Consider the following 57671-nt stretch of genomic DNA (forward strand, 5'->3'; position numbering starts at 1 on the left):
CTGGGTAACTGCGGAGAAAGCGTTAGCTAAATAATGGAAGGGCTGTTATTCAGCCAAGGACAGAAATGAGTAGTAGTTACAAAGATAATATAGATTACCGAACAATTAATTCACCGCCAGGAACACTACCCTTTCTTAAATGGGCAGGTGGAAAAAGATGGATAGCTAATCGTATAGTTGAGTTAGCCAAACCATTTACTGGCCGATATATCGAACCATTTCTTGGAAGTGGCGCAGTATTTTTCTCATTAAATCCAGAAAAAGCTCTCCTATCAGACATTAATTCTGAATTAATTAATTCTTATAATATAGTAAAGAACAATCCTGAGTACGTTTTTAATCTATTAAAAGAGCATCAGAAAAATCATTCAAAAGACTATTATTACAAGATCCGCAGCCTTAAACCAAAATGTAACATTGAATTGGCGGCTCAGTTTATTTACTTGAACCGCACGTGCTGGAACGGACTATATAGAGTAAATCGTAGGGGTGAATTCAATGTTCCAATTGGAACAAAGTCAAGCGTACTGATAAAAACTGACAACTGGGTTAATTTATCCAATGCTCTAAAATCAGCAAAAATAGTTTGCGCTGATTTTGAAAACTCAATAAACACCGCAGTAAAAGGTGATTTAATTTTTGCAGATCCGCCTTACACAGTCAAACACAACTTAAATGGATTCATAAAATATAATGATGCTCTTTTTTCTTGGAACGACCAAATTCGCCTACATGGCGCCTTAAAAAGGGCTAAAAATAGAGGTGTTAAAACTATTATAACAAATGCAAACCACGCTTCAATTCGAGAGCTTTATCAAGAAGATTTTGTTTTGGAATCAGTTACACGATCAAGCGTATTAGCAGGTTCGGCGGCACATCGTGGACGGTATGAAGAATTATTGATTAGATGAGGCAAATATGATAATGGAAAAAATAACGCTTTACATGGATAAATTCATTTCTTTAATTTCTAATACATGGCTAATTGGCGCGCTTTTTAAAGCCGGAAGAAAGACATACGCTGAAGCACTATATGAATTTTCATATTTAATTTGCTGGTCAATACTTCCATTTGCTTTGGGGACTCTTACTTTATATGTAACTACTGATTCAGGTTCAGAACAAAAAGATTTATATGAATATGGTATAAGCACCTTCAAAAATGGTGAACTTTTAGTATTCACCATATCAATGCTTGCACCAATATTGTATTTAATAAATTACGACCCAAATGAAAATAGACCCTTTCCGCATAAATTACCGATTTCAACAGTCGTAACACTGATTGTAGTAACAAGCGCTGCCCTTTTTGCACTAATGAAAGCTCATGCGGTAAAGGAAAATGAATTAGTTTTTACAATATCGGTAATATTAACATTAATTGCCTTAATCTTCCGTTATTTGGCACTTGTTTATCACAGATTAAGGACGCCTCCAGTTAATGAGATGGACTTAAGGTCTAGTGAAGTTTCGTTTGTCAACCAATATCGGACACATATTGAAAATCAAAAAAGCAATAGTGAGCAGACAAATTTTACGACGGAATTTGAAAAACATTTAGGGAATCAACAATGAGCTTATTAAAACACGAAGAAGATATTGTTGAATTTACTGTTAATGCAATAACAGTAAAACAACCAATTGGCGATTTCTTAATAGCCTCAATTCCCTCGAATTTATTATGTGATATCGCCCATTTCGATGTCCGACGCATGCTAAAAGAACGAGACATTGAAACATATCTTGGAATACAACGCCCACTTAGCCCATCAAGAGTGACCGAACTTCAAACGTATGTTAGAACCCTAGATGCATGCTTTCCTACAGCAGTAATTCTGGCCATAGAAAGTCGTTGCGCGAGCTTCGACGCAGACAAGAATAAACTTACGCTGAAAAATGACCCAAATCCAGAATGCGAATTAGAGCCAATTTACTATCGCAGCATTGCAAAAGTCTTAGATGGGCAACATAGAATTGCAGGCTTAATAGGCTATCCCAACGACAACTTTGAGGTAAACGTAAGCATTTTTATTGACATCGACATTGAAGATCAAGCCTATATTTTTTCCACCGTAAACCTAGCTCAAACCAAAGTAAATAGAAGCCTTGCATATGACTTATCAGAACTGAGTAAAACTCGAAGCCCACAAAAGACTTGCCATAATATCGCCGTTGCTTTAGACCAACTTAAATCTAGCCCAATGTTTCAAAGGATTAAGCGGCTTGGAACCGCTACGCCAGGTCGTAATTTTGAAACACTAAATCAGGCAACATTTGTTGAAGCTTTATTAAAACTTATCTCGTCAGATCCTAGTTTAGATCGCGATATTCTAAAACGTGGGAATCGACTACCAACCCCAACTCAAATTGAAATTGAAAAACACCCGCTAAGACCATTTTTTGTAAATAACGAGGATATGAAAATAGCGGATATTTTATTTCGCTATTTCGAATCAGCTAGAGATAGATGGCCTAATGCATGGGAATCAAAAGAAAAAGGTAAAATCCTTAATAAATCCAATGGATTTAGAGCACTTATGCGAGCTTTGAAAGTAATTTTAACCGATGAATTAGTTGCGTATAAAAAAATACCCACCAAAGAAGAGTTCGACAATTTGTTTGCAAAAGTTCAATTAGATGATGAAGACTTTACTATCGATAATTTCAAACCAGGCACTAGCGGAGAAAGCGAGCTATTCCACAAACTAATAGATGACATGAGAATTTCAAAACAAACAAATTTATTTTCCAATTAACTTATGAGCGTTAAAAAACTCGAATCCGGCGAATGGTTTGCCGATATTCGCCCAAACGGGGTTGGCGGGAAGCGGTACCGGAATAGCTTTCCGACCAAGGCGGAAGCCTTGCGTTGGGAGGCTTGGGTTAAGGCGAACAAGACGCAACGGCCGCACTGGGAACCACCTCCTAAGGGTAGCCGACGGCTTCCGGGGTTAGTGGATAAATGGTACGAGGCGCGGTTGGCGTCAAATGGAAGGATTTATATTAGTCATAATTGCGTAACACTCGCTTGATTAAAATGGACGTATTAGAAACGGCTGAGCGATAACTGCCAGCTTCTTTAGTGATTGCTGTCGAACAAGCCTTCATGATAGAGACCGGAAATCTTATTTGATTCAAAAATCAATAAGGCAAGCCTCGCAAAATAAATTTATTCTAATTTCCAACAACACTAATAAGGGGAGTGGGTCATGGCTAAAAGAGTAATTTTGCAAGTTGACGGTGGCGGCATTTTGGGGATTACGCCCGCCATAGTTTTACATCGACTGGAAACCGATTTAAGAGCGAAACACGGCAATAATCATTTTCTGCTGCGGGACATGCTGACTTTGTGCTGCGGCACGAGCACCGGCGCGATTATGGCGGGTTTTGTGGCTGCTGGGGTCGATGCGGCGAATATTGATAAGTTTTATTCGATTGACGGTGTCGATCTTTTCAATAATAGCAAAAATCCGATTTACACCCGATTTTTAAAGCCAAAGTTTCAACGGCAGCCTTTCATCAATAAGTTGAATGCTATTTTGCAAAGCTTTTCGGCATCTCAGAATGCCAATGTTACGCTAGGCCAGTTGCCCAACACTTTGAGGCTGATGACGACGGCTTATAACCTCTCCAGCCATCGAACACACTTCATTAAGTCTTACGATCCACACGACCAAAGCATTCAACTCGCCGATGCGATTGCATGGTCGGCATTGTCGGCGGCGTACTATTTCGGCAAGATCAATGTACCAAATTACACCTGGACACGTTTAGACAACAGCACTCCGCCCAACAGTTATCCGGAAGCAGGCGCATCGTTTCAAGACGGCGGACAAGGCACACAGAATTGCACGCTGGACTTTGTGTTAGCGGAAATTCTAGCGCAAGGCTGGGAGCACGACGACGTTGTTATTATTTCGCTCGGTACTGGAAGCAAAACCAAATTCACGCCTTATAGCCAATCGAAAGACATTTCTGACATTGGCCAAGCGATTAAATTTATCGCCAATCAGGCGCGCGACGAATCGACCACGGTTCAGGAGATGGCTGCGAGGTATATCTGCAAAAAGCTGCCGAATATTCAATTGTTCCGCCTGGATTATGAGAGCCCCGAAGATTACGACCTGGACGATACCGATCATGTCGACGTGTATAAAAAAGGCGCGCAACAAATCATTGCCAGTTCGGAGTATGGCAACTTAGTCGGCTTGCTTTAAGTTGGATTGGGAAACCTTCTTACACGACGAGTATTAGGAAACAGGATTCGAGCGAATGGTTTGCCGATATTCGTCCGAACGGGATTAGCGGTAAGCAGTATCGGAAGAGCTTTCCGACGAAGGCGGAGGCATTGCGTTGGAAGGCTTGGGTTAAGGCGAGCAAGATCCATCGACCGGATGGGGAGCAGCAACCGAAGGATAGCCGGCGTTTGTCGGAGTAGATTGACACGTGGTATCAGTCTTAAGGCCGGCATTTGAAGGACGGCGAAAACCGGCTGTTGATGATCCAGAACATGTGCGGCCGGTTGTAGAATCCAAGAGCCATCGAGATCGACGCGGATTTGTTTTTAGTATATCGCAAAGAGCGATTAGCGGCCGGCGTGTCGGCCAATACGATCAATCACGAGCAGACTTATCTAAACGCGATTTTTAACGGCTGGGCCGCTTGGGCGACTGGTTGGAGCCTAATCCTATCGGCAAGGTCAAGAGGCTTAAAATTGACGAATTCGAGCTGAAGTATTTGAGCCTGGACGAGATTAAATAGCTGTTGACGATGTTACAGGCATCTAAGAGCAACGCTTATGCTCAATGACTGCGGCTTTTTATCTCTGAGTGCCCCGCCGGTGTCCCACGGGACAACGCCCAAAACTAGGCTAAGCAGTCCGAACTTCGTCCAACAAATCCGGGTGTCGGTCTAGGACTTTTAGAAGTTTGACCAGCGCCAGCGGTGGCTTGGTTTTGCCGTTCTCGTAGCGGGAAAAGGCATTGATACCGCCACCGAAAATCTCCGATGCTTCCTTTTGGTCGAGTGCCAATTTTTTGCGGACGCTGGCAATAAAGCTGGGGTCAACAATCGACGCATTGACCTGCTTGTTGAATTCAATCATCAAAGCCATCGTGCGCCGGGATTCGTCGGCATCGGTAATCACTTCATCGCAGGCCGGGCAAAATTCGCCGGTTACGTCGGGAATCATCGTAGACTCGCCTTTGTAGATGTAAGGCATGTCTCGGGTATCCCCCACCAGCTCGGCAGCGCCGCAAGACGGACATTTCATAATCACAACTCCTTAAACGAAACGACCAACACATCATCAACGACAGTTAATTTCAAATAAACATCGCCGGCCACAGTTTTAGGCCGGTAAACATCCTGCCAAACCTTATGGTCGGCATGGGTGCTCATGCTTTGGTAAAAATCCGCTCCAGTTAACTCCAGGATTACCGCCAGCATGTCATCAAAATCAAATCCCAAAGCCGCCGCGCCTTCTCGTGCGCTTTTAGTCGTTCTAATCTTACCGTCGGCAATTAGTGCCTTGATAACCGACAGTTTACAATGGGGTGTTTGTTTCTCCATGCCTGAGATATTAACCTAATTGGTTAGTTCCAACAAATCCGAAACCACGCCTTAATGCTGTGCTATCCAAGCCTCGAAGCTGTCGGCATCTATCAACACCTTGCGACCAATACGGTTTTGTTGGTGCGGATTAGGCGCATTTTTTGGAAAAAATCCGGCCCATTGTTTTGTGGAGTGTTGCGATTTTTATTTCGAATTGTCCGATCAGTGTCCCAAGCAATAAAAAAGGCCTAGGTGAGGAACACCTAAGCCTTTGATATATGGAGCTGGCGATGGGACTCGAACCCGCGACCGGCTGATTACAAATTTGAAGGCCCGCTATTTTCTGCTGATTAACCAACCTTAACTAAGCTTTACAAATCAACAAAATCAACCTATTATCAGCCTTACGGGGTTACACGAAATTTAATCAAATTTAACCTACTGTGTAACCCCGGCGTAACCCCGGAATAATTTGTAACCCCAGAGGGTGGGAACATGGCAGATAACAAAATCAACTTTACCAAGGCCGCATTGGATGCCCTGCCCCTACCGGAAGCCGGCAACCGGGCGACCTACCACGACACGAAAACCAACGGTCTACAGTTGCGCGTCACCAGCAACGGCGCAAAAACCTTTTCCTTGTTTCGTCGGGTTAAAAACGGAAGCCCCGAACGTGTAACGTTAGGCCGTTATCCGGATATGACAATCGAGCAAGCCCGAACCGAAACCACCCGGCTTAATGGCTTACTTGTTCAAGGCATTAACCCCAACACCGACGCCAGAGCCTTAAAGACCGAAACCACCTTACAAGACCTGTTCGACGACTTTTTACAGCATCGGCGCAACAAGCGCGGCGCTTTCCTTTCCGAGAAAACCAAACGAAGCTACCGCTACGACTTCGGCCTGTATCTGGGCAAGTGGGGCAAGCGCAAACTGTCGCAATTCAAAGACACCGACTTCGGCAAGTTACATGCTGAAATCGGCAAGGAACACCCCACCACGGCAAACCGCGTAATCGCGATGGCTTCCAGCCTATTCGGCTATGCTGCCGAGCGTAAGCTATTCAAAGGCGCGAATCCTGCCCACGGTATCAAGAAATACCCGGAAACCAAGCGCGACCGCTTTTTGCAGTCCGACGAACTGCCGGCATTTTTTACCGCCCTGGCCGAAGAAGCCAACGACACCCTACGCGATTACTTTTTAATTTCCCTGCTGACCGGGGCGCGGCGCTCGAACGTGCAAGAAATGCAATGGAGCCAGATAAACTTTGACCGAGCCGAGTGGCGCATACCCACCACCAAAAACGGCGAGCCGCAAACCGTCACCCTATCCGCCGAGGCGCTGGAAATCCTACGCAACCGGCAAGCCGATAAAGCTGGCGTGTGGGTGTTTCCTGGCACTGGCGCGACTGGTCATTTAGTCGAGCCTAAGAAAGCATGGCGGCGCGTATTGGATCGGGCCGGAATCGACAACTTACGGATTCACGACCTACGCCGCACCCTGGGAAGCTGGCAAGCCAAAACCGGCGCGTCATTGGTGATAGTCGGGAAAAGCCTTAATCACAAGTCAGCATCAACAACGGCGATTTATGCGCGGCTTGACCTTGACCCCGTGCGCGAGTCAGTAGACCGGGCAACCGGCGCAATGCTGGCCGCTGCCGGCTTGAAACCAGCGGGCGAAGTGGTGGAAATCACAACCCAAACAAAGAAGAAAACCGGGCGATAGTTGCCCAAAATCGGGCCGGCAAGTGTTACGAGCACCTACCGACCCTAACCACAACCGCACCTTACAGGAGGCGCAATCATGGCTAAAAAGCATTCTACAGAAACCAAGGCGCTAAAGCTGCCGTACTTTGTCACCGATACCGCCGGCAAATATCGGGCGCGGCGAGCCTTGACCGAAGAGCAAATCATCAAGGCGGCTTCGGTACTGCTAAACAAGGCTGTTTTTAGGGAATCAGCCATAACTAGCCCGGACATTACCCGCGCCTATCTCAAAGCCCGATTGCGTGGCCTGGAGCATGAAGTATTCGTTTGCCTATACCTGGACAACCAAAACCGGGCGATTGAGTGCGAAGAGCTTTTTAGAGGCACGATAGACAGCGCGGCGGTCTATCCGCGCGAAGTGGCGAAGCGATGCCTACAGCTTAACGCGGCGGCGGTCATTTTCGCCCACAACCACCCGAGCGGTATTAGAGAGCCAAGCCTGGCGGATAAAGCGATAACCAACCAACTGAAAGCATCGTTGTCCCTGTTTGATATTCGCACCCTTGACCATTTCATTATTGGCGACGGCGAGCCGCTATCGTTTGCCGAGCGCGGCTTAATTTGAAGGGGCGACCAAAGTGTCAAATAAAGGCGAAGAATTCCCAGAAGACCGCCTAAAAATCCTGGAGTTTGAATTTAAAAATTACCGCACACCTCGCAGCAGGCCTGGCGAAGCTGTTAAAGAAGCGATAATGATTTGTATCGAATACGAAATACCAAGCCCCGATTGGATTCATGACGGCATGTATTATTTAAAACGTGACTTTTTCCAGGACCAAGCTGACCAACTGGAAGAGGCCTATAAAACCGGCAATCTTGGAGCGTTAAAAGAGATGGTTTACTGGTGCGACCACGAAAACCAACCATTGCCGAAATGGGCAGCAAATGGCCTTTACGATGCCGTTAACGCGCTGACGACCGATAACAAACTCAAATTAAAATCCTGGCGTGATTGGTTTAAGAAATACCGACAAAACATGAAGGACTTTGAGATTTATGACACCATCAAAGAAGCGCGGGGCGAATATCTCGAATTAGGCGACGACAGAAAACCGGTTGCGTGGAGCGATGTTTACGAGGTGGCCGGGGCGATTATCGAAAACCAACCCCCGGAAAACTTAGAAATCAGCGAAAACACAATAAAAAAAGCCTACCAACGAGTAATAAACGGGCTAGAAGAAAACCCGCTTCAATACAAAATCTTGCACACCTTTCAATTTAGAAAACCGCGCGAAAAACTACTATTCAATCCCAAGCTTTGGCAATGGATCAACGAAACCTTAAAGGCTGGCAATCCGAAGAAGAGCAGAAAACGCAAATAATCGATCTAGGGTAACGAACCACCCCCGCCCGTTACCTTATTACAATTTCTTAGCTGAATAAAAATACACCATCTTCAACCAACCTATAGAGGTTTTAAGATGGTTAAACCGACCACCCCCAAACCAAACACAGCCAAAGACGCGATGCTAGACAACGCTTCGGCGGCTGAATATCTCGGTATATCAGCCGGCACCCTTGATGTTTGGCGCTCAACAAAGCGCTATGCAATCCCGTTTATCAAAGTCGGGCGGCTAGTGAAGTACCGGCAATCAGCACTTGATGCTTTTCTTGAATCTCGCACCCACGGCGCGGAGGTTTAAGTATGTCGCCAAAATCTGATTTATCGCGCTTTTTTCATCAACCCCGCATCATGGACAACTGCAAATCATGCGGAACACATGCCGACCGCGAAGAACTTACAGACCGCGGCCTTTGCCCCGAATGCGAATACTACGACGCCGCCGGAAAAATAGCCGAGGCTTACCAAATACGAGAGGCCGACCCATGCCTATAAAATCCGAAACCGTTAAACGGGCAATCAATCCGCCCGACTATTACCGCGCGGCCCTGCCCGATGTACCGCTAAAGCGGATCGGCTGGAACGATGGCGGCCTTTGCCCGTTTCACGGCGACACCGAGCGCGGATCGTTTCGCGTGAATACTCAAACCGGCGGCTTCAAGTGTTTTAGTTGCGGCGCGGCGGGTGGCGACGTGATCGCGTTCGAGCAAAAACGCCACGGCCTGACCTTTCCGCAAGCCCTGGAAAAGCTGGCCCGCGAATGGGGGCTAGAATGACGATACAGCTACCCAAAAACTACCGCAACAAGCCTTTGGTGTTTGGCTGGACATATCGCGACACCAACGGCCAAGCCTTGGGCGCGGTGGGCCGCTATCAAGCCGAGGGAGCGAAAAAAGACGTGGTGCCGTTTTTCAAGCGGCGCGGCGCGGATTGGATGCCCGGTATCGATGCCGACCCCCGCCCCTTGTTTGGCCTGGATCGGCTGGCGGCGCATGACAAAACCAAGGCGGTTTTTATCGTTGAGGGCGAGCCATGCGCGGCGGCGCTGCAATCCATCGGCCTTTGTGCCGTCACCAGCTTAGGCGGATCGCAAGCGGCCAGAAAAGCCGACTGGACACCGCTAAACGGCTTCGGCGCGGTGTATATCCTGCCGGATATTGACGAACCCGGCGAGAAATACGCGGCGGAGGTGGCCGAATGCCTGGCGGCCTTGCCGCAACCGCCGAAGGTTAAGATCGTTTGCTTGCCGAACCTTGAAAAAGGTGGCGATGTAGTGGACTGGCTGGAAGGCTGGGTTACTGGCTGGGATCGTTTCGGGCCGATTGATGGCGCGTTACACGAATCCTTACAGGCCAAACTTCGGGAAGTGATCGCCAGCCAAGCCACCCGAACACCTGCCGGCAACCCGGACACGGCCACCCTTGGCACGTGGGCCAACCCCGGCGAAATCCGCCCGAAAATCCCGGCGGTTTTACCGATGGCTCCGGAGTTAATCCCCTCGGCTTTCCGCGATTGGCTGGCCGATGTCTCGCACCGGATGCAAACCCCGGCGGATTTTCCGGTAATCAGTACCATCGTGATTTTTTCCAGCGTTATCGGGGCCGGTTGCGGCATTCGCCCAAAGCAGCGCGACGGCTGGGAAGTTATCCCAAATTTATGGGGCGCCTGTATCGGGCGGCCTTCGGTCTGTCTGAAAAGCCCAAGCATGAAAGAGGCGTTAGGCATTCTTGACCGGCTGCAATTTGTCTATGGTGAAATGTTCGAGCGCGAAAAACGGAGCGCTGATTTTGAAGGCATGGTGGCCGGCGCGGTACAAAAAGACCTGAAAAGCCGGCTAGATAAGGAGGCCAAGAAAAGCACGATGGACGGCCGCGAACTTGACCTGTTGCGGGCTGAATACCTGGAAGCCTTGGAAGCCAGCGAACAGCAACCGACACGGCGACTATTCAAAACCAATGAAACCACCATCCAGAGCATGACCAGCTTACAAGCGCAAAACCCGCGCGGCTTGCTGGTGTTTCGTGATGAGCTGACCGGCTTACTGGTCAAGTGGGATCGTGAGGATGGAGCAGACGAACGCGCCTACTTTCTGGAAGGCTGGAACGGCAACGGCGCTTATACAGATGTGAAGATTGCCAGAGGCGTGACCGAGGCAAAACAAATCTGTATCAGCCTGTTAGGCGGTATCCAGCCCGACAAGCTGAAAGCCTACCTACACCAAGCCCAACAAGGCGGCAACGACGGCATGATTCAGCGACTACAGCTTGCCGTTTGGCCGGATGAGCCGAAAAACTGGCAATTGATCGACACCGCCCCCAACAAGGAGCACAAGCACCGCGCCTTTGTGATTCTGCAAAAGCTGGCGGAAATGGACTTTGCCGAACACGGGGCCAACTTCGACCGCGAACACGACGACCGCCCTTATTACCGTTTCGACGAAGCCGGGCAAGCAGTGTTTTTCGAGTGGCTGACCGAGCTGCAAACCGGCAAGATACCGACCGAGGAAAACCCCTTGATGGTGGAGCACTTCGGCAAGTTTCGGTCATTGATGCCGAGCTTGGCGCTGATTTTCCACCTGATCGACATTGCCAACGGCGCACCGGGCGGGCCGGTCACAGAAGCAGCGGCGCGGCTGGCGGTGGCGTGGTGCGATTACCTGGAAAGCCACGCGCGGCGAATTTATGCGATGGCCGAAAGCCCGGAACAGGAAGCGGCGGTAAAACTAGCCAGCAAGATCAAAGCCGGCGGCCTGCCGAACCCGTTTACCACCCGCGACATTGACCGCAAAGGCTGGCACGGCTTAGGCAAGGGCGCACCAGTGAAAGAGGCGTTGGAAATCCTGGCTTATGAGGGCTGGATAGTGGAGCAGCCGCCAGAGCCGCAAGCAGTGGGCCGGCGGCCTTTGCCGAGCTTTCACATTAACCCGCTGGTTTTGCGATGATCGACCGTAAGAACCCACCCCAAAACCAACCGGCTTAGGCCGGTTTTTTTTTGCCTGCCGACCGCCACGGCGCACCATGATTGAGGCCGGACCGTTGGCCGGTACTGCCCATGCACCAACACCGGGGCGGCCAAGCCTGGGACCATGACCGAAGCCGGCGAGCCATTGCCGAGCTTGCCGCCAACCCGGCCACCGGATCGGCGCGGGTGCCGTGGTCGGCAATCGGGGTTTTGTCGGTAGGGGGTGGCCCGCGTTTTCGCGCGGCTGCCAGAGCCTGCCGACCGCCACGGCGGGCCGGAATAAAGACCGGGCCGTTGGCCGGTACTGCCCACGCACCAACACCGGGCGGCCAAGCCTGGGACCATGACCGAAGCCGGCGGGCCATTGCCGAGCTTGCCGCCTGCTCAGCCACCGGATCGGCGCGGGTACCGTGGTCGGCAACAGGGGTTTTGTCGGTTTAGTCAGTTTTGTCGGTAGGGGGTGGCCCGCGTTTTCGCGCGGCTGCCAGAGCCTGCCGACCGCCACGGCGCGCCGGGATCGAGGCCGGGCCGTTGGCCGGTACTGCCTATGCACCAACACCGGGGCGGCCAAGCCTGGGGCCAGGATCGAAGCCGGCGAGCCATTGCCGAGCTTGCCGCCAGCTCGGCCACCGGATCGGCGCGGGTGCCGTGGTCGGCAATCGGGGTTTTGTCGGTTTAGTCAGTTTTGTCGGTAGGGGGTGGCCCGCGCTTTCGCGCGACTGCCAGAGCCTGCCGACCGCCACGGCGCGCCGTGATCGAGGCCGAGCCGTTGGCCGGTACTGCCCACGCACCAACACCGGGGCGGCCAAGTCTGGGACCATGACCGAAGCCGGCGAGCCATTGCCGAGCCTGCCGCCAGCTCGGCCACCGGATCGGCGCGGGTACCGTGGTCGGCAACAGGGGTTTAGTCGGTTTAGTCGGTTTAGTCGGTTTTGTCGGTAGGGGGTGGCCCGCGTTTTCGCGCGGCTGCCCGAGCATGCCGACCGCCACGGCGGGCCGGGATCAAGGCCGGGCCGTTGGCCGGTACTGCCCACGCACCAACACCGGGGCGGCCAAGCCTGGGACCATGACCGAAGCCGGCGAGCCATTGCCGAGCCTGCCGCCAGCTCGGCCACCGGATCGGCGCGGGTGCCGTGGTCGGCAATCGGGGTTTTGTCGGTTTAGTCGGTTTTGTCGGTAGGGGGTGGCCCGCGTTTTCGCGCGGCTGCCAGAGCCTGCCGACCGCCACGGCGCGCCGGGATCGAGGCCGGACCGTTGGCCGGCACTGTCCACGCACCAACACCGGGGCGGCCAAGCCTGGGGCCAGGATCGAAGCCGGCGAGACATTGCCGGCCCTGCCACCGGATCGGCGCGGGTACCGTGGTCGGCAACAGGGGTTTAGTCGGTTTAGTCGGTTTAGTCGGTTTAGTCGGTTTAGTCGGTTTTGTCGGTTTTGTCGGTAGGGGGTGGCCCGCGTTTTCGCGCGGCTGCCAGAGCCTGCCGACCGCCACGGCGCGCCGGGATCGAGGCCGGACCGTTGGCCGGCACTGTCCACGCACCAACACCGGGGCGGCCAAGCCTGGGGCCAGGATCGAAGCCGGCGAGACATTGCCGGCCCTGCCACCGGATCGGCGCGGGTACCGTGGTCGGCAACAGGGGTTTTGTCGGTTTAGTCAGTTTTGTCGGTAGGGGGTGGCCCGCGTTTTCGTGCGGCTGCCCGACCCTGCCGACCGCCACGGCGCGCCGGGATCGAGGTCGGGCCGTTGGCCGGTACTGCCCACGCACCAACACCGGGGCATTGGGGCTTTTTGAATTTGCAAAAACTAAGCTGGCGAAAATTTAGCTAGGGCGACGCAAAGGGATCGGCAACCCCTAGACTTTTGACCCGCCCCCGCCCCCGCCCCCGCCCCCGCCCCCGCCCCGTCGGGTTCGGCGTCGGTTTTGTCAGCGCTTATATAAAAACACTATATTAGAATTCTATTATTATTTATATAAAACAGAATGTTATGTATTTATTGACAGGGTTTTTTCTATTTAATTCGCTGAGCGCATGAACAAGAAAGGGGCGACGCAAAGGGGCCGGCAACCCCTAGACTTTTGACCCGCCCCACCCCTTGAGCTTGCCCGCCACCAGACAACCAATACAGAGCAACCGCAAGCGCCGCAATGATTGCCGATTGTCTGGACTGGTGGCCGGATGGCCGGGCTATCCGGTAGGCTTCAGCTTCGGGATCGATACCCGTTAAAAACGCGAGCCACCCCCTACCGACAAAACTGACTAAACCGACAAAATACCCATTGCTTGGACTGGCGGCCGGATGGCCTGGGTTATCCGGTAGGCGTCGGCTTCGGGATCGGTACCGCATAAAACGCGAGCCACCCCCTACCGACAAAACTGACTAAACCGACAAAATACCCATTGCCTGGATTGATGGCCGGATGGCCGGGCTAGCCGGTAGGCTTCGGCTTCGGGATCGGTACCGCATAAAACGCGAGCCACCCCCTACCGACAAAACTGACTAAACCGACAGAATACCGATTGCTTGGCCTGGTGGCCGGATGGTCTGGGTAATCCGGTAGGCAGTGGCTTGGTGATCGACACCCGTTATAAATGCGGGCCACCCCCTACCGACAAAACTGACTAAACCGACAGAATACCGATTGCTTGGGCTGGTGGCCGGAGGTTTGGGTAATCCGGTAGGCCGTGGCTTCGGGATCGACACCCGTTATAAACGCGGGCCACCCCCTACCGACAAAACTGACTAAACCGACAAATTACCCATTGCCTGGATTGATGGCCGGGGTTATCCGGTAGGCGTCGGGAGCGGTGCCAGATTTTTTAATCCGGACGAGCTTGGAAAACGGCAAACATTGTGAGCAACCGCGCCGCAAAGTAACCCCGGCGTAACCCCAGAAAATAAAAAAGGCCTTCGATTTCTCGTAAGGCCTTGATATATATGGAGCTGGCGATGGGACTCGAACCCGCGACCGGCTGATTACAAATCAGCTGCTCTACCAACTGAGCTACGCCAGCAAATTGGCTCGCCATTATACAAAAAACGGCGAGGTAATCCAGCATTTTTTGCGGCGCGCTACTTGTTGCGTATGCTGTCTATCATGCTCGACAAGTAGTCCATCATGTTCTTTAGAAACGCTATCGCCAGATCGAGCTGGGTTTGTAGATAGAACAGGAAATGACTGTGGTCGAAGTCCTGGTCCATGTAAAAGCTGACGCCGTTGTTGATCGTGTTCAAGCCCATCACCAGCATAATCACCGCGGCGGCCTTGAACATGAAACCGCGCAGTTTCGCGCTCATTTTGCCGAATGCCACGCTGATGAATAGCATCATCGGCAAGGTGCCGGCGCCAAACGCCAACATTAACGCCCCCCCTTCCAGCACGCTCGTCGCGGTTGTGGCTTTGACGGCCATCGCGAAGGTTAGCATGCATGGCATCAAGCCGTTTAACAGTCCGGCGATGATCGAGCCGACAATAGGTCCTCGTTGATTCGCCGTGGCGTAACCCTTACGCAACATTCCCAACGGGATTAATCGAAGCGAACCTTGCCAGGGTATCCAACCCAAAACCCCCATCGCCAACGCAATGACAACTAAGCCCATCGTGATTTGCAGCACACTTTGAATCTTGCCGAACAAGCCGCTGGATATCAACACGACACCCAGGGTCGCAGCGGCCATGCCTATCGTCGCATACACCGTAATACGGGCCACTTGGTAAGCCAGATAAGGCCAATAGCTTCGACTTTTGCCGGCCTTCATGAAAAAGCCGGATACCAAGGCCCCGCACATGCCCAGACAATGTCCGCTACCTAAAAAGCCTGCCGCGAATGCCAGGGTATAGTCGAAACCGCTAGCGGCGGCCATCTCCGTCATGCCATGCATCGCATGATCCATGCCGTGCATTTGGTGGTCCATTTATTTGCTGAGTCTGAGTGAATTGACGATGACCGACACCGAACTCAACGCCATGGCTGCCGCGGCGATCATCGGGTTAAGTTTGCCCATTGCCGCTACCGGGATGGCGATGGTGTTGTAGCCGAATGCCCAAAACAGGTTTTGTTTAATCACGCTGATCGTGAAGGCACTGAGTTCTATCGTGTCGGTAACTTTGCCGATGTCGCCTTGCACCAACGTCAGATCGGCGGATTCTATCGCCACGTCGGTACCGCCACCGACCGCGAAACCGACATCGGCGGCAGCCAATGCCGGCGCGTCGTTGATGCCGTCACCTATCATGCCGACATTCAGACCATCCGCCTGCAATTGCCGAATGATCCGGAGTTTGTCGTCCGGCTTGGCCTGTGCCACCACGTCGGCTATTCCCACCCGAAACGCGATGGCGTAGGCGGTTTTTTCGGTGTCGCCGGTGACCATCATGGTTTTGATACCCATCCGATGCAAACGCTCGATCGCGGCGGCAGCTTCGAGTCGCGGCGTATCGGCGATCGCGAATACCGCGGCTTCCTTGCCGTCAACCGCCATGAAAACCGGCGTTTGTCCCAGCGCGGCGGCGGTATCGGCCGGCTGCGCCAATCCGTGAACCTCAACCTGATGACTTTGCAACCAGGCCTGGTTACCGATCAGCAACTTGTAGCCGTCTACTTCGGCGCGGATGCCGTGCCCGGTCTCACTGTAAAAATAAGCGCAGTCGTGCAAGGCCACTCCCAATTCTTCGGCATGTTTGACGATGGCCTTACCCAGGAAATGTTCGGAATTGTTTTCGGCGGAAGCCGCCAGCATCAGCAGCTTGTTTTCGGCGATGCGCGAGACCTTGTGGATTTTGACGACCTTGGGCTTGCCTTCGGTAATCGTCCCGGTCTTATCGAATACGATGGCGTTGAGCTTGCTGGCGATTTCCAGACTCTCGCCGTTACGGATATAGACCCCCTGCTTGGCGGCCTGTCCGGTGCCAACCATGATGGCTGCGGGCGTCGCCAATCCCAATGCGCAGGGGCAGGCGATCAACAGCACGGTAATCGCATTGCCGAACGCCATCCCAAACGGCGCTCCGGCAATCAACCAGCCCGACAGCGTCAGCGCGGACAAGCCAATGACGGCCGGCACGAACACCGCCGAGATCTTGTCCACTTGCTTTTGAATCGGCAGCTTGGCGGCTTGCGCCTGATCGACCATATGCACGATGCCGGCCAGCACGGTATTCATGCCGATGGCGCTGGTCCGCACCTGCAATACGCCGTTTCCGTTGACGCAGCCGCCAATCACCGTATTGCCGATCACTTTGACGACCGGCATGCTTTCGCCGGTAATCATCGATTCATCGACGGTGGAAATGCCGTGGATGACGACGCCGTCGGTCGGAATTTTTTCGCCGGGACGCACTAACAACACATCGCCAACTTGAATCTCGTCGACATCCACCCGCCGCTCTTCGCCGCTTTCGGTCAATAAGGTTGCGGTTTGGGGTTGCAGATCCACCAGTTTGCGGATCGCCTCGCCGGCTTTGCCGCGCGCGCGTTCTTCCAGATAGCGCCCGAGCAACACGAAGGTGACGATAGCCGCCGCCGCCTCGAAATAGACGTGGCTACGCCGGCCGAACAAAGCCGGCAAACTGTAGCCATAGGCCGAGCCGACGCCGAGTGCGATCAAACTATCCATATTGGCGGCGCGCTGCTTGGCTAGCCGATAGGCCTTGACGAAAAACTGGCTGCCGGTACCGAACACCACTTGCGTGGTCAGGGCAAATTGCAACCAGTGCAGCCAAACACCGGTGCGCATCGTCATCGCTACCGCCACTACCGGCGCGGTCAGCAGCCCTGCCCATACAAATCGACGCCGGGCCACGTCAATTCTCTGTAACTCCTTTTCGATCAATTTTTTCCGCTGCGAGAGGGTATCGACCTGCAAGGCGCTGTAGCCAAGTTTTTCGATGGTTGCGATGACATCGGCCTTGGTCAAGCAACCTTGGACGTTGACGGTTTCGGTGGCGAAATTGACGCTGGCCTTTTTGATCCGCTCGTCGCGATTCAGGACCATTTCGATCAACAGCGCGCAAGACGCGCAACTCATGCCTTCCACCGCCAAATCGATGTCGGCCAATGGTCCCTCGGGCAATTTTTTCTTATCGGCTACGCCGAGCCGCCGCTTACTGGCGATATTGCCGAGAACCGCATCCAACAAAATCAACAGATTTTTAGCCGGAAGCCGACTCGAGTCGAATTCGATTGCAACCGAACCGATCGCAATTACCGAGCGTACTAGCTTAATTTCCGGTCTTTTTTTAAGAAGGATTTCGAAAATGTAACTACGCTCGGGATCGCCGACCAACACCGGCGTAACGATTCTGATCCGGTTGCGTAATTGGTGCCGGACCTCAAAATGCCGATAGGGGTTGTTATCGGTAACCATTAAGACTGCACTCCTCGATGTGACTGACCAAACAACCCGGCGCACCGCGCCGGGCCACGGCCAGTCGGCTTATTTGGGTCTACGGGATCTGACCAACAAGAAAAACATATAAAACACCGCCAGCCATTCGTAGCGGTAGGCCCATGGTCTGGGCAGCCATTGCTGGGTAATTCGCGGCCAGTGCGCTTTGATCAAATACAGTACCAACACGTCGTTCAGAAAGTCGATCACGGCTTTCTCGGGATCCTTGAATAAGGCTTTGGGGCCTTTACTACTGAGTTTGCCGAGCACTTTGGCCGCCTCGACGGTTTCCTTGCCCGCCTGGACTTTCTCACCGAACCAAGCGCCAACCCGCGTGTTTTTCAGTCGCCGCTTGATCCCGAGGGCCAAACGGCCGGCCGCTTTGGTCGCGGGGATGTCGTCGAAACACCCTTCAGCTTCCAACTCCGCCAGTGCTTTGTGCATGGCGCGCGCCAAACCGGTAAAGTCGCAGACCGCTTCTTGAAAACGGATCGCCAGCTTGCGTTGGCCACGAAACAAATCGACTGCTCGGACACCCGGCAGCTCGCGCATCCGGTTTACCAGCGCCTCGGCGGCCCTTGGCCGACAAGCACGCTCCGGCAGTTGAAAGCGCAGGTGGCCCTCGTGGCGATAACGCAGAACAAATTCTCTTTGTATGGCCATATCAATGGGATAGAAACAAAGACGGGCGACACCTTTGCCGGCTGTCGCCCGTTCTTAAAACAGAATCGAAGAACCGGGTTCGCATCAACGCGATCAATTCTCTTCTTTCGCTTCGGCGACGATGTCTTCCAGCGTTTCCTTTTGATGCAATACGAAATCCTTACCGGCGTCGATAGTCTTTGCCGCGCTGGCCACGATTTCTTTTCGGTATTTGTATACGAAATAACCGGCGACCATGCCGGCGCCAAACAATAAAATCGGATGTTTTGCAATTTTGCTCATCAATTTTCCTCCAGTGTTGACGGTTGCGGTAGCCAGTGTTCCCGCGACAACCTGCTTACTCATCGACGAGTCGGGTGAACGCGCCTGCTTGTCGTGATTGTGCGCCATAACGATCCTCTGGTTAGCTCCGAGTAGGTTGGGATTTTGTATCGTGGTCGTCGGGTAGTATCAGTTCTTCATGAAGCATCTGAAAGATGCCCTTACAACCCTCGCAACAGAACTGTTTGTCGCCCTCGACGGTTTTAAGTTCAAAACCGCTGACTTCGACAGTCAGCCCGCACAAATCGCAGTTTTTATCGTTTTCGGTCGTCGCCATATCATCCAATCCTAATCATTCCTTGCCTGAAACCGGAGGAATTATAAACGCCTTGGCCCGTGGCGGCTAATGGATGACGAAATCACAGGCACACTTTACCGTTCAGCACTTACCACGCGCGGCTTTGCTGGATGCCTTCATCAAAGCGATGCGCAACGCGCCGGTCAAGCTAGTGCTTAACCCCAAACGCATCGCTAGGGCCGGTACCAGAATCATCGAAGCAATTGCCAGCCCGGCGCCCAGGACTAAACCGCCGGTGTTTAAGTGTTGGGCAGTGGTTTCGTAATTCGTGACGATCAATTCTTGCGCCATGTTGCTACCTCTGATGGAAAAGTGAAAACACACTATTTCCTAAGAGAGCACAAACAATGCCACAAGCCTAGATATTGAATTTCCAAGAAAAAAATTCAAATACCTTAAAAACAACAAAACAGTTAAGCGATATGCCGCGAAAATATTATGTCATTTAACATAGTTTAGCAAATGCATTTCTCCACCCTCCGCGCGCATCGGCGCTTGCGGAACTCTTTTTTTCGTCGTCGGCCGCATTCTAGAGACTAGCTAGACTCAATACAGACCGCGTCCGGCATCCCATAACAGGACCTTTCCGCCGAAGAATTCGTAGCGGACCTCGCTGGTACGCTCGAGAAACCCAAGCAACTCGTCGGACATTTTCTTGCTTTCCATCTCGTCGGTAATGACCCAAACCCGTCGATGCTGATTGAACAAGCGCCTCAATTCCTCGAGGTTGGTGACCAGTTTTCCGCCCGCCCAACGATCCACGACTTGACCCTGAACCGAGGCGTGCCGGTATACCTCGTCGAAGGATAAGGTTTCCATCAAATAGTAATCGACACCACCCATGACTATCGCCGCCGACATCGGCGATACCGTCAAGATCTTATCGTCGGGTGACTTTTGCGCCGCGATAAAGTGGTAGGCGGTTTCGTGGCCCATATTGATCGGCCGTGAATACGCATCCACCAGCGCCAGAGGATCGGATTGAAACGGAACCAGGGTCAGCAATAATCCGGCGACGATGGTTCGCCACCGGTTACGCAACACCTCGACGGTGCCACCGATTCCGAAAATACGTTCAGCCAGCACGTCTATCCAACCGCGCCCGGTCAACACCGCCAACACGATCAGAAACGGATACAACGGCGACACGTAGCGATTGGCGATCTGCATTAACAGCACCGACGCGACGAATGCGCTGACAAAGACCAGCAAATACAACGTGACAATGGCCGGATTGGATTTCCGCCCCCTGAACCAATACCAAAACCCCGAAACCACCAAGACGCTATAAGCCAGGGCCATGCGCTGGTTGCCCAGCAAAAACAAGTTGATGAAGACATGCGGGTTGATCAAATGCAGCTTCATGATCGAATCGCTGGACGTCGCGATACCGACGTGCGGGGTCAAACACAGTATCGTAAAGATCACCATATCGGCGATCGTGACCGTCATCATCGTCGCGAATCCGATCAATATCGACCTGTCTGCGCGCCAGTCGAACGGTTTGTAATACAAAAAGCCGGCGATACAAAACGCCGGAAAGGTAATCACGAATACTTCCTGACTCAGTGCCGTCGCGGTGCAGAATACAAAGAACCAATGTTGGTAGCGGCGACCGTCTCGCCAGATAAAGCCGCGCAAAAACAGATAGACGCTGACCACACCCAGAAACTGCATAAACTGGTAAAACCGGATAATCCGGGAAATAAAGATCTGCCACGGATCGAAGGCCAGCAATACCGCGACCAACAGCGCCAAACCGCGCCGTCCGCCGATTCTTAGCGTCAGTAAATACGCGGCGATTATCACGCCCAAACCCGGCACTATCGACAAACCTCGGGCGATTTCCTTGCTGTCGCCAAAGACCGCCAACCATAAGGCCAACACGTAATGATAGAGCGGCGAACGGGTGTACAACACGCCCGAAACCGCCTCGGGCGACAAGCCCTTCAGGATACCGCGCGAAGCGTCCCAACTGACGTTTTCGTCCGCTTGTAAATCGTCGAAACCAATCTGATAGTAACGCAATGCAAAACCGGCCACTAATGTCAGCCCTAGCCACAGACGCGAGTCGCGAACCCACCGCCCCGTCTCCGGCCACGACACGCTAAAAGCAGGGCGGCGCAATAACCACCAAGACAGCAAAGTCACTGTCGGCACCCATCCCATCCAGATCGGACGCCAAACAGGATCTTCCAACCACAGGACACTGTCGGTTTCGCCGTAACGGACTCGCAACGCAATCAGCATCAGCGCCGCAATCGCTCCGATTGCCAATAAGCCCGACGGTCCACGTCCGGCATAGCCTTCCGCCGACGCGCCTGCCCCGAGCCGGAACAAGCGCACCGCCAACCAACAAGCGCCGGCTGATACCAGCCACAAGCTCAAAAACTGAACCATCCAGTCGGCATCGATAGGCTCGGCGGTTTGCAGCTTCAACGCCCCCAACCGACTGTCGGCCGACAATGTCGCGGCCGCGATCCATTGGCCGGCACCGGACAACCAATCCGGATGCGCTTGAATTTGAGTTTGCCAATGCAAACCGCCGTCCAACACCCGCTGGCCCAAACGGCCATCGACAAACAACACCGGCGGAGCGGTTTCGCTGTTCGGTCTAACGACCCGCACGCTGAGCCGACCTCGATCCGCAGCCAGAAACCGGGTCATATCGAAGGCTTCGATTCCGCCGCCGCCACCGCCGGCACCGACCAACTCGTCATCCCAAAACAGGTAGTACGGCCAATCGCAGCCGATTCTGACCCAGGCCGAATCGCCCGCGACGCGATGCAAATCCACCAATTCGGTTGCTAGACGCATATCGCCGGCCAACCATACGCCGGACAAGCCCAACTCGGAACGCGGTGTCGTCCATATCGTCGGATCAACCGGCGCGTAAACCGGCTTCTCCAATTCCCCCAAAGGCCGCGCGGCGGGCCACTCTGTTTCGTTGTAACCGGGTTCGAAAAATCGCTTACCTGTCAAATTGGCCGCCACATCCAGCGCTCGCCAAGCCTCGGCGCGTCCGTCGATATCAGCCTTCAGCCCCTCGCCACTGGCTCCCCCCTTAATCGCCAGCCGCGGCAGGTGTTGCGACTGTACGTAGACCGCCAGAGTATTCTCGCCGGGCAGTAAATACGGGGTGATGTCGATGTAGTGCAAGACGCGCCATTCTTCATTGGCGGCGCGTTGCGAGGTCGGGTTGCGCGGCATATCCCAACTATGGGGAACTTGGCCCTGGGCACGATCGGAAAAGCGGGTTTGAAAAGGGAGCGAGGCGTTGATCGAATATTTGTTCCACGAGACCACCCGGCCATTCACCATCAGCTGGTAATCGTCGGCAGCCAGAGCGACCCAGCCGTGTTCAGGTTTGAACGGCAAACGCCATGTCTGCCGAAAGTAGGCGCGCCGCTCCGCATGCTCGGCGCCCATCCAACCGTCGGGCATTTGGTCCCGAATCGGACCCTGGCGAATCGGTAGCAACCAATTCGCCAGGCACAACGCGATCAAAAACGAAGCCACCAGCAACGCGCCTAACGACGGCAGCCAGTGCCGAATCCCGTTCGTACCCATATTATTTCCAACTGTCCGGCGTCAGATATTTGGTATAGAGCTGATGGGCCGCCACCGGATCGTCGCGCCGGAACGCCGCCCAGCTTTTGGTCGCCCAATATTGTCCGGAGACCGTCATCTTTCGGAAATTGACGAACTTCTGCAAGGCGACCACCTGATTGATCGCCTCGGCGGCCCTTTCGAATTGCTTGTATTTCAAATAGACCAACGATAGTCCATACCAAGCCATCGCCGAGGTCGGCATTTGCACCAAGGTTTTGTTCCACAATTCCTCGGCCAATCCGTACTGGCCGGCATTGAACGCCTGCACGCCGTATTCGAGAAACACCGCCGACAGCCAGTATCGATAGGCCGGCATCTCGACCAAGCGTTGGGTCAGCGGCTCGCCGGCCAATTGTTCGGCGCGCGCGTAATTGCCGGTCCTGACTGCTTTGGCCAGTTCGAACAGCGGCCATTCCGGGCAAGCGACGCATTCTTTTGCTTGCGCCATTTCACCCAAATCGGCGAAATACGGCAAGGCGTAATCCACACCCGGATTCCAGAACGCCGCTCGCCGCCAATTGTCCGCCGCTTCGTGCCAATTGCCCGCGGCATAACGGGTTTTACCCTGATCGACGTAATAATAAGCCAGCCATTTAGGTATTAACAAACCGGCCAATACCACGACGAACATCGGCCAAAGCTTCGGCGATCGTTCAGCTTCGGCGGATACCGGAATCAGCCAACGGGCCGGCAATATGGTCAGAATCAACCCAAGAATCGCAAAGATCCAGCCCTTGCCGACCGAATTCAAAAACTCGTTCGAATAGCCGAGCACATTTTGCAAAACATGAGTCTGATATTCCGGCAACGCCGCCTTGACGCCCCATTCGTCCTCGAACACCGTGGCGCTGAGCGTATCCGGCGGCATTTGAGTCATTATGATCCGACTCTCCCGCCAGTCGAAGTGTTGCCAGTTCAAGCCGGCCTCCATGTCGTCCACCACCCTATCCACCTGCCGATAAATCACCCGGGTATCCAGCCCGTATTCCGGATACCAATGATTCATCACATACGGAAACGCCAGTGTTAACAGCAACAACAACCAGCCGGCGCCGATCACCTGCCGCCGAAAAACGACAGTCCCGCGCAGCGCGGCGACCGCCAAGCCCGCATAGCAGAGCAGTCCGGCGCGCACGGCGAATTCCCAGCCGATAGCGGCGTGCTCGCTCAGTTGCAGGCTCGCGCTGCCGAAGCTGGACGCCGCCGAAGACGGGATCGAATACCAGCCGGCCTGGACGCCTAACAGCACGGCGAACCAACCGACCGCGAACAAATAGTAATTCCGGGGAATTTGGGTCAGCCGCGCCAACATTCTAAGTGGCCTCTCGCGGGTTACCGGCCTTCCGACGCTCGAACATCATCAGTCCGCCGAACAGGCTCAGTAGTAAATTGATGCTGTAGACGCTGAGCGAAATCGACAACACGTCGGCGCTGGACACCCCGACCGAGCCGAACAACCCGATCATGACGCCCTCGCGGATGCCCAATCCGCCGATCGACAGCGGTACCATCGTCACGATGGTAATCGCCGGCAAAAACAAAATGAAATAAATCGGATCGACATCGATATGCAAGGCCTTGGCGGCCAAGGCGTAGTAGATGGCGAACATCAATTGCAGCACGGTCGATACCGCCGTCGCCCCCAACAAGGTGCGGCGATGATTGCGGAACGAATACAGCGCCATATACAACTGGGCGATCTTTTCGCCCAAGGCCTTGGGAAACAGCTTCTTAGACAACCACAGGTTCAAGCGGGCCATCGGCGGACACCAGATCACTAGCATCAACAACAGCAAAAACAGCGCCGATCCGGCCACCGCCAAAAGCGCGGTCTGCGATTGCAGCTTGACCAGATTGAACGGCGAAACCGCAACCGCCAACACCGTCAACCCGACCAAACCGGTCAGGCGTTCCAGAAACACCGAAACGATGGCGAGGTTTGGATTGTTAATGGTTTTATGCAGGCGGTAGCCCTTAACGATGTCGCCGCCCAGACCTCCGGGGATGAAATTGTTCAAGAACATGCCGACCATGTAGAATTTGAACAATCGATAGACCGAGACGCTGGCACCTTCGGCGACCAGAAACAATTGCCAGCGATAGGCCGAAATCCATTGGCAGACCGCGTAATACACCCAACCGAACACCACGAACTCGGGGCCCAAGCTGGCGATGCGTCCGACAAACTGATCGATGTCCGCCACGCTAAACAAATAAGCCAGCAATCCGGCGCTGATCGACAACTTAACGATAAAACCCAAGGTTTTTTTCAATCTCATGTTCCGCTTCCGTCGGCGTGCGAGAAGAATCCTCCACGCGCAGATAATAGCCCAAAAACCGCGCTAAGCGCCGGCCTTCAGCATTTCCCAGGCCAGCGTCGCCATGTTCGCGGAACCACCGCCCTCGCCCAGCGCCTGCTTGACCGAGCGCAAGTCGGCGATTTGATTTTCCCGATACGCACGGTCCGCCAACAAACGTTCTACTTCGGCCGCTAGATTGTCCGGCGTCAAGTCATCCTGAATCAGTTCCTTGACGATGGCTCGTCCGGCGATGATGTTCGGCAAGCCAATGAACGGAATTCTGACCAAGCGCTTGCCCAGCCAATAACTGAACGCGGCCAAGCGGTAAACAATCACCATCGGCACCGTTAGCAACGCGATTTCCAAGGATGCGGTGCCCGACGTGGTCATCACCGCGTCGCAGCATTGAATCGCATCATAAGTTTGATGTTTTACCACATGGACCGTGACACCGGCGTGACTTAGCGCGGATTGGATTTGCTCGTCATCCACGCTATCGGCCTGCGGCAACAGAAATTGCGGTTTAGGTGCGCGACGGGCCAGTATGGCGGCCGCCTCCAGCATCACCGGCAGCATGCGCTTAATTTCATTGCTTCGACTACCGGGCAGGATACCGATCACCGGCCGCAGAGGGTCCAGATCGAACCGGCTGAAATCTTCGTCGCGGCCGTATAGCGGTTTTACTTTATCGACCGACGGATGGCCGACATAGCGGACTGGGACGCCTTCGGCCTGATAATAACGGGTTTCGAACGGAAAAATTACCGCCATCATGTCGATGGCTTTGCCGTAGGTAAGCACCCTACCCGGCCGCCAGGCCCACACTTGCGGACTGACGTAAAACAACACCTTAACGCCCAGCCGCTTGGCGAATTGGGCCAGCTTCAGGTTGAATTCCTTGTAATCGACGCACACCAGCAAATCCGGCTTTTCGGCGACAACCAAGGCCTGCATGATCTTGAGCGCCCGGCGGATTTCCCGATAGTGTTTGAGGACTTCGACCAGACCGATCACGCCGATACCGGACGAGTCGTAGCGGATGTCGATGCCGGCCTCGCGCATCGCGCTGCCTCCCATGCCCAGGCCGCGAACTCCCGAATCTGTGGCGCGCATTGCCTGATACATGTGGGCGGCGTGCCGGTCGCCGGAGGATTCGCCGGCGCTGAACAGCACCGTGTACGCTGGTCGCTTAGTCATTTGTGAGTGGCTGGTGGGCTGCGTTGTGCTTAGCCCACCCTACATCTTGGATATTAAGCTTGGAAGACGCCGCGAATCGCATCGGCGATTTCGGCGACGGTGTCGTCGGCCAAATTGGAGCAAATCGGCAGCGAGAAGCATTCGGCGGCCACGGCCTCGGTCACCGGCAACGAGACGCCCGCGCAATCGTCCTTGAACACGTTCTGTCTGTGCAAGGGCACCGGATAGTAAATCGCACTGGAGATTTGCCGGTCGTGCAAAGCCTTCATCACCTCGTCGCGACGCTCGCACAACAACGTATACTGATGATAGACATGCACGCCGACGCCGTCCTCGAATGGCGTCGTCAACGGCAGATCGGCCAGCAATTTGGAATACAAATGCGCAGCGTGCCGACGAGCCGCGTTGTACTGATCGATACGCTTGAGCTTGGCGCGCAACACGACCGCTTGCAATTCATCCAGGCGGCTGTTGTAGCCGACTACGTCGTGGTAATAACGGACTTCGGAGCCGTGGTTGCGGAATTGCTTGATCTTGGCGGCGGCTTCGTCTGATGACGTCGTCACCAGCCCGCCGTCGCCGAAGCAGCCCAAGTTTTTGCTGGGAAAGAAGCTGAAACCGGCCGCGTCGCCGTAACTGCCGGTCTGACGATTGGCGACGGTTGCGCCGAAAGACTGGGCGCAGTCCTCGATCAACTTCAGACCGTGTTTATCGCAAATGGCCCGGATCGCTGGCAGATCAGCCGGTTGACCGAACAAATGCACCGGCATCACCGCCTTGGTTTTCTCGGTGATGGCACGCTTGATATTATCCGGCGTGATGTTGAAGGTGCCGGGATCGATATCGACAAATACCGGCGTCGCACCGACATATTTGATGGCCTCGGCGGTGGCGATGAAGGTAAACGCGCTGGTAATCACTTCGTCGCCAGGCCCGATGCCGTGCGCCAGCAAGGCCAAATGCAAGGCGTCGGTGCCGGAGGCGCAGCCGATGGCATGCTTGACGCCCAAATAGTCGGCGGCTTCTTTTTCGAACGCTTGCACGTTGGGGCCGAGGATGAACGAGCAACTGTCGATCGTCGCGGCGATGCCGGCTTCGATTTCGTCTTTGATGTCGGCGAACTGCGCCTTCAGATTGACCATCGGAATCATCGCAAGCCCTCTAGCGTTGAATTAAGAATTGACTGATTTCGATCGCCGTGGCCAGGGCCTTGCGGCCGGCTTCGCCCGGTACCAACGGGTTGTCGCCGGATTGCACGCAGGCGACGAAATGTTTGATTTCCTCCAGCAAGGCATCGCCGCTTTCGAACACCGACTCTTCGGTGACGATTTCCGGAATGCCGGGAAACATTTCCTTGTCGCCGGTCTTATGCTTAATCAATACCCTATTTTGAAAATCCACCGAGATATAGGAACTGGGCCGGAACATCCGCATCTTGCGTTCCATTTTCATGCTGATCCGGCTGGCGGTCACGTTGGCGACGCAACCGTTCTTGAAGGTGATGCGGGCATTGGCGATGTCGGTACCCTGGGTCAATACCGAGGTACCGCTAGCATCGATTTTCTCGATTTCGGAATCGACCAGGGCCAGGATGATGTCGATATCGTGGATCATCAAGTCCAACACGACGCTGACGTCGTTGGCGCGCGGATTGAACGGCGACAAGCGGTGAGATTCGATGAACAGCGGCTTCTCTTCGAGTTTTTCCAGACCTCGCACCGCCGGATTGAAGCGCTCCAAATGTCCGACTTGCAAGATCACATGCTTGTCGCGGGCAATCGCGATCAGTTCGTCGGCTTCCTCGACCGTGACCGTAATCGGCTTCTCGACCAGGACATGCGTGCCGGCATTCAAAAAATCCTTGGAAACCTGATGATGCAGACTGGTCGGAACGACTATGCTGACCGCATCGACTTTACCCAGCAACGCCCGATAATCGGTGATGGCCTCGACCCCATGTTTTTCCGCCACCAACTGTGCCGCTTCGGGATTGATGTCGACGACCGCCACTAACTCGCAGTCTTTCAACGACGCGTATTTTTCCGCATGAAATTTCCCTAAATATCCCGCACCGATCACGGCACACTTCAGTTTACTCATAGACAACCACACGTTAATTGCAACTTCCCGGCCACGATTCCGGCGGCAGGCATAAAGCCGTGTATTGTACCATTAGAATTAGGCTTGAATCAGCCAAGCTGTCGGCTGCGGGACCCGAGCGGAATCGCGGCGATACACGCCCAGCGATGCAAGCTGAAACCACTTGATCTAAGCCCGCGCCAGTCGTGCCGCAACCCGCCGCAAATCCTCCTCGGTATCGACACCGGCTTCCGGGATCCGGTCGATGATCTTGACCAAGACTTTCTCGCCGTGCCAGAGAATGCGCAACTGCTCCAGCGCCTCGACACTTTCGAGCGGCGATGGGCTCCAACCGCAATAGCGCTTTAAAAATCCGACCGTGTAGGCGTAAAGGCCGATGTGGCGCAAATAAGGCATGTTTAATCCGGCGGTGTCGCGGCAATCCGGGAAACTGGCGCGATGCCAGGGTATCGGCGCCCTGCTGAAATACAGCGCGTAACCGTATTGATCGAGCACCACTTTGACGGCATTGGGATTGAAGACCTCATCGCCGTCTTCGATTTTGGCGGCCAAGGTCGCAATGCCGGCCTGGCTCTGACCGGCCAACGCTTTGGCGGCATCGCGGACGCAAGCCGGCGGTATCAAGGGCTCGTCGCCCTGCAGATTGACAACGATGTCGCCGTCCCGCCAGCCGAGCTTTTCCGCCACTTCGGCGATGCGTTCGGTGCCGGATTGATGATTAGGATCGGTCATCACGGTTTGTATTCCCAGCGCGGACACCGTATCGAATATTCGGCTATCGTCGGTGGCGACGACGACTTGCTCGGCATCGGCTTCCAGCGCCCGCTCGCAAACATGGGCGATCATCGGTTTGCCGGCGATGTCCAGCAACGGTTTACCAGGCAAACGGGTGGACGCGTAACGCGCCGGAATCACCACTTTGAACGCGGTCATTTACGCAAGGCTTCCGCTTCTTCGAAACTTAGTTCGCGAGCATCGTCTTCCAACATCACCGGAATACCGTCGCGGATCGGGAAGGCCAGTTTGTCGGCCTTGCAGATCAATTCCTGGTTGTCCTTGTCGTAGATCAGCGAACTTTTGCAGATCGGGCAGGCCAAGATCTCGAGCAATTTTTTATCCATGGGCTTTATCTTTCAGTAGTGTGAGCAATTGTTGAGAGAACGCCTCCGGCAATTCGGCGGCGATCGGCAGATACCAGAAATTCGGCCGAGCAAGGTAGCGGCATTTAACCGCATCTTTCTCGGTCATGATTAGCGGTGTGCCATCGTCGCCACCCAGATCGGCGGCGGTATAGATATGGTGATCGGGAAACGCCGTGCAGGAACACCGCAAACCGGCCTCCGCCAGCTGCCGGAAAAAACGCTGAGGGTTACCGATCCCGGCAATCGCCCGGCAATCCAGGCGGGCAAACTCAGCCAGCGGCCGGTGCTCGCCGGATTGTAGATTGACCAACACATCGCCCAGGCATTGCATGGCAATTTCGCGTTCCAACAGCTCGTTACCGCCGTTGACGACGACCAAATCCACCTGCTTAACACGTTCCGGTGGCTCGCGTAGCGGCCCGACCGGCAGGCAATAGCCGTTGCCGAAACGCCGCTGACCGTCGATCACGACGATTTCGATGTCGCGTGCCAACGCATAATGTTGCAAGCCATCGTCGGACACCAGCACGTCGCAGGCTTGTTTGGACAGCAACTCGCGGCCGGCGGCCGGTCGGTCGGCGCCAACCACCACCGGACAGGCGCAACGCGCCGCCAACAGCACCGCTTCGTCGCCAACCTGGGCCGGATCGCTGGCGGGGGTGACCCAGCGCGGCTTCTGGTCTTTCGCGCCGCCGTAGCCACGACTAATCACGCCGGGCCGATAGCCTTGGCTTTTCAGCCATTCGACAACGTACACCACCAATGGCGTTTTGCCGGTACCGCCGACGGTGATGTTGCCGACCACGATAACCGGCACCGGCAGCTTGACCGTCTTCCAAATGCCGACCCGGTAAAGCCAGCGCCGCAGCCGTATCGCATCGACATAAAACATCGACCAAGGCATCAGCCAGGCGGACAAATACATTTCCTTGTACCAAGCATCCTCAAACCAGCGGATCAGTCTCGCTTTCATCGCGGCTCCGGCTTATTCACGGCAAAGGTAATATGATGAAAACCCAGTTGATTGGCGACATCCAGCGCGCCGACGACGGCCTGGTGCGGCGCCTTGCCGTCGGCGCTGATGATGAACGGTAACAAACGGGTTTCGCCGGCCAGTTTCGCAAGTTCGGCCCGCAAACCTTCCGGAGTTTGGTTGACCAGTTCGTGAAACTGGTTATCGTCGCCGGCCAGCGCGTAAACGCCCTTGGCGTCCACGTACAGATTGATTTCCTTACCGCGCGGCTGAGTGTCGTTGCCCTGGGCTTCGGGCAGATTGATCTTCAGTTCGGAATGATGCCGAAACGTGGTCGCCACCATGAAGAAAAACAGCAACACCAGCAACACGTCGATCATCGGAATCAAACCGATGTCGACCGGCGCCCGGCGCTTGCGGCGAAAGTCCATCAGGTTTCCTCCCGCGCGCCCTGCATGATGTCGATCAAACGCAACGACTCCTCTTCCATCCGCACCACGTGGTCGTCGACCAAACGCTCGAAATAGCGATGAAAGAACAGACTGGGAATCGCCACCGTCAAGCCGGAAGCGGTACAGATCAAGGCTTCGGAGATGCCGCCGCTCAGCACCGCCGGGTCGCCCATACCGCCGACCGCGATGTCGGAAAACACCCGAATGATGCCGTCCACGGTACCGAGCAGGCCCAACAGCGGCGTAATCGATGCGATACTACCCAGCGCGTTCAAATAGCGCTCCAGTTCGTGAGCGACCTGGCGGCCGACTTCCTCGATGCTGGACTTCATGATTTCCCGGCCATGCTTACGATTGACCAAGCCGGCCGCCAGTATCCGCCCAAGCGGCGAGCTGAGTTTGATCCGGCGGATCGCCGCCTCGTCCAACTTGTGCTCGCGGTGTAACTGCCAAATGTAAGGCACCAGATCGACCGGCAAAATCCGTTTGCGTCGTAGCGACCAAAACCGCTCGCCGATAATCGCCATCGCGACGATGGAACATAAAATGATGGGCGCCATCATCCAGCCGCCGTTTCTGATTACCTCGAACACTCTTTCGTTTCCTCGTAGTGACTTCGGACAAATTTTAACCGATTCGCGGCCGGCTTTCCCGAGCAACGCCCAGATAAGCCGCCAGCAAGGCCAGACAGCAGATCAGCGCGGCGATGATGTAAACCAGACGCCCGCCCAGCAACGCCCAGAAGTAACCGCTGTACAAACTACCCAACATGCCGCCGACTCCGAAACTGACACTGCTGTACAAGGCCTGGCCCTTGGCCTGATGGGTTTCGCCGAAATATTGAAATAGCAACTGCATCGCCACGACATGGGCCACGCCGAAGGTCGCGGCATGCAACAGTTGCGCGACAACGGTCAGCGCCAGCGAGTCGACCGCGTCGGCAATCAGCATCCAGCGCACCACGCTCAGTACGATGGACGCCAGCAACAGGCCGCGTGGTCCTATCCATTTCAGCAAGGGCCGCATCGCGACGAAGATTAACACTTCGGCGGCGACGCCGGACGCCCACAGCAGACCGGTCGCGCTGGCCGAATAACCGTGTTGCTGCAAATACACGGAATAGAATACGTAATACGGCCCGTGCGCGGCCTGCAGCAACAGATAGACCAGCAAAAATGCCAACACCTCCGGCCGGCGCAGCACCCGCCACAAACCGGCATCGCCGCTGCGACTCGCGTGACGCGGCGCCGCTTCCGGCGTGATCAGCGCGGTCAACCAATTCAGAATCATCAAGCCGGCAATGATGAGCGGCAAATAAGCGATACTGAAAGCGTCGACAAACCGGCCTATGCCCAACACTGCCGTGATGAACCCGATCGACCCCCACAGCCGAATCCGGCTGTAACGTTGCGGCTCGGCTTTCAAATGAAACAAGGTCGCGGCTTCGAACTGCGGCAGTGTCGCGTTCCAAAAAAAACTGAACAATATCGTGACCGCCGCATACCAACGAAAGTCGCTACGATAGGCAAACGCCGCGAAACTGACTACCGCCAGCAGCGAGGTCAGCCGAATCAGGCCCAGATTGCGGCCGGTTTTGTCGGCCAACCAGCCCCAGCAATTGGGCGCGACGATCTTGGTCGCGACCATCAGCGCGGTCAGCTCGCCGATCTGATCGGCGGCAAACCCGACCTGCCGCAAATACAGACTCCAGAACGGCAGGAACGAACCCAGCGTCGCGAAATAAAAGAAGTAAAAACTCGATAAACGCCAGTAAGGAACAGGCATTTAACGTAGGATCGGCAATCCGCAATCGACGTGCAGGTTTTGAGCGCGGTGGCGCAACAGATGATCCATCAGCACCAGTGCCACCATCGCCTCGGCGATCGGCGTGGCTCGAATACCGACGCAAGGGTCGTGACGGCCTTCGGTAACCACCTCTATCGGCTCTCCCTTGCTATTGATGCTACGGCCGGGCAAGCGCAGACTGGACGTCGGTTTCAACGCAATCCGCGCGACGATGTCCTGCCCGGTGGAAATGCCGCCCAAGATGCCGCCGGCGTGGTTGCTCAAGAAACCGTCCGGGGTGATTTCGTCGCGAAATTGCGTGCCCTTGGTAGCGATGCACTCGAAGCCGTCGCCGATTTCCACGCCTTTCACGGCATTGATACTCATCAGAGCATAAGCCAGTTCGGCATCCAGGCGGTCGAAAATCGGCTCGCCCAAGCCCGGCGGCACGTTGCTGGCGACGACCTCGATCTTGGCGCCGATGGATTCGCCTTCCTTGCGCAAGGCATCCATGTAACGCTCCATCTCGGCAACCTTACCGGCGTCGGGACAGAAAAACGGATTGTTGGGGATTTCCTGCCAATCGAAGGCTTCGATCTTGATCGGCCCCAATTGCGACAAATAACCGCGCACCTGCACGCCGTGCTGCTGCAGCAAATATTTCTTGGCGATCGCCCCGGCCGCGACCCGCATCGCGGTTTCCCGCGCCGACGAACGGCCGCCGCCGCGATAATCGCGAAAACCGTATTTATGGTGGTAGGTGTAATCGGCGTGACCGGGACGGAAGCTGTCGGCGATTTTGCCGTAATCCTTGGAGCGTTGGTCGGTATTCTCGATCAACAAGCCGATCGGACAGCCGGTGGTTTTGCCTTCGAACACGCCGGACAGAATCCTGACCTCGTCGGCTTCGCGGCGCTGGGTGGTGTGGCGCGACGTGCCGGGCTTGCGGCGATCCAGATCGAATTGCAAATCGGCTTCGCAAAGTTCCAATCCCGGCGGGCAGCCATCGACGATCGCGCCGAGCGCCGGGCCATGGCTTTCGCCGAAGGTGGTGACGGTAAACAGTTTACCTATGGTATTTCCGGACATGATCTATAAAGCGCTAGCAAAAAGAGTGTGGTGGGCCGCGACCTGTTGGGCGGTCAACAGAAATACGCCGTCGCCACCGCGTTCGAATTCCAGCCAATGGAAGGCCACGTTGGGAAACATCGCCTGCAAAGTTTCGGCGCTGCTGCCGACCTCGACCACCAAGATGCCCTGCTCCGCCAAATACTGGTTGGCGTCGGCCAGAATGCGAATCACCAGATCCAACCCGGTCTCGCCGCCCTTGAAGCCCATGGCCGGCTCGGCGTGAAACTCGGCCGGCAGGCTTTGCCACTCGGCCAAGGCCACGTAAGGCGGATTGCTGACAATGATGTCGTAGGGTTTGACCGGCAGTTGTTCGAACAGATCGGATTGGAAAAGCTCGACTTGTTCGGTTAATTCGTGTTTCTCGACGTTGATTTGAGCGACCGCCAACGCATCTTCCGACAAATCCAGCGCATCGATACGCGCTTCCGGAAAGGCGTAGCCGCATGCGATCGCGATGCAGCCGCTACCGGTGCACAGGTCCAGCACATTGAACACCTCGGATTCGTCGACCCAGGGTTCGAAGCGCTCGGCGATCAATTCGGCGATCGGCGAGCGCGGCACCAACACCCGCTCATCGACGTAAAACGACAAGCCGGCGAAAATCGCTTCATGGGTCAGGTAGGCCGAAGGCTTGCGCTCGACGATGCGGCGCTCGATCAGATTCAAGACTTCCTGGCGCTCGGACATCGTCAACACACTGTTCAGATAGGCCTCGGCCAAATCGTAGGGCTGATGCAAGGTATGCAATACGATGGCCGCCGCTTCGTCCAGCGGGGCCGCGGTGCCGTGCCCCAGAAAGATTCCGTACTCGGCGAAACGGCTGGCACCCCAGCGAATATAGTCTCTAATGGTGGTCAGGCTTGTGATAACATCCGGCGATGTTGGATTCATAGACGATTGGTGATTAAACATAAGCGGCGGATTTTAAACCAATCCCCCGTGCTTGTCCGAATTAAGCGACACAATGACCGAGGCCATATCTCCCCCGCTAAACAGCAAACTGGCGAAAAACCGCTTGTACCAGGATTGCTTCAAATACATGCAATCCGACTCCCTGGCTTTACCGACCATTCCCGACGTCTCGGTGAAAATCCGTCGGGCGATCAACGAACCCAGTGCCAACAGCAATAAAATCGCTCGCGTCGTACAGATCGATCCAAGCATCACCGCGCGCTTGATCAAGATCTCCAACAGTCCGCTATACAGGGGCCGCCGCCGAATCGAAAGCTGCCCGGAAGCCTTGACCCGGCTAGGCCTGAAAGCCGCCCAGGACATCATCACCGCGTTCGCGCTGAAGGCGGTGTTCAATGCCAAATCGCCGGTGATACGCCGCAAGATGCAGGAACTCTGGTCGCATAGCAGCTATGTCGCGGCGATCAGTGCGGTACTGGCGCACAAGACACCGGGCTTCGACCCGGACCGCGCCATGTTGGCGGGCCTGATTCACGACATCGGCGTCGTACCGATTTTGGCTTACGCCGACCGCCAACCCGACATTCTAACCAACCCCGACGACTTGGCCGAAGCGGTGCGGGAACTGCGCGCACCGATCGGCGTGCAGATCGTTCGCAAATGGGACTTTCCCAGCGATTTCGAGGATGTCATCATTCAGGCCGAAAACTGGTACCGCGACGGCGGCGCCCAGGCCAGCTATTGCGATATTGTAATGATCTCGCAATTGCATAGTTTCATCGGCAAGGTCGACATCAAGAAAATGCCCAAAATGGACGACTTGCCGGCCTATAAAAAAATCGCCGCCGGCAATCTGGACGCCGATCTGAGCATCAACGTGCTGGATCAGGCCAAGGATGAAATCGAACACATACGCCAGATGCTCAGTTAATCCACCCTACCGACACTCAAGGAGTCCGCCGATGAAAACCCCGATTCTGTCTTTCAGCTTTTGCGCCCTGCTGTTCGCGGGCCCCGCCACGGCCGGCACCTTGTCCGGCGGCGCTTGGCAACCCGCCGGCTGCGGCGTCAAACCCGACGCGCCGGTCATCGACGACAGCGACGTGGATACTTTCAATAAAAGTATCGCCGCAATCAACACTTGGCAGCAAAAATCCCGCGATTATTTCGAATGCCTGATCAAGGAAGCCAATACCGACAATGCCATCATCGCCGAATCGGCCAACCAGGCTCAGGCCAAGTATCGGGAAGCCGTCGAAAAAATCGGCGCGGAAGCCGACGCCGCCAAAAAGAAACTGGATAAATAATTTTCGAAGCGCCGATCGGCAAAACACCACTTATAAACTCGCCCCATGAACCGACTCGATTGCATCCCCCTACTACTAACGATGGCGCTGGTAACGACCGGCTGCTCCAGCATCGGCAAAGGCATCACCGAAGCGATATTGGAAAAGCAGGATCAGGAAGATACCCGGGTCTGCGAAATCAAGGGCGACAAATTCAACGGCATTAAACCGCAACTCGAAGTCCCCAAGCGGACGATGAAGGTTTTGATGGTGCATGGCGTCGGCAATCATTTGCCCGGCTATTCCACGCAGTTCATGGAAAAGCTGACCAAGGAATTGGACCTGACCGTCACCAGCAAAAACGTCAAAAATATCCAATTGGCGGATACGACGGTACCGGAAAAGCCGTTGGGCAATTTGCGTATCAACCGCTATCTGGACGCCAGCCAAACTCAAGAATTACTATTTTACGAGCTGACCTGGTCGGAAATCACCGCCAAGGAAAAAGAAGTGTTGTCCTACGACAACTCCGGGGAACAGTCGTTTCGGCGCGCCGAAGTCAACGATCTGCTGAAAAAATTCTCCAACGACACCGGCCCGGACCCAATCATTTACTTGGGCGAGAAACGCGAAGACATCCTGTCGGCCTTCGCCCAGTCGTTTTGCTGGATGATACAGGGCGACTGGAACAGTTTGCCGGATGAAGTGCGCCAAGTTTGCACCACCAAGAACGTCACGCCGTTTTACAACGATAGCTATGCCTTCGTCTCGCACAGCCTGGGCAGCCGAATTACGATAGACGGCCTGCAGAAAATCGCCGCCAAGCTGGGCAACGGCGAAACCGCCAGCTATTACACGGCACTAACCAATATTCTTAAAAATAAGGAAATTCCGATCTACATGATGTCCAACCAATTGCCGATGCTGCAATTGGGGCGCTCGTTGCCCGAAGTCGCCAATCAATCGGCCGCTTATTGCCGAGCCGACGGTGCCAAATACGCCGAACGCATCATGGCCAAAACCTCGATCATTGCCTTCAGCGACCCCAACGACCTACTCAGCTACGCGATCCCGCACGACTTCGCAAACAAGTATTTGGATTCGCGGCTGTGCGTCAACGTCACCAACATCAATATCAACGTGGCCCGGGTCTACGACGCCTTCGGCCTAGGCAAACTGGCGAATCCAATGGATGCCCACGTCGGCTACGATACCGACGACCGAGTCATCGCACTGATCGCCAAGGGCATCGCCAATCCGCATACCGCCGAAACCGTCAAGCAACGCTGCCGCTGGACTCAGACTATCGACTAACATCCGGCGGTCTTTCCGAAGCCCTAGAACTTGCGACATTGCCGCGAAAAACGGCTCCACCGCCATTTCAGCCGCCTTCAATCCAAACCGCGCCACGTTAATCGGCCATATTCGCGCGCATGTTTCGGAGACCTGTTGACGGACTTCCGAGATTTTTCGGCTACAGTTAGATGCCGGTTATCGTTGTTGCGGGAACGCCGCGTGCTTTCTCGAAGACAACGATAGGTTTTCACCTCAACTTGTTAAATCCGATGACACTGCGGGCAAAACCCTATTCGGCGGCAATGTTTGCCGCTTTCGTTTTCGTCTGCGGACTGCTGCCTCGTTTGAGCTACGTATACTCGATGGAAATCGACTACCCGTTTCGAGCCGACGCCGGCAAATATCTGCAACTGGCAATCAATTTGGTCGAAAATCACGGTTATTCGCTGGCCGAATCGGCCCCGTTTACGCCATCCACGTTGATCAGTCCCGGCTATCCGGCCTTTCTAGCGGCAATATTGGACGCTACCGGTGACATCCAGCACTTTTACAATGCCGTTTTACTGAGTCAGGCGCTTCTATCCAGCCTGACCGTCGTGGGCGCGTTCTACTTGGCGTTACGGATCGGCGGCTTGCAAGCCGCAGTCCCTGCCGGTTTGTTGGTCGCGCTGTCGCCACAATTGATTATCGGAGCGGGCTATATCCTGACAGAAACCTTGTCGAGCTTCTTGATCACATTCTGCTTGGCCCTGCTGCTTGCCGGGTTTTCGAGAGGTCGCCCGACCCTATTCGTGGCATGCGGCGTGGTATTGGCTTTAGCGGCTTACGTCCGCCCGGCTGTATTGCTGCTTCCCGGCACGCTGCTGCCGCTGGCTTGGTGGACCCGAAACCATTTAAAAAATTGCCTGATCATGGCTGTGACCGCCGCAGTGATTTGGTCACCCTGGCAAATTTGGCAATCCAAGCACCGCCAAGCCGGAGAAGTCAGTTTGGCTGCGGCGGCCCTGACCTTGGGCGGTTACCCCGACTTAATTTTTAAAAGCCCGGAGTTTAAAGCGTATCCCTACCGAGAAGACCCCCAATATGCGGACATGAGCCAAAGCTTGGGTGAGGCCTATCGGGTCATTCGCGAGCGCGCCGCAGCGGAACCCTGGAAATTTTTAAATTGGTATGTGTTCGGTAAGCCGATGATGTACTGGCAAGCCGAAGAAGTGGCCGGCCCTGGCGGCCCGTACGTTTATAACATCAATTCGTCGGTATTTACCCGGCAAGCCATTCCGGCGGCCAGCTTGAACGGCATGATGGCGCTGCATCCGTTCATCATCGCGCTGACGGCCGCCGCTTGCCTTTGGACTCTGATCGACCTTTGCCGCCGCCGCTCGAGTCCCGCGACCCAGCCGGCGTGGTTGCTTTGCGCGGCGCTGGTCGTCTATTTCACCGCCGTTCATACCGTGTTGGCGCCGCTACCGCGTTACGCCTTCCCGATCTATCCGATCGCATACGCGCTGGCCGCCGGTCTGGTCGCGCGCATGCCCGCTTGGCTGAGGAGGCGCGCCGATGAAACCACTTAGTCTGTTGTTGTGCCTGACTGTAACGCTGGCGTTGGCGGCCGGTCAGTTACTGTTTAAAAAGGCCGCAACCTCAATTTCAACCGCTACTCTCAGCGCCGGACTGCTGGATGCCCTGCGCAATCCCTATTTGCTCGGCGGCCTGCTGTTATACGCACTGACCACCGGCTTGTGGGTGTACGTCCTAAATTCGGTTCCGCTAGGCAAGGCTTATCCGTTCACCGCGGCGGCCTACTTAATCGTGCCGCTGGCAGCGCACTATCTGTTTGGCGAAGTCTGGAATTTACAAATGTTATTCGGCTCGCTACTGATCGTCGCCGGCATCGTCGCGATAGGAAGCGCCTGATGCGGATTGCGGTAGTGATTCCCTGTTACAAGACCGGCGCCGAAGTGCTGCGAGTATTAACCCGGATCGGTCCGCAAGTGTCGGCGATCTATTTGGTGGACGACGCCTGCCCCGAACGAACCGCCGACTGGGTCGAACAACACCTCAGCGATCCGCGCCTGAGAATTCTGCGTCACGCTAAAAACCAAGGCGTCGGCGGAGCGGTAATTTCCGGCATCCGCGCCGCCTTGGCCGACCACACCGACATCATCGTCAAAATCGACGGGGACGGCCAGATGGACCCCGCCCTGATCGACAAATTCGTCGAACCGATTCGCTTGGGACGAGCCGACTATTGCAAGGGCAACCGCTTTTACCGGCTGGATTATCTGCACGGCATGCCGACTTTGCGTCTATTGGGTAACACCCTATTGTCGTTCATCGCCAAAATGTCGACCGGTTATTGGAACATCATGGACCCCACCAACGGCTACGTCGCGATACACGCCAAAATCGCCGAGGAATTGCCGCTCGACAAACTGTCTCGGCGCTTTTTCTTCGAATCCGATCTGCTATTTCGTTTGAACGTGATGCGGGCGGTGGTCGAGGACGTTCCGATGCGCGCGGTTTACGCCAACGAGGTGAGCAACCTGTCAATCGGCCGCATCGTCTTCGAATTTTCCGGGCTGTATTTAAACCGTTTTTTCAAGCGACTGTTTTACAGTTATTTTCTCCGCGGTTTTAATGCCGCCTCAATCATGTTTATCAGCGGCTCGATCTTATTCGGCGGCGGCGCCTTATTCGGCGCCTGGCATTGGTACCACAACAGCATGGCCGGGGTATTATCCAGCGCAGGTACCGTGATGTTGGCGGTGCTGCCTATCGTGTTAGGCTTTCAATTATTACTTGGCGCGATTCAGATCGACATTCAAAGCGAGCCCCGCCTGCCGATACACGGCAAACTTTGAAAGCGCGCCCAACCCGCACGTCGCGCGCGGCATCGTTGCCTAGGCCCTCGCCCCGCTAATCGGCTTTGCCCTGACCGGATTCAGCCCGTATAGCATGCAGACTGTCAGTCAGGTGGTCGATCAAGTATTGGCGCAGCCCGAAGGCGAGCGCTGGACGCCGCTAGTCAACGCGCGCAAGGACGAGCACGTGTACTACTGGAAGACCCTGGGCTTTTCGCGCGCCCGCATCAACTCGGTTGACCGAATCCTTCGAAACCGCCTGGCGCTTGTCGGAGGGCTTGGCTATTGCGACGTCGAAGGAAAGTGGCGAGCAACTCTGCTGTTGTTCTCCGAGCGCTACGCCTGACCCAATTGAGATAGCCAGAACGTACGCCAACATTTCGATCCGCAACAGGCGTAACACAATCCCGACAAGAGTCTGGATGGCGTGGCGGAGATAGACATATCCTATGTGTTTCCAGATAATCTGCGCATTTGCATGTCATTCATCGCGGGTAAACAGCAAGTATTCCGCCCAGTTTGACTCAATAAAACCATAAGGCTGCAGAGCTCGCCGAATCGCCTCCGTACAACCGGGACGGAATCTATCGTGTACTTCTATGGCGAGCATTCCAACCCGGTCTATCCAATCGTCAACACCATCCTTGAAAACTTCATACTCACTCCCCTCAATGTCTATCTTCAGTAAATCGATTCTAGCGTATGAATATTCTTCCAATATATCTTTCACACCCAACGCGCTTATCGACCGACCATCCGACACAGATTGCTCAGATACCTGAAAAGCCCAGGATTCGGCCCCAGGATTTGTGACGAAAATATCGGTTTTTTTAGACCAAAGCCCCTTCAAAACTGCCTTGACATTAGGATAGTCCGCAGTATTTCTCCGTAATAGTTCGAAATTTTGCCGGTCAATCTCCAACGCCAATATTTCCGCCCGAGGAAACCGATGTGCAAACACGACGCTAGCCAATCCAATGTTGGCACCAGCATCGACGATCACTCGAGGTTCACCAGAAATGGGGAAATCAGCTTGAAGTTCCTTAAAAATCTGCATAAACACTTCCGGATCGGAAGTACCGGCCCGAAGAGTTATCGGTTTAGAAATACCTGGCACTTTAACAACAACTTCACTGTTCGCAGGTAAAGACCAAAGTGCTTTACGCATGACCATCGCAATTTTCAGGCCGTGCCATATACCGAACCGCTCTCGCCAAGGCCGAGCCCAGTTGTAAAAATCCATGATCTTGCCGGACATTAATCCCCCAAAGGTCGGATTTAAGCTTTGAAATACATCGTCAACGACCGAATCATAGCACTGCTAATCATTGATAACCAATGTAGGTTTCGGAGTTCAACAAACAGTCTCTTCTGAGTCCGCTAATAAGCCGCCCCGAAATCCGGATGACCAAACAAAAGACGTTCAAATGCGGGAAAACTTAGAATTTGCCATTATCCGGATCAAGGATAAATTACGCAGCCTTCTTTACCCAGACTCGGGCCACCCTTTATAGTATCGAGCTGTGTAAATTTTCACTATGCTCAGCAATGGACACCATAAGCATACGCGGCGCCCGCACCCACAATCTAAAGAACATCGACATCGACCTACCGCGCGACAAGTTGATCGTCATTACCGGCCTGTCCGGTTCCGGCAAGTCGTCGCTGGCTTTCGATACCATTTACGCCGAGGGCCAACGTCGTTACGTCGAGTCGCTGTCGGCCTACGCCCGCCAGTTCTTGTCGATGATGGAGAAGCCGGACGTCGACCATATCGAAGGCTTGTCGCCGGCGATTTCCATCGAGCAAAAATCCACCTCGCACAACCCGCGCTCGACCGTCGGAACGATCACCGAGATTTACGATTATCTGCGTCTGCTATACGCCAGGGTCGGCATTCCGCGCTGTCCGGAGCACGGCGTATCGCTGGAAGCGCAGACTGTCAGCCAAATGGTCGATCAAGTATTGGCGCAGCCCGAAGGCGAGCGCTGGATGCTGCTGGCGCCGGTGGTCAACGCGCGTAAGGGCGAGCATGTGCTGTTGCTGGAAGACTTGAAGGCCCAGGGCTTTTTACGCGCCCGCATCGACGGCGAAGTCTACGAGTTGGACGAGCCCCCTGCCCTGGATTTAAAGAAAAAACACACCATCGAAGTCATCGTCGATCGCTTTAAAATCCGCGACGACATTCAACTGCGGCTGGCCGAATCCTTCGAAACCGCATTGCGGCTGTCGGAAGGCCTGGCGATTGCCGCGTCGATGGAAACCGACCAGCAACTGCTGTTCTCGGAACGTTACGCCTGCCCCCACTGCGGCTACAGCCTCAGCGAACTCGAACCGCGCATCTTTTCGTTCAACAATCCGAAAGGCGCTTGCCCCAGTTGCGACGGCCTCGGAGTGCGCCAGCATTTCGATCCGCAATTGATCGTACACAATCCGGAACTAAGTCTCGCCGGCGGCGCGGTGCGCGGCTGGGATCGGCGCAACGCCTATTACTACCAAATCATTTGTGCCTTGGCCGCGCATTACGGTTTCGATCCGGAAGCGCCGTTCTCGCATATTCCCAAAACCGTCCAAGCCGCGATTCTGTATGGTAGCGGCGACGAGACCATCGCCTTTCAATTCCAAATGGGCAACGGCAAGGCCAAAACCAGCCGGCACAGCTTCGAAGGCATCATTCCCAACATGGAGCGCCGCTACCGCGAGAGCGATTCGCAGATGGTACGCGATGAACTGGCCAAGTATCTGGCGCAGCAGACCTGCACGGTCTGCGACGGCGCGCGCCTGAATTTAGCGGCGCGCAACGTGTTCGTCGAAGGCCGTCCCCTACATCACATCACCCGCTTGCCGATTCGGGAGACATTGGCTTTCTTCCAGACGCTGACGATTCCCGGCCATCGCGGCGAAATCGCCGCCAAAATCAACAAGGAAATCCAGGAAAGGCTGGAGTTTTTAGTCAACGTCGGTCTGGATTACCTGACCCTGGACCGCAGCGCCGACACGCTGTCCGGCGGCGAAGCGCAACGCATCAGGCTGGCTAGCCAAATTGGCGCCGGCCTGGTCGGCGTGATGTACGTGCTGGACGAACCGTCAATCGGTTTGCACCAGCGCGACAACGAACGCTTGCTGAATACGCTATTCAGATTGCGCGACTTGGGCAACACCGTGATCGTCGTCGAACACGACGAAGACGCCATTCGCGCCGCCGACCACGTGGTCGATATCGGCCCCGGCGCCGGCGTGCACGGCGGTCAAATCGTCGCGCAAGGCACGCCCGCGCAAATTCTGGCCGACGCCAACTCGCTGACCGGCCAATACCTGTCGGGCGCGGAAACCATCGCAGTGCCGAAGAAGACCACACCCAACGATACTGCCCGGCAATTGACGATCAAGGGCGCCTCCGGCAACAACCTGAAAAACGTCACTGCCAGCTTCCCGGTCGGTTTGCTGACCTGCGTCACCGGCGTGTCCGGTTCCGGCAAATCGACGCTGATCAACGACACCCTATACAGCCACGCCGCCCGCGTCATCAACGGCGCCAGTTGTATTCCGGCGCCGTGCGCGGCCATCGAAGGCTTGGAGCAATTCGACAAGGTGGTGGACATCGATCAAAGCCCGATCGGCCGTACCCCCCGCTCGAATCCGGCCACCTACACCGGCATCTTCACGCCGATCCGCGAGCTGTTCTCGGCGGTGCCGGAGGCTCGTTCGCGTGGTTACAATCCAGGCCGTTTCAGTTTCAATGTCAAGGGCGGCCGCTGCGAGGCCTGCGCCGGCGACGGCGTAATCAAGGTGGAAATGCACTTTCTGCCAGACATCTTCGTACCCTGCGACATCTGCCACGGCAAACGCTATAACCGTGAAACCCTGGAGATCCGCTACAAGGGTAAGACTATCCACGAAGTACTGGAAATGACCGTCGAAGACGCGGCGGCGTTTTTCTCGGCAATTCCCAGCCTGGCCCGCAAGCTGCACACCCTGATCGATGTCGGCTTGAGCTACATCACCCTTGGCCAGAACGCCGTGACCCTGTCCGGTGGCGAAGCGCAACGGGTCAAGCTGGCGAAAGAACTATCCAAACGCGACACCGGCACCACGCTATATATTCTCGACGAACCCACCACCGGCCTGCACTTCCACGACATCAAGCAGTTGCTCAGCGTGCTGCATACCCTACGCGACCACGGCAACACCTTGATCGTCATCGAACACAACCTGGATGTGATCAAAACCGCCGACTGGATCGTCGACATGGGGCCGGAAGGCGGCAGCGGCGGCGGCACGCTGATGGCGGAAGGCACGCCCAAGCAAATTGCCAAACATAAAACTTCGCATACCGGAAAGTATTTGCGACGGTTTTTTGCTTAGACACGCCGTTCTCCCCTGATTCCCCGCGCAGGGCGGGAACCGGCAAACACCGCTCCGCGCGGCGCCAGAAGAAGCGCAACGCGGCCGCGGCCTTTATCAGTCTTGACGCCATACATTGTCCTCCCGCAGGTTGGCCTCTCCCAATAGTTACTCTTCGAGCGCGATTTCCTTGGGCATATGCCTATTAATCAGAAAATACACCAACGGAATTACCACCAGCGAGAACAACGTGGATGCGATGATGCCGAAGATGAAGCTCCAGGCCAAGCCGGAAAAGATCGGGTCGAGGACAATCATCACCGAGCCCAGCACGGCCGACGCGGCGGTCAGAAAGATCGGGTTCAAACGGGTGGCGCCGGCTTCGATAATGGCGTCGGCCAGACTGATGTCCGGGTTGCCCCGATAGATGTTCTCGATGAAGTCGATCAGAATGATGGAGTTGCGCACGACGATGCCGGCCAGCGCGATCATGCCTATCATCGCGGTGGCGGTGAAGTACACCGGATCGGCGTATTGGCCGACGTCCGACGCAAACAGGTTGATGAACCAAAAGCCGGGCATGATGCCGATCACGGTCAACGGAATCGCGATCATCATGATCAGCGGCACGCCCAGCGAGCCGGTTTGGCCGACCAACAGGATGTAGATCATCACCATCGCCGCCGCGAAGGCCAGGCCCAGGTCGCGGAACACGTCCACGGTAATTTTCCATTCGCCCTCGCCGGCCATTTCGGCGCGATAACCGGGCGGCAGCGGTTTTTCTTCCAACTTGTCGCCCAAATCCCACACTGCCTCGACCGGACTGCGGCCGGCCATTTCGCCGAGCACGTAGGACACCCGCTCCAGGTTTTTATGATAGATGGTCTGATCGCCGTGATCGTGCTCGAAGCGGCCGATTTCGCCCAGCCGCACCAGCTTGCCCTGCCCGGTTTTAACCGACAGCGCCAGCAAATCGGCCTCCGACGAACGGGCCGAACGCGGCAAGCGCAGCTCGATCAACAGCGGCTGGCGCTCGCTGGCAATATGCAAGGTGCCGGCAACCCCACCGTCCACGGCCAATTTCAGACTGTTGGCGACTTGCTCGGTAGTGATGCCAAGCCACGCGGCCTTGTCCTGATCGAGCATGAAATGCAAGCGGTCTTGCGGCGCTTCGACGTAATCGTCGACATCGACCACGCCTTCGGTTTGTTCCAATTCAGCCCGCACCCGGTTGGAAACCTTGATGATGTCCTGATAGCTCGCTTCCGGTGGACCGTAGAGCTCCGCGACCACGCTGGACAATACCGGAGGCCCCGGCGGCATTTCGACGATCTTGATGTTGGCGCCGTATTGGCGTTCGATTTTGTCGATCTCGGGCCTCATTCTTAATGCAATCGCATGCGACTGTTGTTCGCGGCGAGTCTTATCGACGAATACCACGCGGATGTCGCCGACGTAAGCGCCTTGGCGCAAATAGTAATGCCGCACCAAACCGTTGAAATCCATCGGCGAGGCCAAACCGACATAGCTTTGATAATTGGCGACCTCGTTGACGGTGGCCAGATAGCGCCCGACCGCCGCCGCGACTTCGTCGGTGGCTTCCAGCGACGAGCCGCGCGGCATGTCGATGACCAATTGCAGCTCGTTTTTATTGTCGAACGGCAAGAGTTTCAAAGGCACGACGCGGAACACCGCCATCAACGCCGACAACACGAAGGCAATGAATACGATCAGCAAAAACCCCTTGGCCTTGGCTTGATTGCCCAACAGCGGCCGCATGATGGCTTGATACAGCTTGAAGCCGCGCGTGTCGTGTAGTTTGAACTCGGGACCATGATCCTTGCCGTAATCGCCTTTCAGTAGTTTGTAGCTGGCCCAAGGTGTAACGGTAAAGGCGATCAGCAACGACATCAGCATCGCGATCGGCACGTTGAAAGCCATCGGTGCCATGTACGGCCCCATCATGCCGGTGATGAAAAACATCGGCACGAAGGACATGATCACCGCAAAGGTCGCCAATATCGTCGGCGGACGAATCTCGTTGACTGCGGTCAGCAAGGCTTGTAGCGGCGGTTCCTTGCGCATCTTGTAATGGCGATGGATGTTCTCGACATCGACGATCGGGTCGTCGACCAACAAGCCCAAGGACAAGATCAACGCGAACAGCGTAACCCGATTGATGGTGTAGCCGAAGATCAGATCCAGCAGCAGCGTTACAGCGAACGTCATCGGCACCGCCAACGACACGATTAGCGATTCCTTAAAACCCAAGGACAAGGCCAGCAACACGATGATGGTCAAAATCGCGATGCTCAAGTGCATCACCAGTTCGTTGACCTTATGGTTGGCGGTTTCGCCGTAGTTGCGGGTGACGTTGATTTGCACATCATCCGGTATCAGCGTGCCGTGTAATTGTTCGGTCAACGCCAGTACTTGTTCGGCGACGGCTACCGCGTTGGCACCCTTGCGCTTGGCGATCGCGATGGTCGCCATTTGCCTTTCCTCGCCCGCCAGGGATGATGGAAATGCGGCAGCGGGTCCGCCGCCGATTTGCACCTGTTGCCCGGAAGCATATCCAACCGTTTCCGCTTCATGCGCCGCCGGACCAAAACCAATTCGGGTGTAGTAGTCGGTATCTTGCGGACCGTCGAGGATTTCGGCGACGTCACGCAGATAAACCAAACGGCCGCCGACGTTTTTCAACACCGTGGCGCCGACGGCTTCGAGGTTTTGATACTGCGGCCCCGCTTCCAGCAAGATGTCTTTTCCGGCTTGATTGAAATGACCGATTTGCAGATTGGCATTGCCTTGCGACAAGGCCTGCCGCAGCTCCGCCAAATCCAGACCGGCGGCTTGCAGCTTGGCGGGGTCGGGGTATACCGAAATCATCCTGGGCGCCGCGCCGACCACCCAACTTTTGCCGATGTCGTCGATCGCGCGCAGGCGTTCGATCAATTCCTCGGCGATCCGGCGAACCGCCATGCTGTCTTCGCCGGCCCTGGGGCTGGACAAGCTGAGCAGCACGATAGGCACGTCGTCGATTTCGACCGGCTTAACCACCCAATCGGTGACGCCCGGCGGGATGATGTCCAGATTGGCCTGCAACTTATCGTGGGTCTTGATCAAGCTATCGACGATGCTTTGCCCCACTTCATAGCGCACCGTGACCAGCGCCTGACCGGGACTGGACGCGGAGTAAACATATTCCACGCCTTGAATTTGCTTTAGAAACACTTCCAGCGGAGTCGTCACGCGCTTCTCGACTTCCTCGGCCGTCGCGCCGGGATATTTGACGAACACATCCATCACCGGCACGACGATTTGCGGATCTTCCTCGCGCGGCGTCAGTATCAGCGCCGCCGCGCCGGCCAGTAGCGAGATCAGCAGGAACAGCAGCGACAGATGCGACGTGGTGAACAGCCGGACAATCGCCACCGTCAGCGTGTCTTTTTTGGCCTCATTGCTCGAACTCATAAGGCCAGCTCGCTATCCGCCAGGATGGTTTCGCCGTCGCGCAGGCCGGTCAGCACTTCGAGCCGTTCGCCGTAACGCTTGCCGGTGCGGATGTGCCGAACATGCCACCCACCGTTTTCGACCACGCGCACCGCCTGCAATTGGCCGATATTCAGTACCGCGCCGGCCGGGATTAATAGGGCCGATTCGACCGAATCGCAAGGCAACGCCAAGGTGGCGAATTGACCGTGCTGCAAGCCGGGCGTGACCGGCAAATCGATTTTGACCAGACGGGTGCGGGTTTGCGGATCGACTTCCGGCGCCAATTCCGCCCCCCGGCCGGTCAGCTCAACGCCGTCGATACGCACCGCCGCGGCATCGCCCAAACCGATGCGGCCGCTACACGCGCTGGCGACCGGCACTTCCAGTCTGAGCGCATCGGGCTGATGAAAACTGACCACCGGCTGCCCCGGCGCACCCATATCGCCGGGGTCTTGGTAACGTTCGCCCACCACGCCGTCGAACGGCGCGTACAACACGTTTTCGGCCATCATCACCTGACTTTGCCGAGCCGAACTGGCGGCCTGCTCGGCCAAGGCCCTGGCCGCCTTCGCCCGAGCCAGCGCGGCGTCGTAGCTTTGTCGTGTCGCGGCTTGTTTTTCGAACAGTTCGCTAGCGCGTTTTTCGTCGGCCGCCGCTTGCACGGCCTGAGCCTGAGCCGCGGCCTGCGCCGAAGTCGCGGCGCTATAAGCGGCACGCAGGTCGCGGTCGTCCAGTTTGGCAATCACCTCGCCTTTTTTCAGCCTGTCGCCAACCTTAACCGGAATCTCCACTATCCGAGCGGAAAATTTCGGACTGATTTTGACGGCCTGGCGCGAACGCACCACGCCCTGCCATTCCAACAGCCGATCGGCACCGGCCAACGAGACCCGGTAAGTTCGAGCGCCGGACGGCACCGAATTAACGGCGGCCGGAGTAGTACCGACTTCGGTTTTTTCTGGGCCGCCGATGATGCCCAATGCGACGAAAATAACCAACAACAGCGCCGAAACGGCGGCCAGCGGAATTGCCCAAGCAGGCAACGCGGAATGAGTATTCGAAGAGGTCATGTTCCTTCCTGAAGTTTATTGCCAAGCACCGTAAGCCTGCTTGAGTTCCGCATCGGCGCGCAACGCGTCGTATCGGGCGTTGATTTGCCTGGTGTGGGCCTTGTCTCTAGCCACTTCGGCTTCGATATAGCGGGTAACCGTCACGACGCCAGCCTGATATTGCTCGCTGACCTGCCTCAGAGCTTCTTCGGCCGCCAACACCGCGACGCCCGCGACTTGCACGCGATTCAGGGCTTCCGACAGTTTCAGGCGCGCACTGTGCAACTCGTTTTCGATACGTAACCGGGTCTGACGCGCCGCTTCTTGGGCGGCGATCAATTCGTGCTCGGCCTTTTTGATGCGTTCTTGCGTGGCGAAACCTGAAAACAAGTCCAGCTCGACCGTGACGCCGGCAGTGACATTGTCGCGATTGGCACTGAAAGCCAAGTCCCGGCTATCGGAGCCGTAACTGACGTAAGCATCGGCGCGCGGTAAATGCGCGCCTTGCGCGGCCGAAAGTTGCCGTTCGGCGATTTCGACTCGTTTTTGGGCCGCCTGTAATTCCGGATGGGTCCGCGCTTGATTCAACAGCTCGTCGTAAGCCGCCGGCGTGGCCGGTAACGCGGCCTCCGCCTCCGCTATCGACAATGGCTCGCCGGCACCCAAGCCGAGCAAGGTTTTCAACATGTTCTGTGCCAGTTCGATGGCGTTGGCCGCTTGAATTTCCGCATCCTTGGCTTCGGCCAATTGGACCTCCAGCGACAAGACTTCCGACTTCAGCAAGGTGCCCGCCTCGTAACGCAAGCGGGATTGGCGCAACTCGCTGTCAACCGCGTCGACCGCGCCGATACTGACCTTGTGCGCCGCGACCGCGGCCAGTTCGCCGTAATAGGCGGCGGTCACGTTATTCAGCAAATGATTGCGAAGCGCCGATTTTTCCAGCTCCGACGCCTCAACTCCCAGCTCTGCGGCCTTACCGAGATAGTAATCCCGACCGCCGCGAAACAGCGAATAACTAGCCGTGACTTGGGGGCGATAGTTATCCACGCCGCCTGGGTGGTTAAAATCACCGCTGTTAAAATCGAGCCGCCGCTGAGCGATGATCATAGCGAACGCTTGCGCCGGATTGTCGCTGTGCTGGTAGGACAAGCTGGCTTTGACCTGCGGATAAAAACTGGCCAAGGCTTCGCCGAGTTGGGCATTCGCCTGCTCGATTCTAGCTTGCAGAATGTTGAGTTCGGGATTGCCGGCCAACGCTTGATCGATGGCCCGCGCCAATGTGTAAACCGAGCCGGCCGACTCGGCATGGGCCGTCAAACCCAATGACGAAGCCATCAGCAAGACTGCGAAACGTGTACCTGTTGTGTGCATGGCGTTGAAATGGGGGTAATTAAGTATTTCCTAATATATAGCCAAGCCGAGCATTTTTCCAGCCTTAAATTCATAAGACCTCGCAAGCTACCCCTCAAAAATAAACGACTTTTAAACGAATGCTTGAAATGTTTGGTCAGCATGGTAACTTTAGCGGCCCGTCCCATAATAATAACTAGCTTAAGAGGAAACATCGCATGAGCCTTGAAGAAAACACCAACGACACAGAGAACAGCAGCCCTGCCGAGGAACCCAATCAACCGGCATCAGTTGCGGAACCTGCCGCGGCCCCTGTCGAAGCCGGAGCGGCTAACGCTTTGGCGACCATATTGGCCCTGAAGGAATCCAATCCGAAAGTATTTTACGGCGGCGTCGGCGGCGTGGCCTTGCTGTTGCTCTTGATGATCTTTAGCGGTGGATCGAACCCCAAATTGCCCGTTCATCAGCAAAAACCGCTGGTCGTTGGACAAAGTTACGTTCTGAAAAGCCCGAATACTTACGATCCGAATGCCACGGTCAGACTGGTTGGCGTCCCTGGCTCGTTGGCGGCTTACGACGATACCGAGGAAAACGACCGCGACGGCGCATGCAAACATATGCCGATGAATTCGCCGGTCAAGTTGTTACAAATCCAGAACGATACCACCGACAAAAACCTGGTTTGGGCCGAAGTCGAAATTACCGCCAGCGGCGAATGCCAAGGCCGTCGCGCCTGGACTTCCGGCATCAACCTGCAATAACTGTTGACTTAAAAAATTTACACCCTATAATACGCCGGATCGGAAACAAAGCGGGAATAGCTCAGTTGGTAGAGCACAACCTTGCCAAGGTTGGGGTCGCGAGTTCGAGTCTCGTTTCCCGCTCCAAATTTTAAAGCCGCGCCGCTACGCGGCTTTTTTGTTGGACCTTAAACGGCTGCGTAGCAAAGTGGTTATGCAGCGGCCTGCAAAGCCGTATACACCGGTTCGATTCCGGTCGCAGCCTCCATAGGTATTGGACCGATGTCGATATCAAACCGACATTTTCCCAAACGGGCAATGTCATCTTCAAGCGGGAATAGCTCAGTTGGTAGAGCACAACCTTGCCAAGGTTGGGGTCGCGAGTTCGAGTCTCGTTTCCCGCTCCAAATCGTCCATTTCTTCGTCACTCTTATCGCATCCGAGCCGCTCGTACAGGCTGGATTCAGCGACATATCGGATTGAGCCAAACCCGCCGCGAGCGAATCAGTATTTGGAGCAGGGCGGAACCCGCCTCGGAAGCCAGAACTCAAACCCCTTCGTTCGAGTACACACCCTATATAAACCGCCTGCAACGCCGTCACTTGGCGACCGAAAAATCTCCGGTCTTGAGCGAACAGTTCTTTTCAAGACCGACAGTAGTTTTACGTTGAAAGCCGTTGGGCAAAGTACGGAAACACTGGTGTCGGAATATCTTAGGCGCGACTGAAGCCGCCGCCAAGCCCGCCGATTATATTCTCCAAAGCAAAAAATCACTTCCGCTTGTTGGACTAAAGCAGCACCCGCTCCACGCCGCCGCTGCCGGCCTTGGTCAAATAGTCGGCCATCCAATTTTCGCCCAACACATGCTTGGCAATTTCGACGACGATGTAATCGACTTCCAGTTGCTCGACGTCGTCTTGATAACGCTGCAATCCTTGCATGCAGGACGGACAGGAGGTCAACATTCGCACCGGACCATCGTAACCGTCGGCGCGCAGCTTGGCGGCGTCGTTCTGCAACTCCTCGGCCTTGCGATAGCGGACCTGCGTCGAGATGTCCGGCCGCGCCACCGCCAAAGTACCGGATTCGCCGCAACACCGGTCGGACTTGCCGACCGGCGCGCCCAGTAAGCCGCTGACGACTTTCAGCGGCTCTTGCTGCTTAAACGGACTGTGACAAGGATCGTGATACAGATAACGAGCACCGTCGACCCCGTCCAACCTAACGCCCTTTTCTAACAAATATTCGTGAATATCCAATAGCCGGCAGCCCGGAAAAATTTTTTCGAACTCGTAATCGACCAACTGATCCAGGCAAGTGCCGCAACTGACGATCACGGTCTTGATGTCCAGATAGTTCAAGGTATTCGCCACCCGATGAAACAACACTCGGTTATCGGTGGTGATTTTTTCGGCCTTGTCGAACTGACCCGCCGCGCGCTGCGGGTAACCGCAACACAAATAACCGGGCGGTAAAACGGTTTGCACGCCGACCTCGTAAAGCATCGCCTGGGTCGCCAGACCAACTTGCGAGAACAAGCGCTCGGAGCCGCAACCGGGAAAATAAAACACCGACTCGGAATCCGAACGGGTCTTGGCATGATCGCGAATAATCGGCACGATTTGATTATCCTCGATGTCCAGCAAGGCCCTGGCCGTCTTGTTCGGCAGCTTGGCCGGCATCTTCCGATTCATGAAATGAATGACTTGCTCGCGCACGTCCGGCTTGCCCACCGACGCCGGCGGCTGGCGGTTCTGCGCCCTGCCCCACGGTGCCAGCATCGCCGTTCCCAAGCGCTGCGCCTTGTACCCCCAATCCACCATCGCCGCGCGCAGCGCCTTCACGGTACCCGGACTGGTCGTATTCAAAAACGCCATCGCCAGCGCCTTGCCCGGATTGAAACTCTGCTTGCCCATTTTATGCAGCAAATTGCGCATATTCATCGACACCTCGCCGAAATCGATATCGACCGGACAAGGGTTGAAACATTTATGGCACACCGTGCAGTGTTCGCCGACGTCCTCGAATTCCTTCCAATGCGTAATCGAAATACCGCGCCGGGTTTGCTCCTCGTACAAGAACGCCTCGATCAACAGCGACGTCGCCAAAATCTTGTTGCGCGGCGAATAGAGCAGATTGGCGCGCGGCACGTGAGTCGCGCAGACCGGCTTGCACTTACCGCAACGCAGGCAATCCTTGACCGAATCGGAAATCGCGCCGATGTCGCTCTGCTGCATGATCAGCGACTCGAATCCCATCAAACTGAAGGATGTGGTGTAAGCCGAGCTCAGATCGCCGCCCGGCATCAACTTGCCGCGATTGAAGCGCCCTTCCGGATCGACCTGGTTTTTATAGCGGTGAAACTCGGCGAGTTCAGTCGCATCGAGAAATTCGTACTTGGTAATACCGATACCGTGCTCGCCGGAAATCGCCCCGCCCAGCGAACGGGCCAGCGCCATGATTCTGGCGACCGCGGCGTTGGCTTCTTGCAGCATTTGGTAGTGATCGGAGTTGACCGGCAGATTGGTATGCACATTGCCGTCGCCAGCGTGCATGTGTAGAGCCACGAACACTCGACCACGTAGAATCTCCTTGTGCGTGGCCTCGATCCGTTCGACGACCGGCCGAAAATTATCGCCATCGAAGATCTCCCGCAAGCGCGGCAACAGCTCTGTCTTCCAGGAAATCCGTAGCGAGTAGTCCTGAACCCGGTGAAATAAGGTCGGCTCCGTGGCTCTATTGGTCAACGGACCGGCGCCGATGCCGTAACGTTCGAATTCGGCCTCGGCCCGCGCCAGCGGCAAATCCAGATGATCGAACAACCACTGCCAGCGCTCGCGCACCGCCGCGACGGTTTCCAACGCCAGCGCCCGGCGGTCGCCGATCAACTCGCTTTTATCGACGCTGTCTTCATAAGCGCGCAACGGCAAATCGCCGCGCAACAAATCGCTCAACGCATCGCATAGCCGCAGTTTATTGCTCAGCGACAATTCGATGTTGATGCGTTCGATGCCATCGCAATAATCGCCCATGCGCGGCAACGGTATCACCACGTCTTCGTTGATTTTGAAGGCATTGGTATGGCGGGCGATCGCCGCCGTTCTAGCCCTGTCCAGCCAAAACTTGGCGCGGGTTTCCGGACTGACCGCGATAAAACCTTCCGCGCCGCGCGCATTGCACAAGCGGACCACTTCGGACGCGGCCAGCGCGACTTGCTGTTCGTCGTCGCCGACAATGTCGCCGATCAATACCATTTTCGGCCGGCCGTGGCGCTTGGCCTTGGTGGCGTAACCGACCGCCTTGACGTAGCGCTCGTCCAGGTGCTCCAAGCCGGCCAGCATCACCCGCGCCGGACCGTCTTTCGGCAACCCGGCCAGATAATCGCGAATTTCGACGATGGACGGCACCGCCTCGCGCACTTGCCCGAAAAACTCCAGACAGAAGGTGCGCGCGTACGGCGGCATTTCATGCAGCACCCAGCGCGCCGAAGTAATAATGCCGTCGCAACCCTCTTTCTGTATCCCCGGCAAACCGCCAAGAAACTTGTCGGTCACATCCTTGCCCAAGCCGACCTTGCGAAACAACGCACCAGGCAGATCCAGGCGTTCTTCGCTTAGCAGATTGCGACGGCTGCTGTCGTAGCGCTTTAAGTTAAAACTGACCTGTTCCTGCTCGTGGATCTTGCCCAGATTGTGATTGAGCCGCTCGACTTCCAGCCAATTGCCGTCCGGCGTCACCATCCGCCACGACGCCAGATTGTCCAGCGCGGTCCCCCAAAGCACCGCTTTCTTACCGCCGGCATTCATCGCGATATTGCCGCCCACGCAAGACGCATCGGCCGAGGTTGGATCGCAGGCGAACACCAATCCCGAGCGCTCGGCGGCTTCCATGACCCGGCGCGTCACGACGCCAGCACCGGTGAAAATCGTCGCGTACGGATTCTCCACGCCCGGCAGGCGGGTTTCGCGCTCGACCGCCGTCATTTCCAGCAGTTTTTCGGTATTGATGATCGCCGAAAACGGCGTCAGCGGTACCGCGCCGCCGGTATAGCCGGTGCCGCCGCCGCGCGGAATAATGGTCAAACCCAGTTCGATGCAGCCGCGCACCAAATGGCCGATCTCGTCCTCGCTGGACGGATACAACACGACGAAGGGATATTCGACCCGCCAGTCGGTGGCGTCGGTGACGTGGCTAACGCGGGCGAAACCGTCGAAGCAAATGTTGTCCTTGCGCGTGTATTGAGTCAGCAAACTCAATACGCTACGCCGTAATTGGCCGGCTTGCTCGAAATGCGCCTCGAAATCGGCGACGGCTTGCTGAACGGCCGCAATCAACTGACCGACGCGTTCGGCCCGATCGGAATCGTCGGCAATTTCCGCTTGTCGCGTCTCCATTTGCCGCAACCGGTGACGCAACGCGTCGAGCAAGGCCCGGCGCCGGTCGCGATTGTTCAGCAAATCGTCTTCCAGATAGGGATTGCGGCGCACCGCCCAAATATCGCCCAACACTTCGTAAAGCATGCGCGCCGAGCGACCGGTGATTTGTTCGCCGCGCAGCGAATCCAACACCCACCAGATGTCCTCGCCGAGCAGACGGATGACGATTTCCCGATCGGAAAACGAAGTGTAGTTATAGGGGATTTCCCGCACGCGCGCCGGCGCGGTGTGGTCGCTTAGGAAGGATGAATTGGCCACTGGACTCGCCGAACTGAAAGTCATGATGGCCGGGATTCTAACATGGCGAGGCATTGAGCCCCATCGAAAAACGCCAGCCGCGCCAGGCGGCGCGGACGGCGTTTGGCGGACGCAATCGGCTTAAAACTCCATCCGGCCGCCCAGCATGAAGCGGTTGCTGTCGATATGCCGGTAGCCTTGCAGGGTTTCGTAGGATAAAAACGCCGACACGCCGCCCGGCAACACGCTGGACACTTCCGCGCCGAAGGTATAGTAATCGCGACTCGGCGCGTCGTTGACCAACGTAAAGGTGCTGCCGCTACCATCCGCGACAAAGCTACCGGTGACTTGGCGGCGGCCGTCCATGAATTGATGGTGCCATTCGCCGCGCAACTGCGGAATCACTACCCCCCACGGCACACTGACCGAATACGCGGTCTGCACGCCGACCGTCGAAATCAGCGATTGAATATTTTGCTTGCCGAAACGCACCGCGCCGGGACTGCCGGTCTCGCTATAGCGGTCGATATCCAGACCGGTATATTCGCCGCGCGCATAAGGCGCTACCGTCAAGGCCTTGAAATTGAAGTCGTAGCCGCCGCCCAGGCTGAAAGCATACTGATCGGCGCTCGGCGCCGCGCTGGCAATCGACGAAGTTCCGCCCAACTTGATGTTGCGGCTGGTTTCGAAATCGACGCCGCCGTATGACGCGGTACCCTCGACGTGCAACGCATCGGTAATGAAGTAACTGCTATAGAGCGTGCCGATGTAGTTGTCGCTCAAAGTCTCGCCGCGGCCGCTGTTAAACGTGGCATTGCCGCGCTTGTAATTGAAGGCGGCGCCGGCGGACCAGCGGTCGCTGATACGGTAATCGGCGCCGGCCATGAAATTATGATTGTCGAATTTAAAGCCGCCCAAATTCAAGGCCGTGTTGTCGTGCAAACCGAAGCTACTGTCGACCTTGCCCCAAAACGACAGTTTCGAGAAATCGCCGTCGCCGGCCCCGCCGCCCAAATTGATTTTGCCGGATTGTCCGAACGGCAAGCTATTCTTGCCGCCGTTGACCCGCGTCGCGATACTGCCCATGCCGAACACCTGATCCGGCGTCAGACTCTTTAAGTCCGAGATGCTCTCGATATTACACGCGGATGGCGCGTTGGATTCCTGCTGATTGTAAAAATTCGAGCATTTGGAAATGGCGTTATCCACCGAGCTCTGGTTTTCGTTGAAGCTGGCCGGCGTCGCCCGCGCGGTAGACATCACCGCTCCGCACAGAGCCAGCGCGACGCCCACGCCGATCCGGCTCGCCGTCGGCGATATTGACGTAACGGTATTTTGCTTATTCTTCATAGTATGTCTCCTCTAAGTCGATGCGGGCATCTTACATGCCAAATCTATTTCGACAAAATTTAAGAATGTAATTAATCATCTTGAATTATAAGCCAAAATAAGAATCACGCAGATTCACTAACTCCGCAATTTGTCTTGCAAGCTCAGCAAGCCCTTGTGACCGGGATTGACCTCCAACCCTTCGCCGACTTTTTTCAAAGCCTCGGCGCGCTGGCCTTTTTCGTAAAGCTCCCAGGCTTGCTGCTCCAACAAATCGGCAATTTTATTGATGCCGTCGACGGCTACCTGATTGTAGGGGTCGATTTTCAAGATTTCCTGATAGGCCCACCAGGCGTT

The 57671-nt window shown here is 55.6% G+C and carries 49 protein-coding genes and 4 tRNA genes (1 of these 53 running past the window's edge); 23 read left to right on the forward strand and 30 right to left on the reverse strand.

Annotated elements, in window-relative coordinates:
• The first annotated feature begins 65 nt into the window (after positions 1 to 65).
• From ACQE3D_RS15625 to ACQE3D_RS15645, 5 genes are all read left to right on the forward strand, one after another.
• On the forward strand, positions 66 to 911 hold the full coding sequence (locus tag ACQE3D_RS15625; protein ID WP_313729803.1) for a DNA adenine methylase: 846 nt from the start codon (positions 66 to 68) through the stop codon (positions 909 to 911).
• 13 nt (positions 912 to 924) lie between these two features.
• Positions 925 to 1575, forward strand: a complete 651-nt coding sequence (locus tag ACQE3D_RS15630; protein ID WP_313729802.1) for a hypothetical protein — start codon at positions 925 to 927, stop codon at positions 1573 to 1575.
• Positions 1572 to 2756 (forward strand): DGQHR domain-containing protein, encoded by a 1185-nt coding sequence (locus ACQE3D_RS15635; RefSeq protein ID WP_313729801.1) that lies wholly within the window; start codon positions 1572 to 1574, stop codon positions 2754 to 2756. The genes ACQE3D_RS15630 and ACQE3D_RS15635 overlap by 4 nt, the downstream gene beginning before the upstream one ends.
• Before the next feature lie 453 nt (positions 2757 to 3209).
• Positions 3210 to 4217: a patatin-like phospholipase family protein gene (locus ACQE3D_RS15640; RefSeq protein WP_313729800.1), complete on the forward strand. Its 1008-nt coding sequence runs from the start codon at positions 3210 to 3212 to the stop codon at positions 4215 to 4217.
• Positions 4218 to 4540: 323 nt separating this feature from the next.
• Positions 4541 to 4732: a phage integrase gene (locus tag ACQE3D_RS15645; RefSeq protein ID WP_419866216.1), complete on the forward strand. Its 192-nt coding sequence runs from the start codon at positions 4541 to 4543 to the stop codon at positions 4730 to 4732.
• A gap of 138 nt (positions 4733 to 4870) precedes the next feature.
• Here ACQE3D_RS15645 and ACQE3D_RS15650 read toward each other — a convergent pair whose 3' ends face one another.
• A complete protein-coding gene (locus ACQE3D_RS15650) occupies positions 4871 to 5272 on the reverse strand; it encodes a type II toxin-antitoxin system MqsA family antitoxin (RefSeq protein WP_064028737.1) in 402 nt (133 codons plus the stop codon).
• Between the two features lie 2 nt (positions 5273 to 5274).
• The gene (locus ACQE3D_RS15655; protein WP_064028735.1) at positions 5275 to 5571 is read right to left on the reverse strand and encodes a type II toxin-antitoxin system MqsR family toxin; all 297 of its coding nucleotides are present in this window, start codon (positions 5569 to 5571) and stop codon (positions 5275 to 5277) included.
• A gap of 477 nt (positions 5572 to 6048) precedes the next feature.
• Here ACQE3D_RS15655 and ACQE3D_RS15660 point away from each other — a divergent pair, with 477 nt between their 5' ends.
• The 6 genes from ACQE3D_RS15660 to ACQE3D_RS15685 all read left to right on the forward strand — a co-directional run bounded on the left by ACQE3D_RS15660 (position 6049) and on the right by ACQE3D_RS15685 (position 11602).
• Positions 6049 to 7278 carry a tyrosine-type recombinase/integrase gene (locus tag ACQE3D_RS15660; protein ID WP_313729799.1) on the forward strand — a complete coding sequence of 410 codons (1230 nt, stop codon included), beginning with the start codon at positions 6049 to 6051 and terminating at the stop codon, positions 7276 to 7278.
• A gap of 78 nt (positions 7279 to 7356) precedes the next feature.
• A complete protein-coding gene (gene radC, locus ACQE3D_RS15665) occupies positions 7357 to 7884 on the forward strand; it encodes a RadC family protein (RefSeq protein WP_427550984.1) in 528 nt (175 codons plus the stop codon).
• Positions 7885 to 7897: 13 nt separating this feature from the next.
• A complete protein-coding gene (locus ACQE3D_RS15670; RefSeq protein ID WP_313729797.1) occupies positions 7898 to 8641 on the forward strand; it encodes a hypothetical protein in 744 nt (247 codons plus the stop codon).
• A gap of 99 nt (positions 8642 to 8740) precedes the next feature.
• Entirely contained in the window at positions 8741 to 8962 is a 222-nt protein-coding gene (locus tag ACQE3D_RS15675; protein WP_313729796.1) for a helix-turn-helix domain-containing protein, read from the forward strand.
• Positions 8963 to 9146: 184 nt separating this feature from the next.
• Positions 9147 to 9437, forward strand: coding sequence for a CHC2 zinc finger domain-containing protein (locus ACQE3D_RS15680; RefSeq protein ID WP_313729795.1), 291 nt, complete (start codon positions 9147 to 9149; stop codon positions 9435 to 9437).
• Positions 9434 to 11602, forward strand: coding sequence for a DUF3987 domain-containing protein (locus ACQE3D_RS15685; protein WP_313729794.1), 2169 nt, complete (start codon positions 9434 to 9436; stop codon positions 11600 to 11602). The genes ACQE3D_RS15680 and ACQE3D_RS15685 overlap by 4 nt, the downstream gene beginning before the upstream one ends.
• Before the next feature lie 2957 nt (positions 11603 to 14559).
• Here ACQE3D_RS15685 and ACQE3D_RS15690 read toward each other — a convergent pair.
• The 21 genes from ACQE3D_RS15690 to prmB form a co-directional block, all read right to left on the reverse strand.
• Positions 14560 to 14635, reverse strand: a tRNA-Thr gene (locus tag ACQE3D_RS15690).
• 58 nt (positions 14636 to 14693) lie between these two features.
• Entirely contained in the window at positions 14694 to 15536 is an 843-nt protein-coding gene (locus tag ACQE3D_RS15695) for a sulfite exporter TauE/SafE family protein (protein ID WP_064028563.1), read from the reverse strand.
• Positions 15537 to 17987: a heavy metal translocating P-type ATPase gene (locus ACQE3D_RS15700; RefSeq protein ID WP_313729793.1), complete on the reverse strand. Its 2451-nt coding sequence runs from the start codon at positions 17985 to 17987 to the stop codon at positions 15537 to 15539. It lies immediately after the preceding gene.
• A 69-nt stretch (positions 17988 to 18056) separates the two neighbouring features.
• A complete protein-coding gene (locus ACQE3D_RS15705) occupies positions 18057 to 18671 on the reverse strand; it encodes a hypothetical protein (RefSeq protein ID WP_313729792.1) in 615 nt (204 codons plus the stop codon).
• A gap of 93 nt (positions 18672 to 18764) precedes the next feature.
• Entirely contained in the window at positions 18765 to 18953 is a 189-nt protein-coding gene (locus tag ACQE3D_RS15710; protein ID WP_082885522.1) for a hypothetical protein, read from the reverse strand.
• Positions 18954 to 19074: 121 nt separating this feature from the next.
• Positions 19075 to 19269 carry a heavy metal translocating P-type ATPase metal-binding domain-containing protein gene (locus ACQE3D_RS15715; RefSeq protein ID WP_082885523.1) on the reverse strand — a complete coding sequence of 65 codons (195 nt, stop codon included), beginning with the start codon at positions 19267 to 19269 and terminating at the stop codon, positions 19075 to 19077.
• Between the two features lie 102 nt (positions 19270 to 19371).
• The gene (locus ACQE3D_RS15720) at positions 19372 to 19581 is read right to left on the reverse strand and encodes a hypothetical protein (RefSeq protein ID WP_064028571.1); all 210 of its coding nucleotides are present in this window, start codon (positions 19579 to 19581) and stop codon (positions 19372 to 19374) included.
• Positions 19582 to 19836: 255 nt separating this feature from the next.
• Positions 19837 to 22860: a phospholipid carrier-dependent glycosyltransferase gene (locus ACQE3D_RS15725; protein ID WP_313729791.1), complete on the reverse strand. Its 3024-nt coding sequence runs from the start codon at positions 22858 to 22860 to the stop codon at positions 19837 to 19839.
• A gap of 1 nt (position 22861) precedes the next feature.
• Positions 22862 to 24214: a tetratricopeptide repeat protein gene (locus ACQE3D_RS15730; protein WP_313729790.1), complete on the reverse strand. Its 1353-nt coding sequence runs from the start codon at positions 24212 to 24214 to the stop codon at positions 22862 to 22864.
• Position 24215: 1 nt separating this feature from the next.
• A complete protein-coding gene (locus ACQE3D_RS15735) occupies positions 24216 to 25181 on the reverse strand; it encodes a lysylphosphatidylglycerol synthase transmembrane domain-containing protein (RefSeq protein WP_313729789.1) in 966 nt (321 codons plus the stop codon).
• Between the two features lie 63 nt (positions 25182 to 25244).
• Positions 25245 to 26399, reverse strand: a complete 1155-nt coding sequence (gene lpxB, locus ACQE3D_RS15740) for a lipid-A-disaccharide synthase (protein ID WP_064028579.1) — start codon at positions 26397 to 26399, stop codon at positions 25245 to 25247.
• A 53-nt stretch (positions 26400 to 26452) separates the two neighbouring features.
• The gene (locus tag ACQE3D_RS15745) at positions 26453 to 27550 is read right to left on the reverse strand and encodes a DegT/DnrJ/EryC1/StrS family aminotransferase (RefSeq protein WP_313729788.1); all 1098 of its coding nucleotides are present in this window, start codon (positions 27548 to 27550) and stop codon (positions 26453 to 26455) included.
• A gap of 10 nt (positions 27551 to 27560) precedes the next feature.
• Positions 27561 to 28499: a Gfo/Idh/MocA family protein gene (locus ACQE3D_RS15750; protein ID WP_064028583.1), complete on the reverse strand. Its 939-nt coding sequence runs from the start codon at positions 28497 to 28499 to the stop codon at positions 27561 to 27563.
• 168 nt (positions 28500 to 28667) lie between these two features.
• Positions 28668 to 29432, reverse strand: coding sequence for a 3-deoxy-manno-octulosonate cytidylyltransferase (gene kdsB / locus ACQE3D_RS15755; RefSeq protein WP_313729787.1), 765 nt, complete (start codon positions 29430 to 29432; stop codon positions 28668 to 28670).
• Positions 29429 to 29620, reverse strand: coding sequence for a Trm112 family protein (locus tag ACQE3D_RS15760; protein ID WP_064028587.1), 192 nt, complete (start codon positions 29618 to 29620; stop codon positions 29429 to 29431). Before ACQE3D_RS15760 ends, kdsB begins: the two co-directional genes overlap by 4 nt.
• Positions 29613 to 30614: a tetraacyldisaccharide 4'-kinase gene (lpxK, locus tag ACQE3D_RS15765; RefSeq protein ID WP_313729786.1), complete on the reverse strand. Its 1002-nt coding sequence runs from the start codon at positions 30612 to 30614 to the stop codon at positions 29613 to 29615. The genes ACQE3D_RS15760 and lpxK overlap by 8 nt, the downstream gene beginning before the upstream one ends.
• Positions 30611 to 31045, reverse strand: a complete 435-nt coding sequence (locus ACQE3D_RS15770; RefSeq protein WP_281020850.1) for an ExbD/TolR family protein — start codon at positions 31043 to 31045, stop codon at positions 30611 to 30613. The genes lpxK and ACQE3D_RS15770 overlap by 4 nt, the downstream gene beginning before the upstream one ends.
• Positions 31045 to 31659 carry a MotA/TolQ/ExbB proton channel family protein gene (locus tag ACQE3D_RS15775; protein WP_313729785.1) on the reverse strand — a complete coding sequence of 205 codons (615 nt, stop codon included), beginning with the start codon at positions 31657 to 31659 and terminating at the stop codon, positions 31045 to 31047. The genes ACQE3D_RS15770 and ACQE3D_RS15775 overlap by 1 nt, the downstream gene beginning before the upstream one ends.
• Positions 31660 to 31693: 34 nt before the next feature.
• Positions 31694 to 32851: an MFS transporter gene (locus tag ACQE3D_RS15780; RefSeq protein WP_313729784.1), complete on the reverse strand. Its 1158-nt coding sequence runs from the start codon at positions 32849 to 32851 to the stop codon at positions 31694 to 31696.
• Positions 32852 to 33940: a chorismate synthase gene (gene aroC / locus ACQE3D_RS15785; RefSeq protein WP_281020851.1), complete on the reverse strand. Its 1089-nt coding sequence runs from the start codon at positions 33938 to 33940 to the stop codon at positions 32852 to 32854.
• 3 nt (positions 33941 to 33943) lie between these two features.
• A complete protein-coding gene (gene prmB, locus ACQE3D_RS15790) occupies positions 33944 to 34873 on the reverse strand; it encodes a 50S ribosomal protein L3 N(5)-glutamine methyltransferase (protein ID WP_313729783.1) in 930 nt (309 codons plus the stop codon).
• Positions 34874 to 34946: 73 nt separating this feature from the next.
• Between prmB and ACQE3D_RS15795 the strand changes: the two genes are divergently transcribed.
• The 7 genes from ACQE3D_RS15795 to ACQE3D_RS15825 all read left to right on the forward strand — a co-directional run bounded on the left by ACQE3D_RS15795 (position 34947) and on the right by ACQE3D_RS15825 (position 40683).
• The gene (locus ACQE3D_RS15795) at positions 34947 to 35825 is read left to right on the forward strand and encodes an HDOD domain-containing protein (protein ID WP_064028602.1); all 879 of its coding nucleotides are present in this window, start codon (positions 34947 to 34949) and stop codon (positions 35823 to 35825) included.
• A 31-nt stretch (positions 35826 to 35856) separates the two neighbouring features.
• Positions 35857 to 36201 carry a hypothetical protein gene (locus ACQE3D_RS15800; RefSeq protein ID WP_071155634.1) on the forward strand — a complete coding sequence of 115 codons (345 nt, stop codon included), beginning with the start codon at positions 35857 to 35859 and terminating at the stop codon, positions 36199 to 36201.
• Between the two features lie 45 nt (positions 36202 to 36246).
• Positions 36247 to 37494 (forward strand): hypothetical protein, encoded by a 1248-nt coding sequence (locus ACQE3D_RS15805; RefSeq protein WP_427550987.1) that lies wholly within the window; start codon positions 36247 to 36249, stop codon positions 37492 to 37494.
• Between the two features lie 326 nt (positions 37495 to 37820).
• The gene (locus ACQE3D_RS15810; protein ID WP_427550989.1) at positions 37821 to 39047 is read left to right on the forward strand and encodes a hypothetical protein; all 1227 of its coding nucleotides are present in this window, start codon (positions 37821 to 37823) and stop codon (positions 39045 to 39047) included.
• Positions 39034 to 39390, forward strand: coding sequence for an EamA family transporter (locus ACQE3D_RS15815; protein WP_313729780.1), 357 nt, complete (start codon positions 39034 to 39036; stop codon positions 39388 to 39390). The genes ACQE3D_RS15810 and ACQE3D_RS15815 overlap by 14 nt, the downstream gene beginning before the upstream one ends.
• Positions 39390 to 40337, forward strand: a complete 948-nt coding sequence (locus ACQE3D_RS15820) for a glycosyltransferase family 2 protein (RefSeq protein WP_071155640.1) — start codon at positions 39390 to 39392, stop codon at positions 40335 to 40337. Before ACQE3D_RS15815 ends, ACQE3D_RS15820 begins: the two co-directional genes overlap by 1 nt.
• A gap of 94 nt (positions 40338 to 40431) precedes the next feature.
• On the forward strand, positions 40432 to 40683 hold the full coding sequence (locus ACQE3D_RS15825) for a hypothetical protein (protein WP_313729779.1): 252 nt from the start codon (positions 40432 to 40434) through the stop codon (positions 40681 to 40683).
• Between the two features lie 135 nt (positions 40684 to 40818).
• Here ACQE3D_RS15825 and ACQE3D_RS15830 read toward each other — a convergent pair whose 3' ends face one another.
• A complete protein-coding gene (locus ACQE3D_RS15830) occupies positions 40819 to 41595 on the reverse strand; it encodes an FkbM family methyltransferase (protein WP_071155642.1) in 777 nt (258 codons plus the stop codon).
• Positions 41596 to 41885: 290 nt separating this feature from the next.
• Here ACQE3D_RS15830 and uvrA point away from each other — a divergent pair, with 290 nt between their 5' ends.
• Positions 41886 to 44702 carry an excinuclease ABC subunit UvrA gene (gene uvrA / locus ACQE3D_RS15835; protein WP_313729778.1) on the forward strand — a complete coding sequence of 939 codons (2817 nt, stop codon included), beginning with the start codon at positions 41886 to 41888 and terminating at the stop codon, positions 44700 to 44702.
• A gap of 147 nt (positions 44703 to 44849) precedes the next feature.
• Here the strand turns inward: uvrA and ACQE3D_RS15840 are convergent, their stop codons facing one another.
• From ACQE3D_RS15840 to ACQE3D_RS15850, 3 genes are read right to left on the reverse strand one after another with little or no spacing between them, the layout of a single operon-like run.
• Positions 44850 to 48155: an efflux RND transporter permease subunit gene (locus ACQE3D_RS15840; RefSeq protein ID WP_313729777.1), complete on the reverse strand. Its 3306-nt coding sequence runs from the start codon at positions 48153 to 48155 to the stop codon at positions 44850 to 44852.
• Positions 48152 to 49243, reverse strand: coding sequence for an efflux RND transporter periplasmic adaptor subunit (locus tag ACQE3D_RS15845; protein ID WP_313729776.1), 1092 nt, complete (start codon positions 49241 to 49243; stop codon positions 48152 to 48154). The genes ACQE3D_RS15840 and ACQE3D_RS15845 overlap by 4 nt, the downstream gene beginning before the upstream one ends.
• A gap of 15 nt (positions 49244 to 49258) precedes the next feature.
• Positions 49259 to 50557: a TolC family protein gene (locus tag ACQE3D_RS15850; RefSeq protein WP_313729775.1), complete on the reverse strand. Its 1299-nt coding sequence runs from the start codon at positions 50555 to 50557 to the stop codon at positions 49259 to 49261.
• Positions 50558 to 50790: 233 nt separating this feature from the next.
• On the opposite strand from ACQE3D_RS15850, the gene ACQE3D_RS15855 reads away from it, so the two are divergent.
• The 4 genes from ACQE3D_RS15855 to ACQE3D_RS15870 all read left to right on the forward strand — a co-directional run bounded on the left by ACQE3D_RS15855 (position 50791) and on the right by ACQE3D_RS15870 (position 51719).
• Positions 50791 to 51333 (forward strand): hypothetical protein, encoded by a 543-nt coding sequence (locus ACQE3D_RS15855; protein WP_071155652.1) that lies wholly within the window; start codon positions 50791 to 50793, stop codon positions 51331 to 51333.
• 50 nt (positions 51334 to 51383) lie between these two features.
• Positions 51384 to 51459: transfer RNA gene (locus tag ACQE3D_RS15860), tRNA-Gly, on the forward strand.
• A 47-nt stretch (positions 51460 to 51506) separates the two neighbouring features.
• Positions 51507 to 51580: transfer RNA gene (locus tag ACQE3D_RS15865), tRNA-Cys, on the forward strand.
• A gap of 63 nt (positions 51581 to 51643) precedes the next feature.
• Positions 51644 to 51719, forward strand: a tRNA-Gly gene (locus ACQE3D_RS15870).
• Between the two features lie 381 nt (positions 51720 to 52100).
• Here ACQE3D_RS15870 and ACQE3D_RS15875 read toward each other — a convergent pair.
• The 3 genes from ACQE3D_RS15875 to ACQE3D_RS15885 form a co-directional block, all read right to left on the reverse strand.
• Positions 52101 to 56006 (reverse strand): FAD/FMN-binding oxidoreductase, encoded by a 3906-nt coding sequence (locus tag ACQE3D_RS15875; protein WP_313729774.1) that lies wholly within the window; start codon positions 56004 to 56006, stop codon positions 52101 to 52103.
• Positions 56007 to 56126: 120 nt separating this feature from the next.
• The gene (locus tag ACQE3D_RS15880) at positions 56127 to 57335 is read right to left on the reverse strand and encodes an autotransporter outer membrane beta-barrel domain-containing protein (protein ID WP_313729773.1); all 1209 of its coding nucleotides are present in this window, start codon (positions 57333 to 57335) and stop codon (positions 56127 to 56129) included.
• 117 nt (positions 57336 to 57452) lie between these two features.
• On the reverse strand, positions 57453 to 57671 hold the end of the coding sequence (locus ACQE3D_RS15885) for a serine/threonine-protein kinase (protein WP_281020862.1). The gene runs 1572 nt beyond the window's last position; 219 of the gene's 1791 nt are visible here — the last part of the coding sequence; the start codon falls outside the window, past its right edge; it ends in the stop codon at positions 57453 to 57455.

Origin of the sequence: Methylomonas sp. MS20, assembly GCF_050275925.1 — a bacterium.
In the GTDB taxonomy this organism is placed as follows: domain Bacteria; phylum Pseudomonadota; class Gammaproteobacteria; order Methylococcales; family Methylomonadaceae; genus Methylomonas; species Methylomonas koyamae_A.

What these genes read in the sequence shown, in the direction of transcription:
- ACQE3D_RS15780 (WP_313729784.1), bottom strand. Translation starts at nt 32,851, where the DNA reads ATGCCTGTTCCTTACTGGCGTTTATCGAGTTTTTACTTCTTTTATTTC.
- ACQE3D_RS15630 (WP_313729802.1), top strand. Translation starts at nt 925, where the DNA reads ATGGAAAAAATAACGCTTTACATGGATAAATTCATTTCTTTAATTTCT.
- lpxB (WP_064028579.1), bottom strand. Translation starts at nt 26,399, where the DNA reads ATGACTAAGCGACCAGCGTACACGGTGCTGTTCAGCGCCGGCGAATCC.
- ACQE3D_RS15650 (WP_064028737.1), bottom strand. Translation starts at nt 5,272, where the DNA reads ATGAAATGTCCGTCTTGCGGCGCTGCCGAGCTGGTGGGGGATACCCGA.
- ACQE3D_RS15710 (WP_082885522.1), bottom strand. Translation starts at nt 18,953, where the DNA reads ATGAGCAAAATTGCAAAACATCCGATTTTATTGTTTGGCGCCGGCATG.
- ACQE3D_RS15640 (WP_313729800.1), top strand. Translation starts at nt 3,210, where the DNA reads ATGGCTAAAAGAGTAATTTTGCAAGTTGACGGTGGCGGCATTTTGGGG.
- ACQE3D_RS15705 (WP_313729792.1), bottom strand. Translation starts at nt 18,671, where the DNA reads ATGGCCATACAAAGAGAATTTGTTCTGCGTTATCGCCACGAGGGCCAC.
- ACQE3D_RS15745 (WP_313729788.1), bottom strand. Translation starts at nt 27,550, where the DNA reads ATGATTCCGATGGTCAATCTGAAGGCGCAGTTCGCCGACATCAAAGAC.
- kdsB (WP_313729787.1), bottom strand. Translation starts at nt 29,432, where the DNA reads ATGACCGCGTTCAAAGTGGTGATTCCGGCGCGTTACGCGTCCACCCGT.
- radC (WP_427550984.1), top strand. Translation starts at nt 7,357, where the DNA reads ATGGCTAAAAAGCATTCTACAGAAACCAAGGCGCTAAAGCTGCCGTAC.
- ACQE3D_RS15655 (WP_064028735.1), bottom strand. Translation starts at nt 5,571, where the DNA reads ATGGAGAAACAAACACCCCATTGTAAACTGTCGGTTATCAAGGCACTA.
- ACQE3D_RS15880 (WP_313729773.1), bottom strand. Translation starts at nt 57,335, where the DNA reads ATGAAGAATAAGCAAAATACCGTTACGTCAATATCGCCGACGGCGAGC.
- ACQE3D_RS15685 (WP_313729794.1), top strand. Translation starts at nt 9,434, where the DNA reads ATGACGATACAGCTACCCAAAAACTACCGCAACAAGCCTTTGGTGTTT.
- ACQE3D_RS15625 (WP_313729803.1), top strand. Translation starts at nt 66, where the DNA reads ATGAGTAGTAGTTACAAAGATAATATAGATTACCGAACAATTAATTCA.
- ACQE3D_RS15770 (WP_281020850.1), bottom strand. Translation starts at nt 31,045, where the DNA reads ATGGACTTTCGCCGCAAGCGCCGGGCGCCGGTCGACATCGGTTTGATT.
- ACQE3D_RS15750 (WP_064028583.1), bottom strand. Translation starts at nt 28,499, where the DNA reads ATGAGTAAACTGAAGTGTGCCGTGATCGGTGCGGGATATTTAGGGAAA.
- ACQE3D_RS15830 (WP_071155642.1), bottom strand. Translation starts at nt 41,595, where the DNA reads ATGTCCGGCAAGATCATGGATTTTTACAACTGGGCTCGGCCTTGGCGA.
- ACQE3D_RS15825 (WP_313729779.1), top strand. Translation starts at nt 40,432, where the DNA reads ATGCAGACTGTCAGTCAGGTGGTCGATCAAGTATTGGCGCAGCCCGAA.
- ACQE3D_RS15795 (WP_064028602.1), top strand. Translation starts at nt 34,947, where the DNA reads ATGACCGAGGCCATATCTCCCCCGCTAAACAGCAAACTGGCGAAAAAC.
- ACQE3D_RS15735 (WP_313729789.1), bottom strand. Translation starts at nt 25,181, where the DNA reads ATGAGATTGAAAAAAACCTTGGGTTTTATCGTTAAGTTGTCGATCAGC.
- ACQE3D_RS15805 (WP_427550987.1), top strand. Translation starts at nt 36,247, where the DNA reads ATGAACCGACTCGATTGCATCCCCCTACTACTAACGATGGCGCTGGTA.
- ACQE3D_RS15760 (WP_064028587.1), bottom strand. Translation starts at nt 29,620, where the DNA reads ATGGATAAAAAATTGCTCGAGATCTTGGCCTGCCCGATCTGCAAAAGT.
- ACQE3D_RS15675 (WP_313729796.1), top strand. Translation starts at nt 8,741, where the DNA reads ATGGTTAAACCGACCACCCCCAAACCAAACACAGCCAAAGACGCGATG.
- aroC (WP_281020851.1), bottom strand. Translation starts at nt 33,940, where the DNA reads ATGTCCGGAAATACCATAGGTAAACTGTTTACCGTCACCACCTTCGGC.
- ACQE3D_RS15850 (WP_313729775.1), bottom strand. Translation starts at nt 50,557, where the DNA reads ATGGCTTCGTCATTGGGTTTGACGGCCCATGCCGAGTCGGCCGGCTCG.
- ACQE3D_RS15815 (WP_313729780.1), top strand. Translation starts at nt 39,034, where the DNA reads ATGAAACCACTTAGTCTGTTGTTGTGCCTGACTGTAACGCTGGCGTTG.
- prmB (WP_313729783.1), bottom strand. Translation starts at nt 34,873, where the DNA reads ATGAATCCAACATCGCCGGATGTTATCACAAGCCTGACCACCATTAGA.
- ACQE3D_RS15725 (WP_313729791.1), bottom strand. Translation starts at nt 22,860, where the DNA reads ATGGGTACGAACGGGATTCGGCACTGGCTGCCGTCGTTAGGCGCGTTG.
- ACQE3D_RS15840 (WP_313729777.1), bottom strand. Translation starts at nt 48,155, where the DNA reads ATGAGTTCGAGCAATGAGGCCAAAAAAGACACGCTGACGGTGGCGATT.
- uvrA (WP_313729778.1), top strand. Translation starts at nt 41,886, where the DNA reads ATGGACACCATAAGCATACGCGGCGCCCGCACCCACAATCTAAAGAAC.
- ACQE3D_RS15635 (WP_313729801.1), top strand. Translation starts at nt 1,572, where the DNA reads ATGAGCTTATTAAAACACGAAGAAGATATTGTTGAATTTACTGTTAAT.
- ACQE3D_RS15855 (WP_071155652.1), top strand. Translation starts at nt 50,791, where the DNA reads ATGAGCCTTGAAGAAAACACCAACGACACAGAGAACAGCAGCCCTGCC.
- ACQE3D_RS15820 (WP_071155640.1), top strand. Translation starts at nt 39,390, where the DNA reads ATGCGGATTGCGGTAGTGATTCCCTGTTACAAGACCGGCGCCGAAGTG.
- ACQE3D_RS15800 (WP_071155634.1), top strand. Translation starts at nt 35,857, where the DNA reads ATGAAAACCCCGATTCTGTCTTTCAGCTTTTGCGCCCTGCTGTTCGCG.
- ACQE3D_RS15680 (WP_313729795.1), top strand. Translation starts at nt 9,147, where the DNA reads ATGCCTATAAAATCCGAAACCGTTAAACGGGCAATCAATCCGCCCGAC.
- ACQE3D_RS15845 (WP_313729776.1), bottom strand. Translation starts at nt 49,243, where the DNA reads ATGACCTCTTCGAATACTCATTCCGCGTTGCCTGCTTGGGCAATTCCG.
- ACQE3D_RS15660 (WP_313729799.1), top strand. Translation starts at nt 6,049, where the DNA reads ATGGCAGATAACAAAATCAACTTTACCAAGGCCGCATTGGATGCCCTG.
- ACQE3D_RS15730 (WP_313729790.1), bottom strand. Translation starts at nt 24,214, where the DNA reads ATGTTGGCGCGGCTGACCCAAATTCCCCGGAATTACTATTTGTTCGCG.
- ACQE3D_RS15695 (WP_064028563.1), bottom strand. Translation starts at nt 15,536, where the DNA reads ATGGACCACCAAATGCACGGCATGGATCATGCGATGCATGGCATGACG.
- ACQE3D_RS15720 (WP_064028571.1), bottom strand. Translation starts at nt 19,581, where the DNA reads ATGGCGCAAGAATTGATCGTCACGAATTACGAAACCACTGCCCAACAC.
- ACQE3D_RS15700 (WP_313729793.1), bottom strand. Translation starts at nt 17,987, where the DNA reads ATGGTTACCGATAACAACCCCTATCGGCATTTTGAGGTCCGGCACCAA.
- ACQE3D_RS15715 (WP_082885523.1), bottom strand. Translation starts at nt 19,269, where the DNA reads ATGGCGACGACCGAAAACGATAAAAACTGCGATTTGTGCGGGCTGACT.
- lpxK (WP_313729786.1), bottom strand. Translation starts at nt 30,614, where the DNA reads ATGAAAGCGAGACTGATCCGCTGGTTTGAGGATGCTTGGTACAAGGAA.